This window comes from Halomonas sp. KX33721, from assembly GCF_001596805.1.
Classification (GTDB): Bacteria; Pseudomonadota; Gammaproteobacteria; order Pseudomonadales; family Halomonadaceae; genus Vreelandella; species Vreelandella aquamarina.
The window spans coordinates 1-53,191 of the sequence record NZ_LVIA01000014.1 but is presented as its reverse complement, the minus strand read 5'-3'; the positions used below and the strand labels follow the sequence as shown (position 1 = coordinate 53,191).

Here is a 53,191-nt window from a genome sequence, read left to right as displayed (position 1 = left end):
GCTCACCGTTTTAATATGTGAGCAGCAGCCGCCGCGCCGTGAGGCGCCACACAATGTGCTAGTGGAATGCTCTGGAAAGGGCAGCCATAGCGGGTGATAGCCCCGTACACTATAGGAGACTGAGTATGACTATCGGTTTAGTCGGTAAGAAGGCCGGGATGACCCGTGTCTTTACCGAAGATGGCGCATCCGTGCCCGTGACCGTTATTGAAGTTGATCCTAACCGTGTGACGCGCGTTAAGACCATTGAGTCTGACGGCTACGCAGCGGTTCAGGTGACTACAGGTTCTCGTAAAGCCAAGCACCTCACCAAAGCGCAAGCTGGACAGTTTGCCAAGGCGGGTGTTGAGGCTGGTCGTTCACTGATGGAATTCCGTCTTGCAGAAGGCGAAGAAGCTCCTGAAGTGGGTGGCGAACTCACCGTATCCCTCTTCGAAGCTGGTCAAATGATCGACGTGACCGGCACCTCTAAGGGTAAAGGCTTCCAGGGTGCTGTTAAGCGCTGGAACTTCCGTACCCAAGACAACAGCCATGGTAACTCCCTGTCGCATCGCGCGCCGGGTTCTATCGGCATGTGTCAGACACCTGGTCGCGTATTCAAAGGCAAGAAAATGGCCGGTCAAATGGGTAACACCCGTTGCACCGTACAGAGCCTTGAGATCGTCCGTGTCGACGCCGAGCGTAACCTGCTGCTGATCAAAGGCGCAGTACCGGGTGCTACCGGTAGCGACGTTATCGTTCGCAGCGCCGTGAAAGCTGGCTGAAGGGGATAATTACCAATGAATCTGAATCTTGCTGCAGGCACGGGTACCGTTGAAGTAGCCGACGCCACTTTTGGCAAAGAATTCAACGAAGCGCTGGTGCACCAGGTCGTTACCGCCTACTTGGCTGGTGGCCGTCAGGGTACACGCGCTCAAAAGAACCGTTCCGACGTGCGTGGTGGTGGTAAGAAGCCGTGGCGTCAGAAGGGTACCGGTCGTGCACGTGCCGGTACTATCCGCTCTCCGCTGTGGCGCAGCGGCGGTGTGACTTTCGCGGCGCGTCCACAGGACTACACCCAGAAAGTTAACCGCAAAATGTACCGCGCGGCGATGCGTTCCATCCTGTCTGAGCTGGTACGTCAAGAGCGTTTAGTCGCTATTGAAGAGTTCAGCGTAGAAGCGCCGAAGACCAAGCAGGTAGCTGCCAAGCTGAAAGAGCTCAACCTTGAGAAAGTGTTGATCGTCACTGAAGAAGTTGACGAAACGCTCTATCTGGCCGCACGCAACCTTCCCCACGTCGATGTGGTGGATGTCGCTGCAGCTGATCCGGTGAGCCTGGTTGCCTTTGATAAGGTCCTGGTCACCGTCTCCGCCCTGCGTAAATTCGAGGAGAAGCTGGCATGAACCAGGAACGCGTATTCAAGGTTCTGCTTGGACCGCACGTGACCGAAAAGGCCGCGATGGCAGCCGAGCGCAACCAGTACGTTTTCAAGGTGGCAAGCGATGCTACCAAGCCCGAGATCAAGAAAGCCGTTGAAGCACTGTTCGGCAAGAAGGTCGGCAGCGTTCAGGTGCTGAACGTTAAGGGTAAAACAAAGCGTACTGCTCACGGCGTTGGCCTGCGAAAGGGTTACCGCAAAGCGTATGTGACCCTGGCTGCGGGTGAAACGCTCGAAGACTTCTCTGGCGCCGAATAAGGGCAGGAGTACGGATAATGGCAATCGTCAAGACCAAACCCACATCCGCCGGTCGTCGCCACGTCGTCAAGATCGTTGGTGAGGAGCTGTACAAGGGCCGTGCTTATGCACCGCTTTTGGAAAAACAGTCCAAGTCCGGTGGCCGTAACAACTACGGTCGCATCACCACCCGCCACGTGGGCGGTGGTCACCGTCATCACTATCGGTTGATCGACTTCAAACGCACCAAAGATGGCATTCCTGCCACTGTTGAGCGTCTGGAGCACGACCCGAACCGCAGTGCGCACATTGCGCTGCTGAAGTATGCCGATGGCGAGCGTCGTTACATCATTGCACCGAAAGGTGTCAGCGCGGGTGACGTGCTGGAATCTGGTGTTAACGCGCCCATCAAGAAAGGCAATGCCTTGCCTCTGCGTAACATCCCGCTGGGTTCTACCGTTCACGGTATCGAACTGAAGCCGGGTAAAGGCGCGCAGATTGCTCGCAGTGCCGGTACTAGCGCTCAGCTGGTTGCTCGTGAAGGTAATTACGCCACCCTGCGTCTTCGCTCTGGCGAAATGCGCAAGGTTTTGGCTGAATGCCGCGCAACCTTGGGTGAAGTGAGCAACTCCGAGCACAGCCTGCGTCAACTTGGCAAGGCCGGTGCGAAGCGCTGGAGAGGTGTGCGTCCGACTGTTCGCGGTGTCGCGATGAACCCGGTGGATCACCCGCACGGTGGTGGTGAAGGCCGCACCAGTGGTGGTCGTCACCCGGTATCCCCATGGGGCGTGCCGACTAAGGGTCACAAGACGCGTAAGAACAAGCGCACCGACAAGCTGATCGTTCGTCGTCGTAATAAGACACGTTGATCTAAATTGCCAAGACATTAAGAGGTAACGGCTGTGCCACGTTCACTAAAGAAAGGTCCCTTCATTGACCTTCATCTTTTGAAGAAGGTAGAGGCTGCAGTGGAGAAGAACGACCGTAAACCGATCAAGACTTGGTCGCGTCGTTCGATGATCCTGCCAAACATGGTAGGCCTCACAATCGCTGTCCATAACGGTCGCCAACACGTCCCGGTGCATGTTTCCGAGGAAATGGTTGGTCACAAGCTGGGCGAATTCGCTGCTACTCGCACTTATCGCGGGCATGCGGCGGACAAGAAAGCCAAACGGTAAGCCAGAGAGGATTAAGAGATGGAAGTCACAGCTAAGCTGAGTGGCGCTGCTTTATCCGCACAGAAGGCCCGTTTGGTGGCTGACCAGGTGCGCGGTAAACCGGTCGCCGAAGCTCTTGACCTGCTGACCTTCTCCCCGAAGAAGGCTGCCAAACTGGTCAAGAAAGTGCTTCAGTCCGCCATCGCGAATGCGGAAGAAAACAACGGCATGGACATCGACGAGCTGCGTGTCTCGACCATCTGCGTCGATGAGGGCATGACGCTTAAGCGTATCAAGCCGCGCGCCAAAGGCCGTGCGGATCGTATCTTGAAGCGCACCTGCCACATCACCGTCAAGGTAGCCGAGAAGTAGGAGTCGACCAGATGGGTCAGAAAGTCAATCCAACAGGCATTCGACTGGGCATCGTCAAAGACCATGCTTCTGTCTGGTATGCCGAGCGCGGCGCCTATGCCGATAAGCTCAACAACGATCTCGAAGTGCGCAGCTTCCTGGAAGAGCGTCTGAAAAACGCCTCCGTTAGCCGCATTCACATCGAGCGTCCGGCTAACAATGCCCGCATCACCATTCACACTGCCCGTCCGGGTATCGTGATTGGTAAGAAAGGTGAAGATGTCGACCGTTTGCGTCGCGATCTCACCGAGATGATGGGTGTTCCGGTTCATGTGAACATCGAAGAAGTTCGCAAGCCGGAGCTGGATGCCAAGCTGGTTGCTGCTAACGTAGCGGGTCAGCTTGAGCGTCGCGTTATGTTCCGTCGTGCGATGAAGCGCGCGGTACAAAACGCAATGCGTCTTGGCGCTGGCGGCATCAAGATTCAGCTGTCAGGTCGTCTGGGTGGTGCCGAAATCGCACGTACCGAATGGTACCGCGAAGGTCGCGTTCCGCTGCACACTCTGCGTGCGGACATTGACTACGCCACTTACGAAGCTCACACCACCTACGGCGTCATCGGCGTCAAAGTGTGGATCTTCAAGGGTGAAATCCTCGGCGGTATCGAGGAAGTACGTGCCAAGGCTAAGCAACAGCAGCCTGCCGGCAACGCGCCCAAGAAGAAAGGTTCCAGGTAAGGGGAGAGCGAGTCGATGTTACAGCCCAAGCGTATGAAATTCCGCAAGATGATGAAAGGCCGCAACCGTGGCCTGGCGCATCGCGGAAGCAAGATCAGCTTCGGGGAATACGGTCTCAAAGCAACCGGTCGTGGCCGCATCACTGCGCGCCAGATCGAAGCAGGCCGTCGTGCGATCACACGTCACGTTAAACGTGGCGGTAAGATCTGGATCCGCGTTTTCCCTGACAAGCCGATCTCCAAGAAGCCGCTCGAAGTTCGTATGGGTAAGGGTAAAGGTTCAGTTGAGTACTGGGTAGCCCAGATCCAGCCGGGTCGGGTCCTGTATGAAATTGAAGGTGTATCCGAAGAGCTGGCCCGTGAAGCATTTGAACTGGCCGCCCAGAAGATGCCCCTGTCCACCACCTTTGCGAAACGGACGGTGATGTGATGAAAGCCCAGGAAATTCGTGAAAAGTCCGTAGGAGAGCTCAAAGAGCAGCTCCTCGAGCTCCTCCGCGAGCAGTTTAACCTGCGCATGCAGAAGGCCACAGGCCAACTGAGCCAGACTCATCTGCTCAAGCAGGTCCGTCGGGATATCGCCCGCGTTAAGACTATGCTCAACGAGAAGGCAGGTGATTGAGATGGCCGAAGAGAAGAAAACACGTACGCTGACCGGCAAGGTGGTCAGCGACAAGATGGATAAGTCCATCGTCGTTATGATCGAGCGTCGTGAGCGTCACCCGATCTACGGAAAATACGTTAAGCGCTCCACCAAGCTGCACGCCCATGATGAGGCGAACCAGGCAAAGGCAGGCGATACGGTTTCCATTCAGGAGTGCCGTCCGCTTTCCAAGAAGAAAGCCTGGACGCTGGTCGAGGTGGTCGAGCAGGCCAAAGGTTAACCCCTGCGTCTGTCCAACCAGTGCAGTCAGATTAGGTTTGGAGAAAACCGATGATTCAGACTCAGACAATGCTGGATGTCGCCGACAACAGCGGAGCGCGCCGGGTGCAATGCATCAAGGTGCTAGGCGGTTCACACCGTCGTTACGCCCGCGTTGGTGACGTCATTAAAGTAACGGTGAAAGAAGCGATTCCGCGCGGTAAGGTCAAAAAAGGCCAAGTGCTGAAAGCGGTAGTCGTTCGCACCCGTAGTGGCGTCCGTCGTAGTGACGGTTCGCTGATCCGTTTCGATGGAAATGCGGCAGTTTTGTTGAACAACACCAACGAACAGCCGATCGGCACGCGTATCTTCGGGCCGGTAACTCGTGAGCTTCGTAATGAGAAGTTCATGAAGATCATTTCCCTAGCGCCTGAAGTGCTGTAAGGAGCGAGGCGGATATGCAAAAGATCAAACGTGACGATGAAGTCATCGTCATCGCCGGGAAGGATAAAGGCAAGCGTGGCACTGTTAAGCGGGTACTAGAAAACCGCTTCGTGGTGTCCGGTGTGAACATGATTAAACGTCACACCAAGCCTAATCCCATGGCGGGTAATCAGGGCGGTATCGTCGAGCGTGAGGCTCCGATTCACGCGTCCAACGTAGCCATCTTCAATTCGGAGACCGGTAAGGCGGATCGCGTCGGCTTCCAAGTTAAGGAAGACGGTACCAAGGTACGTATCTACAAGTCGACGCAGACGCAGATCGACGCCTAACGCGAGTCGGGTAGCAAAATGGCGAACTTGAAAGAACGTTATCAAAACGAGGTGGTGGCTCAACTCAAAGAGCAGTTCAGCTACGCCAACGTAATGCAGGTACCCCGGATCACGAAAGTGACTCTGAACATGGGTATCGGCGAAGCGGTCAGCGATAAAAAGCTGATCGACAATGCTATCGGCGATCTGGAGAAGCTCTCTGGTCAAAAGCCGCTAGTAACTAAAGCACGTAAGTCCATCGCGGGCTTCAAGGTGCGCGAAGGTTGGCCGATCGGTATCAAAGTAACACTGCGCTCCGCGCGTATGTGGGACTTCCTGGACCGTCTGGTGAACATTGCGATTCCTCGCGTGCGTGACTTCCGTGGTCTCAATCCGAAGTCTTTTGACGGTCGCGGCAATTACTCTATGGGTGTGCGTGAGCAGATCATCTTCCCAGAGATCGAGTATGATAAAATCGATCGCGTACGGGGGCTGGACGTCACTATCACTACTACCGCCAACACCGACGAGGAAGGCCGTGCGCTGCTTGCAGCACTGAACTTCCCGTTCAAGAAATAAGGGTTGGATCATGGCTAAGAAAAGTATGGTAGAGCGTGAGCTCAAGCGTACTCAGCTAGTCGAGAAGTATGCGGCTAAGCGCGCAGAGCTCAAGAAAATCATCTCGGACGTGAACGCTTCTGAAGAAGATCGTTTCGAGGCGACGCTGAAGCTGCAGCAACTGCCGCGCGACTCAAGCCCGGTGCGTCAGCGTAACCGCTGCCGCGTGACTGGCCGTCCGCACGGTTTTTACAACAAGTTCGGTCTCGGCCGTAACAAGCTGCGTGAAGCCGCCATGCGTGGCGACGTCCCTGGTCTGAAAAAGTCCAGCTGGTAACGCTACGTAGAATCATCAGGAGCGCACATTAAATGAGCATGCAAGACACTCTGGCGGATATGTTTACCCGTATCCGCAATGCGCAGATGGCCACCAAGGAGACGGCTACCATGCCGTCCTCCAAGCTGAAAGTTGAAGTGGCCCGAGTGCTAAAGGAAGAAGGCTACATTACTGACTTTACGGTGGCTGAAGGCGTTAAACCCGAGCTCACCGTGACTCTCAAGTACTTTGAGGGCAAGCCGGTTATTGAGCACATTCAGCGGGTTTCCAAGCCGTCTCTGCGCCAGTACAAAGGCAAGGACAACCTGCCTAAGGTCGCCGATGGTCTGGGTATCGCGATTGTCACCACCTCTAATGGTGTCATGACCGATCGTGCCGCGCGCCAAGCAGGCGTCGGTGGCGAAGTCATCTGCACCGTATTCTAGGAGGCTGGAATGTCCCGCATAGCGAAATATCCGGTTAAAGTGCCTGCCGGCGTTGAGATTAAAATCAATGCCGACCAGCTGACCGCCAAAGGCGGCCAGGGCACACTATCTATGACCGTTCACCAAGACGTGGTGATCGCTCAAGAAGATGGTCAGCTGACCTTCGCCCCGAGTGAGTCTGCCAAGAGCTGGGCAATGGCCGGTACTACCCGCGCCTTGGTTCAGAACCTGGTAACGGGCGTATCCGAGGGTTTCACAAAAACTCTCGAAATTGTTGGCGTCGGTTATCGTGCCCAAGCTAAGGGCCAGACGCTCAATCTTTCACTGGGCTTCTCGCACCCGGTCGACTACGAACTGCCTAAGGGTGTTACAGCGGAAACGCCGAAAAACACCGTGATCGTGCTGAAAAGCGCGGACAAGCAGATGCTCGGTCAGTGCGCCGCGGAAATCCGCGCCTTCCGTCCGCCAGAGCCGTATAAAGGCAAAGGTGTACGGTACGCCGACGAGCAGGTGCGTCGCAAAGAAGCCAAGAAGAAGTAAGGCAGGGTTATGAACGCGAAGAAAGAATCTCGTCTCCGTCGTGCCCGCCGTGCTCGCGCCAAGATCCGCGAGCTGGGCGTGTATCGCCTGTGCGTCAACCGTACCCCGCGTCACATCTATGCGCAGATTATCTCGCCGGATGGTGGCAAAGTGCTAGCCAGTGCTTCTACGCTGGACAAAGCACTGCGCGAGGGTGCGACCGGCAACACAGACGCGGCCTCTAAGGTCGGTGCTCTGATTGCTGAGCGCGCTAAAGAAGCAGGCATCACCCAGGTGGCCTTCGACCGTGCTGGCTTTAAGTATCACGGTCGCGTCAAGGCTCTGGCCGACGCCGCTCGTGAAGGCGGCCTGGAATTCTAAAGGGTTTTACGATGGCGAAGAACGAACAGCAAAGCGGCGATCTGCAAGAGAAGTTAGTGCAGGTCAACCGCGTCGCCAAGGTGGTCAAGGGTGGTCGTATTTTCGGCTTCACCGCACTGACCGTCGTTGGTGATGGTAAAGGTCGTGTCGGTTTCGGTCGTGGCAAGGCGCGTGAAGTGCCGGTCGCAATCCAGAAAGCGATGGACCAAGCTCGTCGCAACATGGTCAAGGTTAACCTTGCAGGCCACACACTGCAGTACCCGGTAAAAGCCCGTCACGGTGCTTCCAAGGTGTACATGCAGCCGGCCTCTGAAGGTACCGGTATCATCGCTGGTGGCGCCATGCGCTCTGTATTAGAGCTGGCCGGCGTTCACGATGTACTGGCCAAGTGCTACGGTTCCACCAACCCGGTTAACGTGGTACGAGCGACTGTCAAAGGTCTCTCCTCCATGCAAGCACCGGAAGACGTGGCCGCTAAGCGCGGTCTGTCTGTCGAAGCGATCACGGGGTAAGGCACCATGGCAGCAACGATCAAGGTTACCCAGATCCGCAGCACCATCGGCGTTTTGCCCAAGCACAAGGCTACTATGAAAGGCCTGGGTCTGCGTCGCATCGGTCATACGGTTGAGCTGGAAGACACCCCTGCCGTACGCGGCATGATCCACAAGGTTAACTACCTTGTGCGCGTTGAGGGAGAGTAATCCATGAAACTCAATACCCTGAGCCCGGCACCGGGCTCCAAACACGCTGAAAAGCGCGTTGGTCGTGGTATCGGTTCCGGTCTTGGTAAGACCGGTGGCCGTGGCCACAAAGGTCAGAAATCACGCAGTGGCGGCAGCGTCAAGCCTGGTTTCGAAGGCGGTCAGATGCCGCTGCAGCGTCGTCTGCCGAAATTCGGCTTCACGTCTGCTAAGTCGCTGGTATCTGAAGAAGTACGCCTGGCCGAGCTTGCCAAGGTTGCCGGTGACGAAGTCACCATGGAAACCCTGAAGCAAGCCAACGTGCTGAAGGATGCTACGCAACACGCGAAGATCATCCTTTCTGGCGAACTGAATAAGGCGGTTACCGTTCGTGGTATCAAGGTCACCAAAGGTGCCCGTGAAGCGATCGTAGCCGCTGGCGGCAAGGTAGAGGACTAAATGGCCAAGTCAGGAAATATGCCGGCGATGGGCAGCGGTCTGAGTGAACTGTGGGCGCGTTTGCGCTTCGTGCTCCTCGCCATCGTGGTGTACCGTATTGGTGCCCACATTCCCGTTCCCGGTATCAATCCTGACCAGCTTGCTGCCTTGTTTAGGGAGCAACAGGGCACCATCCTAGGCATGTTCAACATGTTCTCGGGTGGCGCCCTGGAGCGCATGAGCGTCCTCGCCTTGGGCATTATGCCTTATATATCGGCGTCGATTATCATGCAGCTTATGACTGCGGTCTCCCCTCATCTTGAGCAACTCAAGAAAGAGGGCGAGGCTGGCCGCCGCAAGATCAGCCAGTACACCCGCTACGGCACGGTGATACTGGCACTTGTCCAGGCTACCGGCATGTCCGTGGGTCTGGCTAGCCAAGGCATCGCTTACAGCGCTGACTTCAGCTTCTATTTCACTGCGATCATCACGTTTGTGTCGGGCGCAGTGTTTATGATGTGGCTAGGTGAGCAGATCACCGAGAAGGGTATCGGCAACGGTATTTCGCTGCTGATCTTCGCGGGGATCGTCGCTGGGCTGCCCAGTGCCGTGGGGCAAGCGTTTGAGCTTGCTCGCAATGAAGGGGCCTGGAATGTTCTTCCGCTGTTAGCGCTGTCAGTGCTAGGTATTGCCACCGTTGCGTTTGTGGTATTCATTGAGCGTGGCCAACGCCGCCTCAAAGTGAACTACCCACGACGCCAGGTCGGCAATAAGATGTATGCAGGCCAAAGCAGCTACTTGCCTTTGAAAGTGAACATGGCCGGTGTTATTCCAGCCATCTTTGCTTCCAGTATTCTTCTCTTCCCGGCCTCTATTGGTCAGTGGGTGGGGGCTGGCGAAGGAATGGAGTGGTTGCAGCGTGCATCACAAGCGTTAGGCCCCGGCCAACCGCTTTACATCTTGCTTTTCGCGGCGGCAGTGGTATTCTTCTGCTTCTTTTACACAGCGCTGGTCTTCAACCCCAAGGATGTGGCTGACAATTTGAAAAAGTCAGGCGCCTTCCTGCCGGGCATTCGCCCCGGCGAGCAGACCGCTCGCTATATCGACAAAGTGATGACACGTCTCACTCTGTTCGGTGCCTTGTATATCACTGCGGTTTCCTTGATGCCCCAGTTCCTGATCGTAGCGTGGAACGTGCCGTTCTTCTTCGGTGGCACGTCGCTTCTGATCGTGGTAGTGGTCATCATGGACTTCATGGCCCAGGTGCAGTCGCATCTCATGTCGCATCAATATGACTCAGTGATGAAGAAGTCCAACCTGAAAGGCTACGGTAGCGGCGGCATCATGCGCTGAGGCGCGCCGTTGCGAATTGGAGAGAACGATGAAAGTTCGAGCTTCCGTAAAGAAGATGTGCCGTAACTGTAAGATTATTCGTCGCAATGGCGCTGTTCGCGTCATTTGCATCGAACCGCGGCACAAACAGCGTCAGGGCTAAACCTGGGCTGTATTAAGCCGGTGCCGGCATACCCCTTGCCTTAGGGCTCTTAAAGGGGTATGCTGTTGCGCCTTTTGTAGATGAATAAACGAGCAAGCCGCTCAAATTTCGGAGTAAGCTGATGGCCCGTATTGCAGGCGTCAATATCCCGGACAACAAGCATGCGGCGATCTCGCTGACCTATATCTTCGGGATTGGCCGTACTCGCGCTAAGCACATTTGTGCTGCTGCCGGTATCGCGCCGACTGCCAAGATCGTAGACCTGTCCAGCGATGAGCTGGATACCCTGCGTTCTGAAGTTGGTAAGTTCACCGTAGAAGGCGACCTTCGTCGTGATGTCACGCTTAACATCAAGCGTCTCATGGACTTAGGCTGCTACCGTGGTCTGCGTCATCGTCGTAGTCTTCCGCTGCGTGGTCAGCGGACCAAGACTAACGCGCGTACCCGTAAGGGCCCGCGTAAGCCGATCCGCAAATAACACGCAGGCTCTTTCATAGCATAGAGAGCCAGCGTATAGACAGGAATAGACATCAACATGGCTAACCCGCGTAGTAACCGTAAAAAGGTTAAAAAGCAGGTAGTGGATGCCGTTGCGCATATCCATGCCTCTTTTAACAACACGATCGTGACGATCACAGACCGCCAGGGCAATGCTCTCTCTTGGGCAACTGCCGGTGGTTCGGGTTTTCGTGGTTCTCGTAAGAGCACCCCGTTCGCTGCGCAAGTAGCAAGCGAACGTGCAGCGACTGCTGCAGCCGAGTATGGTGTGAAAAACGTAGACGTGCTGGTCAAAGGCCCCGGTCCCGGCCGTGAATCCGCCGTGCGCGCACTGAATGCCGCCGGCTTCCGCGTGCAAAGCATCGTAGACGCGACGCCCATTCCCCATAATGGCTGCCGTCCGCCTAAGAAACGCCGCGTTTAAGGAGACAGATTCATGGCTCGTTATATTGGACCTAAGTGCAAATTGTCTCGTCGTGAAGGCACCGACCTCTTCCTGAAGAGTGGCGTGACTCCCTTCGAGAAAAAGTGTAAATCCGAGCAAATCCCGGGTGTACACGGCCAGCGTCGTCAGCGTCTTTCCGACTACGGCTTGCAGCTTCGTGAGAAGCAGAAAGTACGCCGTATGTATGGCGTACTCGAAAAGCAGTTCCGCAACTACTACAAAGAAGCCGCTCGCCTGAAAGGTGCGACCGGTGAAGTATTGCTGCAACTGCTTGAATCCCGACTGGACAACGTCGTCTACCGCATGGGCTTCGGCTCGACTCGCTCTGAAGCGCGTCAGCTGGTCAGCCACAAGGCGATTTCCGTGAATGGCCGCACCGTTAACGTTGCTTCCTACCAAGTGAAGCCCGGTGACGTTGTTGCTATCCGTGAAAAGGCGAAGAACCAAGCCCGTATTCAAAACGCGTTGACCATTGCGGCCAACCGTGGCGACATCGCTTGGATCGAAATCGACGCCAAGAAGATGGAAGGCACTTTCAAGGCTCTGCCTGAACGCGGTGACCTGACTGCCGACATCAACGAAAACCTGATCGTCGAGCTGTACTCCAAGTAAGCAGTTTGATTTACGTTTCTGCTTCTTGAGGCCTGGGCGGGATAGCAAAGCTAACCGCCCAGATGCTCTTGAGTATTGTGCTTTAGAGTACTCAGTATCCGTTTGGCAGCCTGAAAGGTGTTCATATGCAGCGTTCAGTGACAGAGTTTCTTCGTCCTCGCGACATCAAGGTCGAAGAGATCAGCGCACATCATGCCAAAATCGTTCTCGAACCGTTCGAGCGCGGCTTTGGTCACACCCTGGGGAATGCACTTCGTCGCATTCTGCTTTCATCCATGCCCGGCGCTGCGTGGTAGAGGCTGAGATTGCCGGTGTAGAGCACGAATACAGTGCGCTCGAAGGGGTGCAGGAAGATGTCATCGAAATCCTCCTGAACTTGAAAGATGTTGCGATCAAGATGCACAGCCGCGATGAGGCGGTGCTCTCGCTGAACAAGCAGGGCCCAGCCGTCGTCACCGCTGGCGACATTGCGCTTGATCATAGCGTCGAAATCGTCAACCCGGACCATGTCATTGCACACGTCAATGAAGGTGCCGAGCTGAAAATTCAGCTTAAGGTCGCGCTGGGTCGTGGTTACGAACCGGCTGACGCTCGTGGCTCTGATGAAGAGACCCGTGCGATTGGACGCCTGCAGCTGGATGCCACCTTCAGCCCTGTTCGCCGTGTTTCCTACTCGGTTGAAGCCGCTCGTGTCGAGCAGCGTACCGACCTCGATAAGCTGATTATCGACCTGGAAACCGACGGCACCCTGGATCCGGAAGAGGCTATCCGTCGCAGTGCGACCATTCTGCAAGAGCAGCTGGCCGCCTTCGTCGACCTGGAAGCTGATAAAGAGCAGGAAGTCGAAGAGGAAGAGGATCACGTCGATCCGATCCTATTGCGCCCCGTAGACGATCTCGAGTTGACCGTACGCAGCGCTAACTGCCTCAAAGCCGAGAATATCTACTACATCGGTGATCTGATTCAGCGCACGGAAGTGGAGCTGCTGAAGACCCCGAACCTCGGTAAGAAGTCCTTGAATGAAATCAAGGATGTATTGGCAGCGCGCGGCTTGTCCCTCGGCATGCGGCTGGAAAATTGGCCACCCGCTAGCCTGAAGGACGACAAGGCCTCCGCGTAAGCGTCGACTTGAGTCCCAGTTTGGTAAGGAATCACAACCATGCGTCATCGTAAGAGTGGTCGTCATCTGAATCGTACCAGCTCGCACCGTCAGGCCATGTTCAAGAACATGTCTGTCTCGCTGGTCGAACATGAAGTCATCAAGACAACCCTGCCCAAGGCCAAGGAACTGCGTCGCGTTATCGAGCCGCTGATCACCCTGGCAAAGCAGGATAGCGTTGCAAACCGCCGTTTGGCGTTTGCTCGTACGCGCTCCAAAGAAGCCGTCGGCAAACTGTTCAACGAGTTGGGTCCGCGCTACGCCGAGCGTCCGGGTGGTTACATCCGTATTCTCAAGTGCGGTTACCGCACCGGCGACAACGCGCCCATGGCGTACGTTGAGCTCGTAGACCGCCCGGTGGCTGAAGAAGAAGCCGTCGCTGAATAAGCGCTGCTCCTTCTGGTAGGCACAATGAAAACCGACCCTTTGGGGTCGGTTTTTTTTATATCTGCGCTTTTTCCGCTGCTTTATCGAGATGAATGCTCTATGGGAAGATCAATTTAACGATAAGGCATGCTAGGCTAATGCAGCAGCCGTATGAATGGCCAAGTGTCGGGCAGTGTGATCAATCAGTAAGAGGTCGGTATGGCAACAACACGGGGAGTGAGCACAACGGTTTGGGCGGCGCACTGGCTACTGGTCATGCTGATGATGACGCTGATGGGTAGCGCCAACGCCCAGGCGAATCCTCGTTATGCAGGCATCGTTGTGGATCTCGAAAACGGCGAAGTGCTATACGCTGAAAATGCTGACGAGCCACGCTATCCTGCGTCGCTCACGAAAATGATGACGCTCTACCTAACATTCGAAGCGCTGGAGGAGGGAAGGCTAAGCCTCGATCAGCCGCTGTCCGTCTCGGCCCAGGCAGCGGCCATGCCCGCGACTAAACTATGGCTCTCGGCAGGTAGCTCTATCCCGGTAGATACCGCTATTCGCGCTTGGCAGTGCGTTCTGCCAACGATGTGGCGGTCGTGGTGGCAGAGGCATTAGGAGGCAGCGAGCAACGCTTTGCGAACCTGATGACGGCGAAGGCGCGTGAGTTGGGCATGAATGCCACTACCTTCCACAATGCTTCGGGCTTACCGGATGATCTGCAAATCACCACCGCGCGAGATATGTTGACGCTCTCGGTGCGGGTGATGCAGGACTTTCCCCAGTATTACCACTATTTCGGTTTGCAGGAGTTCACCTACCGCGGTACTCGCCATACCAGCCACAACCGATTGGTGCGTGACTACCCAGGGGCCGATGGCTTAAAAACTGGTTTCATTCGCGCCTCAGGCTTTAACGTGGCCACCACTGCTGTCCATGATGGCCGCCGTATGGTAGCCGTAGTGATGGGTGGATTCAGTTCCTCTTCCCGTGATACCCATATGGCAGATCTGCTAGACCGCAGCTTTATGCGTGCGTCGCTAAGAGATCAACGCTCATGGCTTGCTGATACCAGTTTCTCAAGTGAGTTTATGGGGTTTGCGGGACCAGCCCAACCGCTTACTCAGCCTCGCTCACAACCGATGATGGCTAATATCTCCGCCACGTCGCTATCACCCACACGGCCCATGTCTAACAGTACGCCGGCACAAACCGTTGAGGCCCAGCTTCTCCAAGCGGAGGCCGCACGTAAGGAGGCACCAGAAGCTGCCTCGCAAGATCCACTGCAAGCCTTTATTGAGCGGGAGCGCGTGCTGGCGACGGCACCTCCCACTGCGCAAATGGCCTCTGCTGGCTGGGGCATTCAAGTAGGTGCCTTTAGCCAGGCGGCCCAAGCTGAGCAATTGGCTCGCCAAGCCGCGCAGCGGCTGCCAACGAGCGTGGGAGGCCGCGTTGCCATCGATCCGCTTCAGGGGCCCATGACAGTATTTCGCGCCCGTGTCGTCTCACTGAACGAATCCCAGGCGCGGCAAGCTTGCCAAACGCTTCAGGCGCAGGGCATGGATTGTATGGTGGTCAACGCAAGCCTTTAACCACCGCAGTGGTTCACCGCCCCGCTAATGTACGTTGGCGGGGCTTTTTATTGTATGTCGGTGATATCCGAGTAGGACCATAACAATAGCAACACAAGGAGCATGTTTATGACGCCATCCTTAAAAGGCATACTTTGCATGTGCTTAGGCGTGCTGTTTTTAGCACTAGGGGATGCAGTATCAAAGTGGTTAGGGGCGGTGCACTCCCCGATACAAATTATTTTTTTCCGCACGCTAGTATCGTTACCGCTCATTGCTCTGTTGGCTTATTTTGGCGGCGGGCTACGTAAGCTGCGCACCAAGCGGCCAGGCGTTCACCTGCTGCGTGGGTTGATCTACACCGCCACCATGGTGTGCTTTGTGTGGGGACTAACCCTGTTACCGCTGGCAGAAGCCACCGCCATTGCGTTTGTCGCACCGCTATTTGTCACGCTGCTATCCGTGCCGCTTTTAGGTGAGCGTATTGATCCGCCAGTGCTTGTAGCATCACTGGTAGGCTTTGTGGGCGTGCTGATTGTAGTTCGCCCGGGCGGAGATGCGTTTCAACTAGGCGCCATGATTTTGCTGGCCGCAGCGGTATTTTATGCCCTGATGATGGTCACGGCGCGGCGCTATGGCGCCAACGAGCACCTGTGGGCCATGGTGTTCTACATGACGGCCGTACCGCTGGTACTGACGGGCCTCAGCCTGCCCTGGGTATGGCAAACGCCCCATCCCTGGCACTGGCTGGGCTTTGCCGCCTCCGGGGTGCTGGGGGTGGGGCCACGGCGTTCATCACCCTGGCCTTTCGCCATGCGCCCGCCGCCATTGCTGCGCCCTTCGATTACACCGCCATGCTGTGGGCCGTGCTGCTGGGGTGGTGGTTCTGGGGAGAACTGCCGGACGTATGGGTCTGGGTAGGCAGCGCGCTGATCATGTGCAGCGGTCTGGCCATTGCCTATCACGACCGTCGCACCACCCTGAAACGTCGCCCCACAGCGTAAGCGCGCTAGGCAAACTGATAGACATCCATTGCCAGCACGCCGTGCTCAACACTGTGGTGTAGCTGGGTGGCGGCGCTGCCGCCTGCTCCCATAGCCACCAGCAGCGGCTGGAAGTGCTCTGGCGTGGGATGATTGCGCTTGGCGTCTGGGGCGGTTTGCCAGTTGGCCAGCGCGTCACGATCGCCCTCGCGCAGCCGTGCATTAACCCACTCGGCAAAGCTGCCTACCCAGGCCGGTATCTGGCTACCCTGTGGCTGAAGCTCATAGAGGTTATGGGTCAAGCTCCCCGAGCCAACCACTAAAATATCCTCCTGGCGCAACATTGCCAGCTGCTCGCCCAGGGCTATCAACTCGGTATTACTCCAACGGCTGGGAAGCGAAAGCGACATTACCGGCACGTCAGCGTCAGGGTACATCAGTGAGAGTGGCACCCAGGCACCGTGGTCCAGCCCGCGCTCCACGGGCGTGGCGCCGAGCTGCTTGGTCAGCCGTTGGGCCAGCTCAGGGTTACCAGGGGCAGGGTACTGAACCGCAAATAGCGCATCAGGAAAGCCGCCAAAGTCGTGGATGGTGATAGGCTTTACGCTGCTGCTGACCTGCAAGTGTGGGGTCTCCCAGTGCGCGGAAACGACCACCACGGCCTTAGGGCGTAGGGTTTGGCCCAACTCCCGTAAAAAGTGATGGGCGGGGGTGGGGGTGAGCGCCAGCATGGGAGAGCCATGGGAAATGAAGAGACTCGGTAACATAGGATACACTCCAGTCAGTGGGCCTACCAACGTGTGATTCTCGGTAGGCCATTGGATTATGCCAGTCGGCGGCTGATGACGAAGCTACCGCTGCCCAGGCCGGCTTGCACCAGGAGGGCCACGGCCCAGAACACTGGGAACTCCCAGCCGCCGCCGGGATTGGAGAAGACCCAGCCGTTACCGAGGTGTACCCAGGCGGCGCCGAGCAGCACCGGTACTAGCGCCAGACTCACCCAGCGGGTGTATAGGCCCAGCACCAGGGCCAAGCCTCCGCCGACTTCGGCGGCAATGGTCAAGTAAGCCATGAAACCGGGCAGGCCAAGCGATTCGAAGTAGCCCACCGTGCCAGGAAGCGTAAACACGAACACTTTCATCAGGCCGTGAGCTAGGGCCATCACACCTAGGCTAACGCGCAGTAGGGCGGTCGCATGAAGGATTGTCGTCGGGGTAGTTAACGTCGTCATAGCACTCTCTCGCGTCGTGAGCATCACCATGGATGCGATGATGCTACTGTAGACCAGCGAAAGGAGAAGATAATCTAACCGATGAGCACTTTACTGTTGCGATATGCGCGATAATCCAAGCCCCTGTTCCCATATGGGTGGGTCGCCCCAGGCATCGGCCAATTGATCGATGAAGTGCGCTACCTTGGCGGGTAGAAAACGCCGTGCGGGGTAGAGGGCGTGTATGTCTAGGTAGGTCGGCGGTAGGTCTAATAGAAGCGGCACCAAGTGCCCCCGATGGATGCTCTCATGAATCAGAAAACTGGGTTGCTGGGCGATGCCTAATCCCGCTTCTGCGGCATGGGTCAACATATCCCCATTATTGCTCTCCAGCGGCCCTGTGACGCTAACGTACTGCTGGCCGAAGCGCCAGTCGCCGCTGTTCTGCCCGCTGCGATAGCGTAGGCAGTGGTGCTGGGTAAGGTCTTCGATGCGCAAAGGCGTGCCGTGCTGCGCTAAATAGCCGGGTGACGCGCACAGCACGAGCTGGCAGCGGGCTAGCCGTCTGGCGATCAGGCTGGAGTCGGGCAGGCTACCGATGCGGATGGCGACATCATAGCCCTCCTCCAACAAGTCTACGCGGCGGTCGTTGAGATCGAGGCGTACGTCGAGTGCGGGGTGTGCCTGCATGAACTGCGCTACCTGAGGCGCGAGATAGCGCGTGCCGAAACTCATGGGACCATTGATGCGCAGCCGCCCACTCACAGTGTGAGTGCCACTGCCGACATCGGCAGCGGCCTCCTCCAGCGCCAGCAAAATGGCCTGGGCATGGGTTAAATAGCGCTCTCCCGCATCGGTAAGATGCAGCCGCCGCGTCGTGCGCTGAATCAAGCGAGCGCCTAGCGTCTCCTCTAGCGCCATGACCTGCCGCGACACCCGCGTACGTGAAAGATCCAATGCCTCGGCAGCGCGGGTATAGCTGCCAAGCTCCGCCACTTTCACGAAGGCGGTCAGTTGGTCGAGCCGACTCATGAGGCGCGAAACGCCAGCGCCGCCCGGTAAGGGTCGGGCTGGCCGCAGATCGCAGAAATCACCGCCATCCCTTGGGCACCGGCGGCACTCACTTGGGCGGCGTGCTGCGCCTTTAAGCCGCCAATCGCCACGCTAGGCAACGGGCAGGCGCGCACCAGCTCCGCCAGGCCCTCGAAGCCGATGGGGCGAGCATGATCCTGCTTGCTGGCAGTGGCGAAAATGGGGCCTAACCCGACGTAGTCCAACTGCGCGATGGGCGCGTCACGAAGCTGCGCGAGGGTGTTGATCGACAGTCCTAGAATGGCCTGCGGCCCCAGCGCCGCCCGCGCCTCTTGAACCGCGGTATCGCTTTGACCCACGTGCAGGCCGTCGGCACCGCTGGCGATGGCCACACTTAGCCGGTCATTAATAATCAAGGGCACACCGCTACCTTCCAGCAGTGCTTTCAGCCGTGTTGCCTGGGCAATCATGGCCTCATCGCTGGCATGCTTATCGCGCAGCTGCACCATGGTCACGCCCCCCTTCACGGCGGCTTCCACGGTCGCTTCAAGCCCCGTTTCGGCGCATAACGCAGCATCGGTGACTAAATAGAGCGCAAGATCAAACGGCATGGAGCGTCTCCAGCTGGCTAAGAGAAGAGAGATCGTCAGGGGTAAGGGCATACAGCGCATCCAGTAGCGCGACCTGAAAACTGCCCGGCCCACTGGCCTGCTGCCCCGCACGGCTTCCGGCAATGCTGAAGCACGCCAGCGCAGCCAGCGTTGCCGAAAGTGGATGGGCCTGGTTGGCGGCCAAAAAACCCGCTACCAAAGCGCTTAACCCGCAGCCCAGGGTGGTTACGCGCGGCATTAGCGCGTGGCCGCCCGTTAAACGGTAGTGGTGGGTGCCATTGGTAATAAAATCGGTTTCGCCGGTCATGGCAACAATGCAGCACTGCTGCTGTGCCAGCTTGATCGCCGCTTGGGCGGCATCCTCCGTTGTGGTGGTGGCATCGACGCCGCGACCTTGGCTGGCTAAGCCAGTGAGCGCCATGACTTCCGATGCGTTGGCGCGAATGACGTTAGGCCGATGGGCAAGCAGCGCGGTGCAGACCTGCTGACGAAAGGCGGTGGCCCCGACCGCTACTGGGTCTAACACCCATGGGGTGCCTGTTTCTTTAGCCGTGCGAGCGGCAAGCTGCATCGACTCTGCCCAAGGGGTAGAGAGCGTGCCAATGTTAATGGAGAGTGCGCCCGCTATTGCGGTGAATTCAGCCACCTCTTCAGGGGCATGCAGCATGGCAGGCGAGGCACCCGTAGCCAGCAGTAGGTTAGCCGTGCTGTTCATCGCAACATAGTTAGTCATGCAGTGAACAAGCGGCGTAGACTCGCGTAGAGTGGTGAGCATGTCGCCAAGTGGGGGGTAGGTCATGGTTTCCTCCCGGCGAAGGGGGTGGTGGTGAGCACCACGACTCCCTACGCCGGCGTTATCCGGTTCAGGTTCGAAGGGTGCTTCTCAGCCGCCAAGCGGCGCCCCTGTCGTTGGTGGGTACTATCCTAGCCTTGAGCGAGGCTGTAAAGCCCCAGTGCAGCCGCTACTTTTCAGCAACGATTAAGAGAGTGGCGGCAGGGTGTTAACGGCTCACCTAGTACGTTTCGATCGCGGAACATAAAGGGTCCTTGGGTGAGGGCTGGAAATATACAACCTGCGCCCTCATAACAGGGGGAAGTAAGCAAAATGATCAATACGCAAATAGCGGTAGACAGCTTGACGCTGTTAGCAGCCTAAGCCTTGTACAAGGTAATATGTTCGTCAAAGAATTTGCGTTATATCAGCATACTTTTCATAATGCCCCAACCCGCAATAGGAGAGTTGTATGTCGTTTCAAGGTGAACAGCACCCAGGCGTTGCCCCCGTTGCCCCACAAACTCAGGGTTTTCGCTTAAACCACACCATGCTGCGGGTAAAAGACCCGGAACGCGCCCTGGCGTTCTACTCCAAAGTGTTCGGTATGCAGGTGCTGCGCCGCCTGGACTTTGAAGAGATGCAGTTTTCGCTCTACTTCCTCGCCAACGTGGAAGCCAGCGACAGCGTGCCGGAAGAAACCCAAGCCCGCACCGCCTGGACCTTTAGTCAGAAAGGCCTGTTAGAACTGACCCACAACTGGGGCACCGAAACCCAGCAGGATTTTGCCTACCACGATGGCAACGCCGAGCCCCAGGGCTTTGGCCATATCTGCTTCAACGTGCCGGATTTAGAAGCCGCCCAGGCGTGGTTTGATGAGCACGACGTAACCTTCGTGAAGCGTGCCGACCAGGGCAAGATGAAAGACGTTATCTTCGTGAAAGATCCGGATGGCTACTGGATTGAAGTGATTCAAGCCGACCGCATGGCAGCCATGGGCGACTAAGATGGCCCATTTGCTGTTTCGGTTGCGCCATGTAACCGATGAAGAAGCCATGGAAGTCCGCCAACTGCTGGATGAGCATGGCTTTGATGTGTACGAAACCCAGGCGGGTTTTTTCCGCCTGGGGGTCGATGCCATTTGGCTGCGCAACCCTGTCCAGCGTGATGACGCAGAGGCCGCATTGGCCGAGTATCAGGCCGAACGCCAAGCTAACGCACGCCAAGCCCATAAAGAGGCGCTGGCCCGCAATGAAGCGCCAACCCTCTGGCGTCGCTTAGCGGAGCACCCGTTTCAGGTAACGCTGGTCATGGTGGCGGTGGTTCTGATTGCGCTGCTCACTCTGCTGCCATTTATTGGCCTGGCGCGCTAGCCTGGGAAAGGGCGTCAGATAGGTGCCCGCGCTTAACGTACATCATCACACCGTGTTGGCCTGCACGAAGCTGCGGGGCCGCACCCGGTGGGTAGCGACACCAACTGCCTTTCGGGTATTCGCTGCCCGCGTCGCACAGCGAACCTTCCAGCACCAATAGCTCTAAGCCTCCGGGCAGGGCAGGGTAGTCGATGGTGGTATCGCTCTCCCAACGCTCCAGGCTGACCCGCTCATCGCCAAAGGTGTGCAGCATTTTGTAGGTAATGCCCGGCCGACGGTCAGGCTGCCAGGGCAAGCGGTGAGCAGGAATCGCCAGTTGGAGCAGGTCGTTCTCATCAAACTGATGCAACTTAACCAGTATCAGCGCGCCCTCTTCGCCAATCTGCGGCGTATGGCCAGTGCCAATCGGGTTACGCAGGTAGCTGCCAGCGGGGTAGCGGCCATGCTCATCCGCAAACACGCCCTCTAGCACGAAAATTTCCTCGCCGCCGTCGTGGGTGTGGTGGCTGAACTGGCTATTAGGCGCATAGCGCACCAGGCTAGTGGCGCGGGCCACTTCATCGCCGATGCGATCCAGCATCATTCGTTCCACGCCCGCACTGGGGGAGGCCACCCAGCGGTACTGCTCCGGCGTGACACAGGCAAAGTGGCTAAAATCGGCGTTTAGGCGCATGGCATTGGCTCTTTGCAGTGGTTTAAACAGCGTTAACGAAAGTCGGTGATGCAAGTCTCCCCATCCACCGCGCAAAATGCAATGCAAAAAAATACCGCCGAGTCGGCGGTATTTTTGTCTTCACGGTATGAATCAGTGGCTATGACCATGATCGTCGTGGTCGTGGTCGTCATGACCATGATCATCATGGCCCGGCTCTGCAAGAGCGTCGTGCAGCACCTGCGCATTGTGGCGCATCATGCCCAGGTACGTACTAGCATCGCCTTCACTGGCCAGCGCATCCGCGTAAAGGGTGCCTGCAATAGGCAGGCCAGTCTCTTCCGCCAGCTGTGTAATGATCGCTTGGTTGGTCATGTTCTCGTGAAACAGCGCTTGCACGTTCTCCTGCTCAATCACATCCACCAAAGCCGCCATGCTGGCGCCGCTGGGGTCGGCTTCGGTAGAGAGCCCGACCGGCGAGAGAAAATTAACGCCATAGGCGCTAGAGAAGTAGCCAAATGAGTCGTGCCCGGTAATCACACTGGAAGACGGGGGAATCTCACTCAGCAGCTCGCGAATTTCCCCATCGGTGGCATCTAACTCAGCCAAGTAGCGCTCGGCGTTGGCTTGGTAGCTCTGCGCATTGGCGCTATCCGCCTCGATCAAACCATCACGAATATTGGTGACGTAAACCTTGGCCTGCTGCAGGTCCTGCCAAGCGTGAGGGTCGTCATCGCCATGATCGTGATCGCTATGGTCGTCTCCGGCATGCTCGTCGTGGCCGTGCTCTTCATGCTCATGCTCGTCATGATGCTCATGCGCATCGTGACTGTGCTCATCATCGCTATGCGCTGCAAAAGCGCGCGGAGAAAGGCCGTCGGTGGCGGTGACCATCGGGCCGCTATAATCGCTTGAGTCAATCAGGCGCTCCATCCAGCCCTCAAACAGCAAGCCGTTGAAGACCACTAAGTCAGCCCCGGCTAGCGCACGGGCATCGCCAGGGCTGGGGGAGAAAACGTGGGCATCGCCATCAGGGCCCACCAGCGAGCTGACCGTCACATGCTCTCCACCGACGTTTTCCACCATATCCGCCAAGATAGAAAAGCTGGTGACAACCTGCACCCGCTCGTTGGCCATGGCGGCAGGCAGTGCCAACATGGCCGAAACGCCCACCAGCCAACGCGATGAAGAGAAAAGCGACATAACATGCTCCTGATTTAAGAAATAACCGTATGAACATCAATCCGCTAGTGCGACTGCTCCAGCGCCAAGGGCGTGGTTTTGCGCCGCAACTTAGCGGCCAAACTGTGGTAACGGCCAAACAGCGCCGAGAGTAAATACGCCACCCCTGCCAGCAAAATAATGCTCGGGCCTGAGGGCGTGTCTAAATGGAACGACAGCAGCAGCCCGCCAGTGCTGGCCAGCATTGCTAACACCACGGCAATCCCGATCAAGCCTTCTAACCGCTTGCTCCAAAACCGTGCCGCCGTAGCGGGCAGCATCATTAAGCCAACGGCCATCAGCGTGCCCAGGGTTTGGAAGCCCGCCGTTAAGTTCAGTACCAGCAGCCCTAAAAAGACGCTATGTACCCAACCGCTACGACTACTTTGGCCGCGTAAAAACAGCGGGTCTAAACACTCCACCACCAGGGCGCGGAAAATAATCGCCAGAGTGATCACAATCAGCGTGCTAATAGAGGCAATCAGCAGCAGCGCCGTGGAGTTAATCGCCAAAATGGAGCCGAACAGCACGTGGGTTAAATCCACGCTGCTGCCGCCCATGGAAATCAGCATGACCCCGGCGGCTAACGAAATAATAAAAAAGCTCGCCATAGCGGCATCTTCCCGCTGGCCGCCCATTTTCGACACCGCCCCTGCTAGCAGCGCCACCATCACCCCAAACAGCACGCCGCCCACGCTCATCACCGGCAGCGAAAAGCCTGCCAGCAAAAAGCCCAGCGCCACGCCGGGCAGAATCGCGTGGGCCATGGCATCGCCAATCAGGCTCATGCCGCGCAGCACCAAAAACACCCCCAGCGGCGGCGCGGCCAATGAAAGGGCAAGCCCGCCGACCACGGCACGGCGCATAAAGCCGTAATCAAACGGTGCAATGAACCATGCATCAAGCAGTGCCAGCATGACGGCCTCCTAAGGTAAACGGCACCACTTGGGCCGGGGCATGCTGGTGGTTGAGCGCGCTGGGAGCGACCCAACGGCCATGGCCGCCATTCAGCATCAACACCTCATCCGCCAAGCGGCGCAGGTGGTCCATATCGTGCAGCACAATAATGATCGTGACACCCTCATCGGCCATCTGGCGCAAGATGCGAATCAAAATATCGACCGTATCGCTATCTACGTTGGCAAACGGCTCGTCTAGCAGCAGCAGCTCTGCTTCCTGCATTAGCGTGCGGCCAATTAGCGCCCGCTGGCGCTGGCCGCCGGAAAGCTCGCCCAGCGGGCGGTGAGCCAAGTGAGAAATACCCAGGCGCGCCATAATCTCGCGGCCTTTGCGATAGTGGGCCGCACAGTAACCTTTCATCGCCCCGTGGCTGGGCCAACTGCCGGTCATCACCAGCTCTTCCACACTCATGGGGAAGGTGAGGTCTAACGCCAGCTGCTGGGGCAGCCAGGCACGGCGCGCTTTATCCACCGTGCATACCACCTTGCCGCTAATCGGCCGAAGCTCACCCATAATGGCCTGAATCAGCGTGCTTTTACCGGCACCGTTCGCGCCGATTAATGCGGTAATCGCGCCGGGCTTAATATCGCCATCCACATGTTCTAACACCGTGCGACGGCCCTGGGCCAAGTGCAGGTCGTGCAGCTGCAAACGCGAAGAGGAACGTTCACTCATAACGGCCACCCGCCTGCCCACACCACCAGCCCCCAAAGCGCCAGCAACGGGAGCGCGACAAAGCCCAACCGCTTAGTGGCAGACAACGACATCAGCGAAAAATGACAAGGGCCTTCCTTGTTATGGCGATGCATGTGCTCACTCATCGAGCGTCCTCGCTATCGAATAAATAAGTTATAACATAACATTTGGTGAAACCAAAAAAGTGGCGGATATTTTACGCGCTCACGGCGCGCTGACAACGGTAAGCGCGCTAATCTTCCGCCCACTCCAAAAGTGCCTAACAAAGCGACAATGGCAATTCAGGCACTAAACATAGATAAAGAGAGAAGGTAACGACCTAATAGCGCCAGGTAGCGCCAATCTGCTGGGGCGATACCATCAGCGCGTATTCGCCTTCTAACGTGATGGGGCCAAGAGACACGCGGGCAGGCTGAAAGCGGTTAATCGCGCTGGAGGCCTGATTAGGCTGCGTCCAAATTTGCAGCTCATTAATCAGCATGCCTGTAGCGAAGTTGATGGCACCATCCCGCTCGCGACCGTCAGCGGCAATTACCGCCCCCGCCACCGTGTTCACCACCAGCGAGCTAACCCGCGCCTCAAACCCACGGCGTTCACGCTCCGCCTGGGCAAGCGAAAGCCCCAACGCCTGCACGCCGCTTAACTCACCCTGCGCTTTAAGGCGCTCGTACTCTACCAGCGCCGCCTGATGCGGCTGGCGATCCGTCAGCATACCGCCCAGCGCTAAGGCGGATTTTACGACTCCTACGCGGGCATCAAAACGGTCGTCCGGGTCGTTGGCTTCGCTGGCTTGGTAAGCATCAAACGCAAGGCTTGCAGCATAGATGCCCGTCCAACCCGCATCCCACCACTGCGCGTGCTGCGCCCCACTTTCAAACACCTCATCGTAAGCTGCCCAATCGGCACTGGTTTGTGCCTGAGCAGGCAGCGACAGCAGCAGCGCCGCCCCCGCCGCCAAGGTACCCCGTGAAAGTTGACGTAAGCGCATAACAGAACACCTAAAAGCCGTGAATTAGCATTAAGCGTAGCACGACGATAGCGCAGGGCCGGGGTGAATCAGATGGGCTAAGAATGGCGAAGATTAATGGCGTTATAAAGCGAAGGATGATTAGATAGGTAAAAAGTATAGGGAGAGCTGCCATGGATGACTTTTCGCCTTCTGACCTTAAAACCATCCTGCATTCCAAGCGTGCAAACCTTTATTACCTCCAGCACTGCCGAGTATTGGTGAATGGTGGGCGAGTGGAGTACGTGACCGATGAGGGCAGCAAATCCCGCTACTGGAATATCCCCATTGCCAATACCACCTCGATTTTATTGGGGACAGGTACCTCCATTACCCAAGCCGCCATGCGTGAACTCGCCAAAGCGGGTGTGTTAGTCGGATTCTGTGGAGGCGGTGGCACACCGCTATTTGCTGCCAATGAAGTGGATGTCGATGTTGCTTGGCTGACACCACAAAGTGAGTACCGGCCCACGGAGTATCTCCAATACTGGGTGCGTTTTTGGTTTGATGATGCCAAACGCTTGGATGCCGCCCGCGCATTTCAGCAAGCGCGCCTTGCGCGTATTGAAGCGCTGTGGACAAGCCGTGTGATGAAAGAGGCAGGCTTTAGCATTGCCACCGACCACCTACACAGTGCCCTTGCCCATCACCGCGAAGCGATTAGCCAAGCACCTAGCACGATTGACCTACTCACTTTAGAAGCGCGACTGACCAAGACGCTCTTTAAGCTTGCCGTTATTGCCGTAGGTTACGGCGACTTTACCCGCGCCAAGCGTGGCACAGGCACCGATCCCGCCAATCGCTTTCTCGATCACGGCAACTATCTCGCTTACGGGTTGGCGGCGACCGCCACTTGGGTACTGGGGATTCCTCATGGATTGGCAGTACTGCACGGTAAAACCCGCCGGGGCGGCTTGGTTTTTGATGTGGCGGACTTGGTAAAAGACGCCGTCATCCTGCCCCAGGCGTTTATTTCCGCCATGCGCGGCGATGAAGAGCAAGAGTTCCGCCAAGCGTGCATTGAGCGCTTAACCCGCACCGAATCCCTCGATTTCATGATTGATACGCTCAAGGAAGTTGCTCACGGGCTGGGGAGCGGTGAGTAATGAACATACTGCTGATTTCCCAGTGCAATAAAAATGCCCTTAAAGAAACACGGCGCATACTCGACCAGTTTGCCGAACGCCGGGGCGACCGCACCTGGCAAACGCCGATTACCCAAGCTGGGCTGGATACACTGCGTAAACTGTTGCGTAAAACCGCCCGTAAGAACACCGCCGTTGCCTGTCACTGGATTCGTGGCCACGACCACAGCGAGCTGATGTGGGTGGTGGGGGATGCTGCCCAGTTCAATCTCAATGGAGCCGTACCGACCAATACCACCGCCCGAGATATCCTGCGCCGCCGCGATGAAAATGACTGGCACAGCGGTGAAGATATTCTCTTGCTCACTGCCTTGGCCGCGTTACTGCACGATCTTGGGAAAGCCTGTGATGCTTTTCAGCAGCGGCTCAAAGGCAAAGTAGATGGGCGCAACTTATACCGTCATGAGTGGATATCGCTGCGTCTGTTTCAAGCCTTTGTGGGGAGTGACGATGACGCCACCTGGCTGGCGCGCCTGGCCGAAGGTGACTATCAAGAGCAGGACTGGCTGGTGGGGTTAGAGCGTGATGGGCTAGACGGCGCTACTTCAGCGGTGTTTAGTCGTTTGCCACCGCTGGCTGCCGCTCTTGGTTGGTTGGTGCTTAGTCACCACCGCCTGCCGCTGAAGCCGCCGCCAACGGATGCTGATACGCCCCAGCGCTGGGGTGGAAAGACCAACCTGCAAGCTGAACAGCTGCCCCAGTTGTTTGAGTCCATCAGTGCTGAGTGGAATGAGATTCCCGAGACGCAAGACCCAGCGCGCATCGCGCCCTACTGGCAATTCAAGGGCGGATTACCCGTTAGCACGCAACGCTGGCGTGAGCGCGCAACGAAGCTTGCCACGCGGTTACAGGCGCGGCTGCAACAGGATGGCCACTGGCTGGAAAGCCACTACGTCATGCATTTAGCGCGGCTTAGCCTCATGCTGGCCGACCACCACTACTCAAGCCTTGAAGACCCTCTGCACCGTGTACGCGGCGAACCCAACTACCCATTAATAGCCAATACCGTGCGCAAAACCGGCAAGCCCAATCAGCCGTTAGACGAGCATATTTTAGGAGTTGAGAAACACGCCGCTGCGGTCGCCCGTGCGCTACCCAGTGTAGACAGCCACTTGCCTCGCTTGGCGCGCCATAAAGGCTTTCGTAAGCGCAGTAGCCACCCACGCTTTCGCTGGCAGGATAAAGCTTTCGACCTGGCCCAATCGCTTAGGGAGCGCAGTCAGCGCCAAGGCTTTTTTGGCATTAACATGGCGTCTACCGGTTGCGGTAAAACCCTCGCCAATGGGCGCATTATGTACGCTCTGGCCAACCCTCAGCAGGGCGCGCGTTTTAGCATTGCGCTAGGGCTGCGCACCCTAACCCTTCAAACCGGCCAAGCTTTACGTGATCGTTTGCATTTAGGTGAAGACGAGCTCGCCGTGCGCGTGGGTGGCAGCGCTAATAAAGCCCTGTTTGAGCACTACGAGCAAGAAGCCGAAGCCAGTGGTTCAGCCTCCAAACAGGTGCTGATTGAAGAAGATGCTCACGTGGTGTTTGACGGCAATTTTGATAGTCACCCGGTACTGCGCCGTTTAAGCGATGAGCCGGGCACTCGCGCGCTGATTGCCGCTCCCATTTTGGTATGTACCGTTGATCATCTAATGCCCGCCACGGAGAGCACGCGCGGCGGGCGTCAGATCGTGCCCATGCTGCGCCTGATGAGCAGCGATTTAGTGCTCGATGAAATCGACGATTTCGATATCAACGACCTGCCTGCGCTTACTCGATTAGTCAATTGGGCGGGGCTACTAGGTTCAAGGGTGCTGCTGTCATCTGCCACCTTGCCGCCTGCGCTGATGGAGGGTTTGTATGAAGCCTATCGCAGTGGGCGTGAAGCCTTTCAGCGCCACCGGGGCGAACCGGGCTTGGCGGTGGACATTTGCTGCGCCTGGTTCGACGAGCACGACCGCCAGCATGAAAGCTGTGCCAGTAGCGAGACCTTCAAGGCCGCGCATCAAGACTTTGCCAAACGTCGGTTAGAACGCCTCGCCAAAAGCCCGGTACGCCGCCGCGCGGATATATTAGCGTTGCCGCCGTTGGGCAAACGCCCTGAAGAGATAAGGCCCGCCACCGCAACCCTGCTGCGTGAGAATGCGCTAGCGCTTCACCAGCAGCATCATTCCGTTGATCCACATTCGGGCAAGCGGGTCAGCTTTGGTTTGGTTCGCATGGCTAATATTGATCCCTTAGTGGATGTCGCCAGGGTGCTGTTTCAGCAGGGCGCGCCGGAAGGTGTGCGCATCCACCTCTGCGTTTACCACTCCCGCCACCCGTTGGTGATGCGCTCTGGCATTGAGCGCCAGTTAGATCGAACACTGCAACGGGCGGAGCCTGATCGCGTTTTTCAGCAGCCGGATATCCGCCGCCTATTGGATAGCAGTGAAGAGAGCGACCACTTGTTTATCGTGCTTGGCTCGCCGGTAACGGAGGTGGGCCGCGACCACGACTATGACTGGGCCATTGTAGAGCCATCGTCCATGCGCTCGATTATTCAGTTGGCGGGCCGCGTACGCCGACATCGCGAGCAGGTGTGTGAGTCGCCCAATATTTTGCTGCTCGATACCAATCTCAAGCATTGGGAGCAGCCTGGAAAGCCTGCTTTTCACAAACCTGGTTTTGAAACAGATCTTCAATGGCGGCTAAGTAGCCACTCGCTTAGTGAGTTGTTAACGGAAGATGAGTACAAGGTGATTGACGCCCGCCCCCGTGTGCTGGCGCGGGAAACACTGCACGCCAAAGATAGCCTTGTCGATTTGGAACATGAGCGGCTGCACCAACTGATGATCGAGCAGCCTGCCGAGCCGCTAACCAAAAAAGAGTTACGAATTGGCAAAACGCCCAAGCCTCCGCCCTTAGGAGCCTACAGCTGGCATGTGATGCCGCAACTACATTTAACCGGTGTATTGATTCAGCGTGATCCATTTCGCCAGCAGCCCGAACCTGAAATAACGCTAGCGCTGCTGCCTGATGAGGGCGGTGAAACCTGGACGCTACACCGCGTAGACGATGGCGCAAAGCGAGGCGAAAAGCTCTACGTACCGGTGGAAGAAAGCCTGCTGTTGCGGATAGATCTATCAGAAGAACAGGGCGAGCGGATACAACCATGGGGCGCAAGCGACTACTTAACGGCGCTGGCTGACTTAGCGGAAGACTTGGCTATCTCCCTGGATCGCGCCGCCCGTACCTTCGGCACGGTCACTGCCTCGGCTAGAAACCAGCGGTGGGGGTATCACCCGGTGTTGGGGTTTTGGCGCAGCCGCTAGCTAAGCGTTCGCGAGCCGGTCACTGACTAAGCGGTTGAGGCTGATATTTTCCTCTGCAGCTTTAATCGCAAGCTCACGGTGTTTTTCCGGGGGAATGCGCACATTAAAACGACCAGAGTAGTGGCGTTCAGAAAGTGGAGTGGGGGGTGTTTCGCCTTCGGCTTCCATATCGACCACTACATCGGCAACGAGGGAAAGAATACCTTCCAGCGCTTCTTGGTGAGTATCGGCAAGCCAAGAGAGGCTGGGCAACTCGGTGCATAAACCAACGAATTGGTCGTCTTCTTCAGACCAGCGAATGCGGTAGGTGTAATGGGTATGGTTCACCATGGTGCAACTCCAATCGTCATGCTGATGACGACAATTTATCAATGGCAGCGAGCGCTTGGCGTACCTGATAAGCCTTGGCTTCGCCATTTTTGCCCCGCTGGATATTAACGCGAGGGTCGCCGGGCCAAGGTGTTTTATACACCCTGTGGCTGGTTTTTTGCTGGCGAGGAGGGCCAAAGTAGTGATCGCAAAGATACGCTAACTCGTCGAAGCCCATGCTTTTAGGCTGCCGACGTGCTTTATCCAAAAGCTTATCAAGCTTTGCCATAAGCGCTCTCAAATAGTAGTACTAATAGTAGTACTGAATTAAAAGGATGTCACGCTGGGACTGCCTGTGCGGCAGCTAAAAATTGCAGCGCATTAATTTTACTGAGCTGTATGTCCAACAGAGATAAAATAATAGCACAGGGAGCTATATGCTGCATGCTGCGCAATAATTGGTTTGCAAAAATATGAGGGTTGGCTTAGTGTGAATGCAGCTTCATTTTAATTAAGTGAGTCCCTTAAGGATGATCTATGGAAAATAGTCAGCAGAAGGGTGTTCGAAGTGCGATTGAGCAATTTTTAAAAGAGCGCTTCGATACCAAGGCGGAAAAGCTGCAGCCCGACGATCCCAAATACCAGGCGCTAGTGGAGCAATTTCAATTCGATACCTGGGTCAACGATGCAGCAAGACGCGTTGGCCAACTACAAGTCGTCACCCACTCCCTCAAGCCTATTCATCCCGATGCCAAAGGCTCCAATCTTTACGCCCCACCTGAGTCGCTAAATAACCACTCTCTTGTCGGCAGCCACACGCTGCCCGCTGATTTTGCGGGCGATGTCGTAGGGAACGCTGCCGCCTTGGATGTCTATAAGTTCTTGAAGCTGCAATTTGAGGGAAAGTCGCTGCTTGAGCGGGCGCTGGAAAATGACACTGAGCTGGCAAAAGCGTTAAGCGATAATCCTGAGCAAGCTCAGGCGTGGATCAGCGCCTTTGCAGCGATTACCGAACCGCGCGGTGAGCATGCCTCGCATACCCGAGGCAAACAGCTCTACTGGCTGGTGGGAGATGATGCCGCAGACGTAGAAAATGACGCTGAGAACTTCCATCTGATAGCACCGCTCTACGCCACTTCTCTGGCGCACCGTGTCTTTCAAACCATTAACTATGACCGTTTTAGCGAAGAGGCCAAAGAGGCACGTAAAGCCAAGCGGGAAGGCAAATACGCTGAGCACTCGGTGCGCAGTTATCCCAACTTGGCTGCACAGAAAATGGGTGGCACCAAGCCACAAAACATCTCGCAGCTGAATAGCGAGCGGGGCGGCAATAACTATTTGTTAGCTTCCATGCCACCCAGTTGGAATGTGCGCGATATTCGCCCACCGCTGAAAGTCGCATCGGTTTTCTCTCATCCTGGCGTCTTTGGCAGTCGTTCAGACGTACGTTCGCTGGTTAAAGACCTCAAACAGTTTCTTGAAACCAACCCTACGTCAGACATGCACACCCGCGACCTGCGCGATGACTACACCGCCATGTTGATGGATGAGTTGGCGCTGTTTGCCATGCAGATGCATAGCCTGCCTGCGGGCTGGAGCGACGATGAAAAGTGCGAATTATCAGTAGAAGAAATGTATTGGCTAGACCCTGGTCGCGCCGAAGAGGATATCGCTTTTCGTGAAGCGCGAAACAGTGTGGAGTGGGCCGACGATATTCGCCACCGCTTTGCTAGCTGGCTCAATACCGCGTTAGGCGGAAAGCTGCCTTTGGGGGATGTGGAGTTCCGGCACTGGAAGAAAGCGCTCGCAAAAGATGCGACCCCTCAACGCCTGCAGGATCGTGATCGCCGCTGGATGGAAAGCCTAACGGAAGACTTAACCAACCTGCCAGGAGGTGATGACGATGAGTGAAGTAAAAAACCTCCTAGTTCTGCCACGCCTACGGGTACAAAACGCCAACGCGATTTCCAGCCCAATGACTTGGGGCTTTCCTGCCATGAGTGCATTTGTAGGTTTGATGCATGCTCTAGAGCGGAAGTTAGCAGAGGCGAGTCTTCCTGTTTCGTTAGGCCGCGTTGGGGTTATTTGCCATGACTTTGAAGCCCAGGCCACTGAGGGTGGTTACATCCGTGGCTTTCACCTGACGCGTAATCCGGTGGATAAGACAGGCGGTACGGCAGCGATTGTAGAAGAAGGGCGTATCCATCTGGATATCACGCTGATTTTCTCGATTGATACCGGCGCTGCAGAAAGCGAGCATGAGGTTATCGCCCATCAAATCAGTGAGATTGTATCGGGCATGCGCATTGCCGGAGGCAGTGTCATCCCTAACCGTGCGGTACCAAGCCACAAACAACGCCCGCAATGGGTCATGCTTGATGACGATGAAGAGCGGCGTCAAACGCAGTTCGCGCGCTTAAAGCGGCGCTGGCTGCCGGGCTTTGCCCTCACACTGCGGGATGATTACCTCACCGAGCACCTTCAAACACTGCAACAGCAACATCCAGACGCCAGTTTACTGGATGCATGGTTAGACCTCTCTCGTCTTAACCATGTGTGCACGTTAGAAAATGAAGGCGAACCCAACGAGAAGCCCGTTTGGCAGGCGCAGCGGCCCTATCGTGGCTGGCTGGTGCCCATTCCAGTGGGTTATGGCGCTATTTCAGATCTTTTCCAACCAGGTGAAGTCGCCAACGCCCGCGATATCAAGACCCCGTTCCGCTTTGTCGAAAGCCTCTATTCCATGGGTGAATGGGTTAGCCCGCACCGCATGAAGCAACCTGAAGACCTGCTTTGGTACGTTGATAACGACGAAGAAGCGGGCCTCTACCGTCTCAATAACGACTATCACCTTCGCGCCTCAGCACAGTAAACAAGGAGCTTTATCATGGCTAAAAACGATACCCTCAAAACCGCTTCCGTCCTCGCGTTTGAGCGCAAGCTCGACCCTTCCGATGCGCTTCTGTACGCCAGCAAATGGGATAAGCGGCAAGATGAACAGCAGTGGCAGCCGGTTAAGGTGCGCGAAAAATCGGTGCGCGGTACCATTTCCAACCGCTTGAAAGCCAAAGACCAAGACCCCGCGAAACTAGATGCTGCGATTGAAAACCCCAACCTACAAACCGTCGATGTAGCCACACTGCCCCATGATGCAGATACCCTAGTTACCCGCTTCACTCTGCGCGTACTGGCTGGTGCTGGAACACCGTCAGCCTGTAATAACGCTGAGTACCAAGCCAAGCTAGAACAGGCCGTTGCCGAATATAAACAAGCACAAGGCTTCGGCGAACTGGCGCATCGTTACGCTAATAACCTCGCCAATGGCCGTTTTTTGTGGCGCAACCGCATGGGCGCAGAGCAAGTAGAAGTCAGCATTCGCCAGTTAGCGCAAGGCAAAGCCACCAAAGAGTGGACGTTTGATGCACTGTCACTTTCGTTGCGTGCCTTCGAGGATACTGCCGAGCTTAAAGAACTTGCGGGTGTCATCGCCGCTGCGTTGGCGGGCGAGCAGCACTTGCTGCTAGAAGTGGTGGCCTATGTCCGCATGGGCAGTGGTCAAGAGGTGTTCCCTTCTCAAGAGCTGATTCTTGATCGAGGCCGAGGCGACAAAAGCAAAACGCTTTACCACGTTAGCGATATTGCCGGTATTCACTCGCAGAAGCTGGGTAATGCCATCCGTACCATCGACACTTGGTACCCCAATGAAAACGATGAAGACCTTGGGCCTATTGCTGTCGAGCCTTATGGTTCAGTGACCACCCAGGGCAAAGCGTATCGCCAGCCCAAGCAGAAGGCCGACTTTTACTCATTGCTAGATAACTGGATGATTAAAGACCAAGTGCCCTCCAAGGAAAATCAGCACTTTGTGATGGCAACGCTGATCCGAGGCGGTGTGTTCGGCGAAGCGGGGTAAGCCATGGATCACTATATTGATATTCGGCTGCGACCTGATCCTGACTTTGCTCCAGCGATGCTAATGGGCGCGCTGTATAACAAACTGCACCGGGCGCTGTTTGACCTGGAAAGCGACGATATCGGCGTAAGTTTTCCCCTGCATAAACACGGCGTTCGCGCGCGCAGCTTGGGCGATCAATTGCGATTGCACGGCACTCAAGCGCGTCTAAAACAGCTAATGAGTGACGCATGGCTAACGGGGATGCGAGACCACGTTAGCGTAAGCGAAGTGCTGGCGGCACCCGACCATGCTAAGCAAATTAACGTGTCGAGGCGGCAGTTTAATACGGGCAGCCCCAGCCGTGCCAAACGCTATGCCAAGCGTCACAACATCACGGAAGCGGAAGCCAAACAGCTATACGCCAAAGTGGCAGACAAACGCATTGAGCTGCCCTTTGTGACGATCAATAGCCGCTCTACTCAGCAGCGCTTCAGCTTGTTTATTAAGCACAGCAAGCCTGCAGATAGCGAGGTTGGAGGAACATTCAACCATTATGGGTTAAGCCCCCAAGCGACGGTGCCGTGGTTTTGACCCTTTTTTTCATTGAAGTAATTGGCAACGAATAATCAACCACTTAGCGGTATCACTTTGAAAAGGGTGGTGCCGCTTTTTTCACTTAAAGCTCTTTAACAATCAGCACACTATATTTGATATGCTCTAGTTAGCTGCCGCCCAGGCAGCTCAGAAATCAACCAGACTCGCCCGCCGCGACCTGATTAAGTTAGCTGCCGCCCAGGCAGCTCAGAAAATCTTCGAATAGCTCGGTCGGCGTCGTATCTGGTTAGCTGCCGCCCAGGCAGCTCAGAAAATTACCGCGCTGCATACACTCGCCAGCGCGTTGTTAGCTGCCGCCCAGGCAGCTCAGAAATGCGCGTCGATATTGGTCTGGGCCTGCTGCTGGTTAGCKGMATTGTTTCGGCTAGGTCAAATACATCAACATCTTCTGTTTGGCAAAAATACAGACTACGATGCAGCTCTTGCAAAACCACAAGCTGTGCGCCTTTTTTAGCAGCATCACGAATGCCAGCAATCGACTTTGCCATATTTTGGCAGGCGTTATCACTGTTAGTTTGTTGCACTAAGGCAACGGTTAATTTTGCAGGGCTTGTCATTGTGCTGCTCCAGCTAAAAATCCACGAGGTAATTGCATGGTAATGCAATGTAAACTACCAAATTGTTCAATAATAGGTAGGCAATTAACGCCAATAATAGTGTGCGCTGGGTATGCTTTTTGAACTTGCGCTAGCGCCAGTGCGTCGTTGTCATCGTTATACGTCGGGACTAAAACCGTATTATTGATAATCAAGTAGTTTGCGTACGTTGCCGGTAAACGGGTGTTGTCATCATCAAACACTGGTTTTGGCCACGGCAAATCAATTAACGTATATGGGGTATTATTTTGCGTTTTAAAGCTTTGCAGTTGCTTTTCCATCGCATCTAATTCGTTAAAGTGCTCATCTTCTTTAGCATCGCACTTAACATACACAAGTGTATTATTGGGGGCAAAACGTACCAGTGTGTCGATATGGCTGTCGGTATCGTCACCGGCTAAGTAGCCATGATCTACCCATAAAAAGTCAGTTGCGCCTAAATGTGTTGTTAAAATTGACTCAATATCGCCTGATGATAAATCGGGGTTGCGATTTTTATTCAGTAAACATTCGCTGGTTGTAAGCAACACACCGTGTTCGTTAATTTCAATGCCGCCACCTTCAAGTACCACATTCAGGGCTTGGTAATCAGTGTTTGGATTACTTAGCTGGTTTACCAGTACTGCGTTAATTTTATTATCGAGGGCACTTTCGAACTTATTACCCCAGCCATTAAAGATAAAGTCGTAAATTTTAAGTTGGCGAGCGTCGTTAATATTTGCGCAGGTAATAGGGCCGTGATCCCGTGCCCAGGTATCGTTTGTTGGTGTAACAACAAAGTGCACGTGGCTTAAGTTTATATTCGCTTTTGTTAGCAAGGCAGTAATGTGGCTTTTAAGCGCCGTGTTATGGGCAACAATAACAAGCTGCTGCACGGCTGTGATATGCGTTGCAAGTTCAACATAAACAGGCTCTACGCGTTCAAGCGTATCAGCCCAGTCGGTCTGTGCATGGGGCCAGGTAAGCATAACGGCGTCTTGCTCAGCCCATTCAGGTAAAAGTCTAAAGTTCATGAAGTTTTGATACAAATTACGGTGGCGCTAGTTTAGCATTTTACATGCATATGTCAGCTATTTATCGCTGCTAGAATCATCGTCAATTTGCTCGAGTTCTTGGCGTTTTTTTTAGCTGGCGTGTTTGTGCATGTAAGCTGGCTCTGACAACTAATTCTTGGTCTGTGGTTCTTATTGCAGTAAACAGTAATGTGTATTGGTAATGTTCGCTGTCTTGTTTTTCAACGGCCACAACTTCTGTATAACAGTAAACGGCTGAGGCTTCGTGGTGCAAAAATAGCTTTGTTCTAAATGCTTGGCCTATTGCGTATACATCAGGCGAAGTAAAGCGAATACCGCCTCCGCCGTAGCTATCGCACTGTATGGCGTTATCTTGAGCTTGCTCTGAGGCTAAAATGTGGCTCATTATTAAATCGATTTTACGCGACTGTGCTTGTAAAAAAGCCGCCAGCTCTTGTGCTAAATCGCCTAGGTTTCTAAGGGGTCTTAAAGAGGCCTGTTCAAGCTCACTGACTTCGTTAGCTAGCTTAAATAGCGGAGGTATGTCGTCTTCAAGCGCGAGTTGAGATTGCGGCACTAACTGATTTTCTACAGCAAATAAGTTTACTCGAATGCTTTCACTTATTTGAAAGTATTCTTCAAATTCGCTTAATCTTTGACTGTTCATAATTATCTCCACTGCGTATTCATTAAATAGTAGCGTTGTGGGGAGTAAATTGCTAGCAGATAAAAATGCTAAATGGTTTGTTTATAAGCCAGTTTTTAAGAATGTTGATTAGGGCGTGTTGAACTTTGCGGATTGAAATTTGTTCAATCTAAGGGCGTTTAAATCGCGGCGTGAGGTTTGTAAACTAGTGGGCTCGATAACTGCTCCTGCGTTTCGCCTATTTATGTGGAATAACCACACTTGATAGGCTCTGCCTTGCCTAAAAACCAACCACACTGCTGCAAATTTAACTATCAAAAATCAACACGCCCTAATAAAAAAGCGGCCAATGTCATCCTAACATCGGCCGCTTGGGTATTGATTAATTAGCGCTGGGAGTGCTTATTTAAGTAGAGCGGCTAATTCATGTAAATCTTTCACAACGTGGTCTGGTTTTTTTGCCAGTGGGTAAAGTGTTTTACCTGGGCGGGCGATAAAGGTTGTTTGTAACCCGGCTTCTTTAGCACCTGCTACATCCCAACCGTGCGCCGCTACCATCATTGCTTCATTTGCTTTTACATTTAATTTTGTTAACACCCACTCATAGGCACGTAAGTCTGGTTTATAAATTTTAATATCTTCAATGCTGTAACGCGCATCAAAGAACGACATTAATCCAGCGCTCTCAAACTGGGCTTTAACACCTTTGTTTGAAGAATTTGTCAGACTTACTAACTTATAGCCCTGTGCTTTGAGTTTTGCCAGTCCTTCTTTCACATCTTTGTGAGGAGGTAGGGTTAAAAGCGGGGTGACAATGGCTGTTTTTGCTTGTTCATTCGTAATGGCTATGTTGTTATTTTTGGCAACCATGCGCAGCGACGCAACGCCAATTTGACCAAAATCGTGGTAATTGCCACTTACAGTATCAACGAGTGAATGATGCAACATGGTCGAAAACCAAAGTGGTAATAAATCCTCACGCCCGCCAAGCGCTTTACCAATAGAGGTGCGCATGGAGGTTAAATCTAACAAGGTTTCGTTTACATCAAAAATAAGTACTTTAGGTTTCACTTGTGCCTGTGGCTCCTCAGCCATAGCGTAGCCAGAGGCAAGGCTAGTACCAACAAGTAGTGATAGGGTAATGGTTTTTAACGATTTTAAAATAGACATTAGTGTTGCTCCGATTCAAGGGCGGCCAATACATCAGTAGGCTCTGCGCGTAGGGTATAGTCTTCGTTTAAAAAGGCATACGTAATTATGCCTTTTTGGTTAATTATATAGGTTGCTGGTAAAGGTAATTTAAAACTTTTATTGCCGTAGTACTTTTCAAAATCAATACCAAACTGGCTATAAAGCGCCACAATACGCTCGTCTAAAGTAAACAGTAAACCAAATTGCTCTGCTACCTTGTTATTAATATCTGAAAGCACATCGAATTCAAGGGCATTTTTTTTGTGCGCTAGACAACGTCTCGTCGGGTAATTGTGGTGATATCGCAACTAACTGCGCATTGTGGGTTTTAAATTCGGGTAAGTGATTATTAAGTGCTTTTAGCTCTAAATTACAATATGGACACCAGTTACCACGATAAAAGCTAATTATTACCGGGCCATTATTTAATAAATCAGCGAGCTCAACTTGCTCAGCGCTATGATTGTTTAAGCTGAAATTGCTTACTTTAGCGCCTACCTGTAGCGCATTATCTTTTATATGCTGAGCAATGAGCTCTTCATTTGTCTGCGCTATAAGGGCTAATACATCGCCAGGTAGCTTCGCTTCTTTTTGCACGTTATAGGCATCAATCTGTGCTTTTAAACTCATTATTAAATCTCGAATATAACTGTATGGCGATTATGGGTGTTTTAGTTATTTAAATATATATTGCAAAACTGAAAGCTTCATTCGAAAATATTAAATACTAAAAACTGCCTAGCCAAATGTATGTATAATTTAAGTGACCTAGAAACATTTATTGCCGTAGTAGAAAATAAAGGGGTGCTTGCAGCTGCGCGTGAGCAACGTTTGTCGCCGGCAACAGTAAGCCACAGGCTAAGCAAGCTCGAGCGCGAGCTTTCAACCGTGTTAGTGTTTAGAGACAGTAGACGAGTAAGGTTATCGCCCGCCGGTGAGCTATTTTATCATCGCGTAGGGGCTATTATAGAAGCCTTGCACGATGCAGAGCACAGCATTGGCGCACGAAGCTCTTCGGTGAGCGGGTTATTACGTGTGACTATGCCACCGTGGGTGTTTTCAAAGTATGTTATGCCTAAGTTGACCGAGTTTGAAACCCAATACCCGCAACTAAAGCTCGACTTTTTAATTACTGATCATTTTGTCAATGTGGTCGATGATGCACAAGATGTGGCAATTAGAGTAGGGCAATTAACCGATTCTGGCCTGCTCTCTCGTAAAATTGTCAACAACTCCCGTATTTTATGTGCAGCGCCAAGTTATATAAAAAAGCATGGTATGCCTTGTACACTAAGCGAACTGAGCACGCACTATTGGGTGTGTTTACCCTGGCAAAGGCAGTTAAAACTGTATGATGAAAATAATAAAATACACACCTTTAATGCCAAAACGCGCTTTACGATTTCTAATTCCGATAACATGACGCAAGCAGCCCTTGCCGGACATGGCATAGCCATTAAATCTAAAATTGCGATTAACGATGAGCTAAGTGCCGGAAACTTAGTAGAGGTGATGCCCAATGTAATGGCCCAAAGCGACGCGCCGGTGTGGTTTTTACGGCCTCAAAATAGCTTAACAACCCGTAAAACCGAGGTGTTTTATGAGTTTATGAAGTCTTTATTTGCCAGCTATGAATAAGCGGTAATACCCGCGCTTAATAATGAATAAGGTTACAAAGCCAATAAACTCAGCAAAAATAGCAATAATAATGGCGCTAACAAGCGCTGCTATTATGGAGTCTTTTTTTAACACTATTTGCCCTTCAAAGCGTTGCCATACTTGCTTTTTAATAGTGAGAAAGTCGCTGGTTAAAGTAAATAAATAGGGCGATTGGTTAAAGTTATTAACTGCCGCTTGTAAAGAGTGCTGGCGATTATTGAGGTTTTTAATATGGGTAGCCCCCTTACCCACAATATCATCCCCAATATTTTCATAGTGGGCAATTAACTTGTTTAAATCGTTGTTAAAGTAGTTTTGAGCATCTTTTTTAAACGGGGCTAATGCGTTATTCGCTTCAATTAAATGTGCATCTAAAGCGTGCCCAAAGTCGCTTACAAAGGCCGGTATTTGTACCCCTAATAGTAAACCTGCTGCAAAAAAGCTGAGCCTTATGTAATCTAATAATTTACTCATTTGATCTCCTGTTTACTCAAAACCCACCTAAACAACGCTAAATTAACATTTGCGCTTGTTTTTATGCCAAAAACTCGTAATCTATCGGTAATAAAAATAACAATAGGCCTATGTTAAGGATGACTACCAAAGTAAATATGACATCAACGTTTGTTGATATCACTAAGCAGTTAAAAACGCTTTGTGTCGCGTATTGTACAGCCCGATGACGTAGAAGACATTGTGCAAGAAACCTTTATTAAAAGCTACGAAGCTGATTTAAAACAAGATATTCAGTTTAGACGCAGTTACATGCTTAAAACTGCAAAGCACTTAGCGCTTAATCATATAGCCAAGTGGGATAACAAGTTTAATGACTCGTTAGAGCACGACGCAGAATTACCCCCGATGCTTAAATCCTCACAACTTGAGGATGAGTACACCTCAAAAGAGCGTTTTTTTACTTTTTTGCAGAGCAACGGATCAACTAAATTCTTCTATCCGTAAATGTTTTATATTTAAAAAAGTGTACGGTATGAGCCAAAAAGAAATCGCCCAGCACATGCAATTAAGTGAAAGCACAGTAGAAAAACACATTGCCAAAGGTTTATTACAAACCATGTTATACATGAAAGAACATGAACAAAATCATAACCAATCTGCGGCACATAATTCTGCTTGTAATTCGGCTCTATCAATTGAGAGGGCAGCAAAATGAGTAATGTTCATCAATTTACATCAAAAGATTTAATTTTAGAAAAAGCCTGCCAATGGATCAGCGCAATTGATAGGGGCTTAAGCGAAATTGAAAAAGAGCAATTTAAGCTTTGGATGATGCAAAGCACCGCCCATCAAGATGCCGTCTACGAACTTGCGCAGCTATGGGATGAATTGTCCGTATTAAACGAGTTAAGCAGTTTATTTCCGCATAGAAGTGTAAAACAGCCCCAGAAAAAAAGATGGGCGTTTTCTAGTGCGATTGCCGCGAGCTTATTTGCAGCATTAATGGTGTGTAGTTACTTATTAATTAACCTTGAAAACGGCTACAACGAAGAGCTGGCTAAAATAAATTACACCAAAATATATACAACGAAGGTGGGCGAACAAGCCACGTATGTTTTACCCGACGGCACCATAGTGCAATTAAACACGAATAGCCTATTAGAGGTAGCTTATAGCAAAGGGCGTCGTCAGTTATTACTGAGCAAGGGTGAAGGGCGTTTTAATGTAGCAAAAGATGCATCGCGCCCATTTAGTGTGATGGCTGGCGATAAGAGCTTTACGGCACTTGGTACTGTATTTAATGTACAACGCAATACCTCTTCTGATTTAGAGCTGGTTGTAACCGAAGGTAAAGTGATGATCACCGACCCAAGTGTTGCTGTAAGTGCCAACGATTTTAAAGACTACCAACTGGCTGATAATAACGCTAAAAAAGTACGTAAAATCAATGCCAATATTGTTATCTCTGGTGAAAAAGCAATTATAGAGCAAAGTATTACTAAACCTATCACGCAGCTTTCTATGGATGACGTACAGCGTGATTTAGCGTGGCAAAATGGCATGTTAATTTTTAATGGTGAGCATTTAAGCGATGCATTAAATGAAGTGAGCCGTTACACCTCTACGCGTTTTGAGCTTTCAAGCGATGAGCTTGCCAATATAAAAGTGGCGGGTGTTTTTAAAGCTGGCGATGTTGAGGGGCTACTTGAGAGTTTACAGACTAACTTTGCAATTGAGCATGAGCGTTTAGGTGAACATATGGTGAGCCTAACACAGCAAACTAAATCATAAGAAATGTTATGCATATCAAACAAATGTTAGGTGAAGTTGCATCTTTAAATGTTATTAGTAAAAAAAAGTTTAAAAAAAAAGATAAAAAAACTATAGAGGAATTTTGTTTGTCAGCTGTTTATATAAATTGCGCAGTAACCAAACGCATTTATTTAGTGGTTTAAGTGTACTTGCTCCGGCTATTTTTAGCTTGAGTGTGCAAGGGGCAACACAGACCACTGGGCAAATGGTGCAATTTGATATACAAGCGCAGCGAGCAGACAAAGCCTTAATAGAATTTGCTAAACAAACAGAGCAAACCGTGGTGTTTTCTTATGAGTTGGCAAAAAATTACCAAGCAAATTCGGTTTATGGTTTTTATACCCAATTAGATGCACTGCAAGCATTATTAAGTGGGACTGAGCTCGATGCGGTTGTTGAACAAAATGGTTTACTGAGTATAAAACTCAAACAAATCAATAGGAAAGATAACAACATGATGAAGCTTTCAGGGGTTAGTGCAGCTGTATTACCAGCATTGCTTGCAGCAAATTCACACGGTGTGAATGCAGCAGAGGATGTTGCACAAGAGAAAATAGAAAAAATTGCTATTGTAGGTAGCCGCGTAGCAGGGCGCTCAGTAGAAGATTTACCCGTACCCGTTGATATTTTAAGTGCTGAAGCACTTGAAAACACAGGCCAAACCGAAGTTGGCCGTATGTTGCAATCTATTGCACCTTCATTTAACTTTTCAAGCTCGTCAATCAGTGACGGCACTGATGCCTTACGACCTGCAACACTGCGTGGTTTAGGGCCTGACCAAACACTTGTGCTTATTAATGGTAAGCGCCGCCACCAGGCAAGTATTATTCATATCAATACCTCAGTAGGGCGTGGTACCGCAGGTACCGATATGAATGCTATTCCAGCCTCAGCTATTAAACGTATAGAAGTTTTACGAGACGGCGCAGCAGCGCAATACGGCTCAGATGCAATTGCCGGTGTAATTAATATTGTACTAAAAGATGGCAGCGAAGGCGGCAAAGCAGCGGTTAATTACGGCCAATACTCAGAGGGTGATGGCGAAACAGTAAACGTTGATTTTAATAAAGGGTTTGCCCTAGGTGATAGCGGCTACTTAAATGCAACACTTAATTACCGCGACCGCTCGCCTACTAACCGCGCAGGTTTGCACGGCTCGTGTCAGTTTTATGGCTGTACAGAGCTTAGCGACGGTACTTTACTGGCAGGCGATCCGCGTGAATTGACCGCCGACAGAGACACTTTTCGTATTGGCGATGCCGACTCTCAGCAATTTGGCTTAACCGTTAATACAGGGTATGAGTTAGGTGATGGTGAGCTGTATGGCTTTATTACTTATTCAACGCGCGATAACGAATCAGCCGCGTTTTTCCGTCATAATGCAAATGCGGGCGGTAACCCTGTTTTACAAGACAACGACGCAACTATCCCATTAGGCTTTTTACCTAAAATCAATACCACAATTGATGATATTTCTTACAACTTTGGTTACAAAACCGACTTTGATAACGATGCAAGTTTAGATGTATCGTACACCTACGGTGAAAACAGCATTGATTACACAACAAGTGACACAATCAATGCCTCGTACGCTAACTTTTTACGTTACGAGCAAGGTTTAAGTGCCGCTGATATTCGCAGTACTATTCCACGTGAAGCCTATGCCTATGGCATGGAGTTATCACTGCAAACCATTAATATAGATTTTACACAAAACTTTGATGACTACTCATTGGCTATGGGTGCAGAAATACGTACCGATGAATACCGTATTTTAGAGGGCAGCGAATATGCTTATCGTGATTACGACACCCTTGATGGGGTAAGTATTTATAGTGGTTTAAGTGGCGGTGTAGGCTCTGAAGATGCCTCTGGCGGTACGCAAGGTTTTGGTGGTTCTTCGCCGGCATCATCGGTTGATGAATCACGCGATGTAATTTCGTTTTACCTTGATGCAGAAACCTACCTAATTGAAGATGTCATTTTATCAGGCGCACTGCGTTACGATAATTACAAAGGCTTTGGCGACACGGTAAACTTTAAGCTTGCGGGTAACTGGGCAATTACTGATGATGTGTCACTGCGTGGTGCATTAAGCTCAGGCTTTAGAGCGCCATCAATGCAGCAATTGTATTTTAACAATATCAGCACACAATTTGTTGTGGCTGAAGACGGCTCATTAGTTGCTGAAGAAGTAGGTACATTCAGAAACGATTCAACCCTTGCACAAAGTTTAGGTATTCCAAAGCTTAAAGAAGAAAAATCGCAAAACCGCAGCTTAGGTATTGTCTACAACGTAACGGATAACATTAATGTTACTGTGGATTACTACTCAATTGATATTGACGACCGCATAGTAATTAGTAATCGTTTAGGCAAAGGGCTTTCTTCAAGCCTAGATGCTGCATTAATCAGCTCAGGCGCAGGTGCAGGGCAGTTTTTCTTAAATGGTGCAGATACCGAAACTTCGGGTATTGATTTTGTAGCTACTTGGAATACCGAGGGGTTAGGTGGCACGCTTGATTTTACTTTAGCAGCTAACTTTACTGAAACTGAGGTGGTATCGTTATTTACGCCATCGGGCTCAGGGCTTGAAACCGTACCTGTTGAAGATGTTTTCTCTGATCAAGAAATTTCAATTATTGAAGAGTGGCAACCAGAAGATCGCATCAACTTAAGTGCGCTTTACCAGCGTGGTGATTGGACTGTAAACCTTTCACTTAACCGCTTTGGTGAATACACAGTAGAAGATGGCGGACGCCAAACCTACGGTGCAGAAATTTTAACTGACGTTAAAGTTAATTACTTCGTGACTGAAGATTTATCTGTAAATATTGGTGCAAATAACTTATTTGACGTGTACCCAGATAAAAACACCATTGGTAACTCACGCTCGGGCACAATTGTAGATTCAAATGGCAATACGATTGTAAGCAGCGATGGGGTATTTGAATACTCTCGCCGTTCAGCGCCGTTTGGCTTTAATGGTGCTTATTACTATGTAGGCGCAGAATACCGTTTTTAATAAATAACACTCCCTTATGTTATTTAAGTTCAAAGGGCCGTAAGGCCCTTTTTTTTGTATTTAGCCTTTTTAGTATTTATTTCTCAACCGCGATCTTATTATTGTGCAACGCCTTACCTCAGCGTTAAATTATACCAATTCGCTTAATTAAACATTATTACGGATTGGTATAACCCCTGTATGGCTTTGATAATACTAAATGTGACATTTTGGAATTGGCTATATATAGCAGGGTTTAAACTGGACATTGTAATAATAAAAAACCCAGCGGCTAGGCTGGGTTTCAAATATATGCAATTGAAAATTAATGCTTTTGCATACGGCTCATTTCGGTGTGGCAGCTTTGCATCGTTAGCAAGGTTTTCGCTAAGGCTGCTTCACAGTCGGCTGGCTGTGGTTTATCCATCGCTGCTTTAATTTCTTCAAGGGTTTTATCTTCTACCTCTTCAAGCTCTTTAACGTATGTTTTATCGTTATGAGAACTAAACGAAGTGAGTAGGGCTGTGTAAGCTCTGCGTGCTTCTACAGCAAAAGAAGAGCCGTCTTCACGCTCACCTTTTTCGTTAACAGCATAAGGTTGTAAGCGCTCAACACTTACTTTTCGTGCGTCAATCATGCGTTGAAATAATGCGCCAATGGCTGGGTCTTCAACTTTCTCTTGCGCTTTTTGATAAAAATCAATGCCACTGTTCATTACTTGGATGATGTCAGTAATATGAGTTGCTTCTGTTCCTTGATGGGTATTCATAATGACCTCTCTTTACATGAATTTAAGTTTCATAGTAACTATAGCAAAGGCCATTCCAATTTAATTTTAATTTTTAAGCTATTGTAATTATAGATTATTTCTTTATTCAGCAAGCTGCAAGGCTATTTGAAATAAAACAACCTCGCAAATTTTACATGGCTTTTGTAATAAGGTTATTTAAGCTCATCCGCCACTTCGGCTACTTTTTGGCGTAACCAAATATGACTTGCATCACGATGCAGTAAAGGGCTCCAAATCATATCTAGTTCAAAAGGTGGTATAGGAAATGGCGGCTCTAAAATTTTAAGGCCTGCATCATCTAAGTAAATATTGGCAGCCTTTGAAGGTAAGGTCGCCACTAAATTTTGCTCTTTTGCTAAATGAATGGCTACGTGGTAATTACGGGTAAACGTGGCAATATTTCGGTGTTTACCAAAATGGGCAAGTGCTTCATCTACCCAACCTAGCTTTTGTACATCTTTAGGGTCCATACCTACGCCGACCCCAAAGCCGGTTTTACTGACCCATATATGGCGGGCTTTTAAATAGCTGTCTAGGCTAAAGTTTTCGATAATTGGGTTGTCGGCTTTTACTAAGCAGCAAAAGCTGTCTTTCCATATGCGTTTATGATGAAAAGATTGCGGAAGGTTTTCAAAGCGGTTAATTGCCATATCCACTTTACCATTTTCAACATCATGAAACGTTACATCACTAGGCGTAAGTATATCTAGGGTTGTATCGGGCGCTTCTTCATGAAGTTTACTTAAAAGCTTTGGCGCTAATGTACTGGCTGCATAGTCACTGGCCATTATTCTAAATACACGTTTACTTTGGCTGGCTTCAAATTCGCGATTAGGTGCGAGGGTTTCTTCTAGGGTCATTAATATACCGCGAATAACCGGTTGCAGCTCTATAGCACGCTCTGTGGGGACCATACCTTCACTAGTACGTACCAAAATTGGATCGTTAAACAAGTTTCTTAAACGCTTAAGGCCGTTACTCATAGCTGGTTGAGTAATACTTAACTGGTTAGCGGCGCGGGTTACGTTACACTCACGTAATAGGGTGTCGAGGTAAACCAGCAAATTTAAATCTATTTTACTTATGTTCATTGTGTGTCCTTTAACGCTTACCAGTGATGAATAAAGCGTTGTGCTGTCGGGTATGGGTATATGTGACTAACATGACCCTTTTTTATATTTTGCTGAGCTTGCTTCCAAAAACTAACATCAACAAGCTCGGGGTGTGTACTGAGCAAAAAACTGTTTGTACTTTGGGTTTGGCATAACAAAGGTACAAAGTTGCTCAGGAAAAACATCTTGCGGCGCAACTGAGTAACTTTGTTCATCAGTTAAGTAATCATCATAGCTTTTGGCCTTAGGTAAGGCCCTAAAGTTCATATCTGTTAGGTATTGAACCTCATCGTAGTCGTAAAAAATAATGCGCTTGTGTTTGCTTACCCCAAAGTTTTTAAGCAGCATATCGCCTGGGAATATATTTACCGCAATCATTTCTTTAAGTGCTTGGCCGTATTCTTCTATTGCATCGGCAGCACTTTCTTCGCTGGCGTTTTCTAAAAATAAATTAAGCGGTGTCATGCGCCTTTCAATATATAAATGCTTGATAATAAGCCACGGGCCTTCAATTACCATAGATGAGCCAATGGTTTTATGTAGCTGTGCCAGTAAATTACTATCAAAGCGTGCCAAAGGAAATACGACGTTAGAGTATTCTATGGTGTCGGCCATGCGACCAACCCGATCATGGCTTTTTACCAGTTGATAGCGTTTAAGCACGGTATCACGGCCAAACGGTTTGCTTTCGCCAAACTTATCTTTAATTACTTTAAATACATAGCCAAAAGAGGGCAGCGTAAATACCATCATCACCATGCCTGGTGTGCCTGGCGCTATAATAAAGTTATCGTCTGAGTGAGACAAGTGATGTAAAAATTCACGGTAAAACTCTGTCTTACCTTGTTTATGAAACCCAATGGCATTATAAAGCTCAGCGAGTGTTTTATTTGGCATAAGTTGATTCAAGAAACGCACCATGGCTGAGGGCGCATGGGTTTCAACCATAAAATAAGCCCGTGCAAAGCCAAAAATCACCCGCATTTGCGATGATTTGGTTAATAGCGCATCGAGGTATAAGCCTTTATCTTCATGGTGCAGTACCGCAATAATAAAAGGCTGTACACCGCTTTGAGAGACCACTCGGCCGACTATGTAAGCAGCTTTATTACGATAAAAAGGCGCGTGCAAAATATCAAAGCGCATTTGCCAAGGCTGGTGGTGAGTGTCGGGTGCTTGTTTGTAAAATGCCTTTACGAGCAAACGTATATCCCGCTCTAAATTTACAAACGGGGCTTTAAAATCAAAATGCTCAATAATGCGCTTTATTGTGGGCTTTAAACCATCAACCACTGGAAAGTAGCTGCGGTACTCTGCCTCAACAGGAATGGCTGGGGCATCTTTTAATGTGGCTTGTACAAATATAAAGTCGTTATGAAAATAGCGTCTGTGGTACAAACGGCAAAATACTGAGTTATAAAATGTTTCGGCAAGTTCAGCTTGAGGATGAAAGCATAAAAAGCGTTGGTACAGTATTTTTACTTCAAGCCAAAGCTGCTCATCTAATTGCTCAGTTAACTGTGCTTGTTTTAATGCTTTAGTAGTTTCGTTTACTCTTTCATCGTAGTAACTAATACGCAGTTTACTAATTTCATTAATTTGCTGCCAATCGCGCTTTGCAAAGGCAAGCGGGGCTTGGGCGGTGGTTTTTTGAAACAGCTGATAATGCTTTTTAAAACCCGTTAAAATTAATTCAGCTATGTGGCGTGGCTGCATAAACACTCCTTAAAAAAGTGTATATAACGATTTTAGTACAGCATTTATAAATGTTAGTGGTGCTGTAGTGTTATACACGTTAGAGCTTTAACTCTATAGTTGTTAAGGTTATGTTATTTTAAGTTTAAAACCAAGATAAATATTCTCAGTTTTTATACTTTTAGCTTAAAGCATAATTGAGTGTGATGGTAAAAGCCATGCTATTGGTAGGAGGCTATTTTTTTCTCTAACTTTTTAATGCGCTTTTCAATTTCGGTGGTTTGCTTTTTATGATCTTTATTTATTATTTTTAATTGCTTGGTAATATCTTTGCTAATTAACTTTTTGTCCTCGTCATCTAAAATACGGTTGAGGCGCTGTTGTTGGTTGTATTCTGCGCGGTCTTTTTTACGTTTTATAATCGCTAATTTATTAGTATTACTTCTCAGCTCAGCTTGCAGATCAAGCACAATCCGTTCGCGCTCTAATGCGTTTAACTCTTTTGTGTAATCTTGCGCCGGTGCAGTATTAATTCCCGATACAGTATTAATTGTGTAGGCGGTAGCGTTATCGTTACAAGGGAATTGCGAAAAGATAGTGCCGTTTTTTGTCACGCATTTATAGTAAGTTGTGGCATTTTGCGCATGCAGAGAAAGTGGGCATACCATTACTGCGCATAAAAAAAGTGTGTGTTTTTGCATTAATTTCATCCCTGAGCGTTTACTATGATTTAGTAAATATAACCTAGCTTGGTGTTATAGCAAGCTAGGTTAAGGGATAGGGCTATTGTGTGTAGGTTTTTAGCTTTTTAATACTTTGTACTAAAAAACGGGATATCGAGGCTTTGCTCAATAGAAAAACCTTCAGCGGCAGATATATTTTTATAGTTACCGTCTGAATCTATTAGCGTAATTCTATCTTTTTTGTAAGCAATAACTACGCCTTGCGAGTAATTAACGCCAGTGTCCGTTTTTTTTCTTATACAGGTTTTCACCTAGCATGGTTTGTTTAACCACAGACTTACAGTTTAAGTACTGGCCTACACTGGTTGCAATAATATCACTGGGTTGAATAAGTCCATCTACCTTGGCTATTCGCTTATCTGAGCTATATAAAACCGATGATGTAACTACTTCCGAGCTATTATTAGCTAAGCTAAACGCAAAAATATGGGTGTCGTCACTGCGAGGAGACGGATTATCTTCACCTTTAATGATTTTAATTGCGCTGTTTGAATGCGCTTGATCGTTTATAAAGTTTAGCTTTTCAATTCCAGCAAGCTCTATGCTTCTGCGCTGACTTTGCCACGCGGGTAAGGTTTGCTCTGATAAAATAGCCATTTTATAAAAAGAAGGTAAGCCATACACTAAACTAAACAAGCTATCGCCATGGTGTGTTGGCTGTAAAAACTGATCAGTTTTATGTAGGTTTTTATGCTTGGCAACAAAGCGTTTTAACTGCTCGTTGGTATCAAATACAAAAATATCGACTTGCTGCGCAGTGTAATCTTCACATTTTTGCATTGGCGCAGGTATTTGGTAATTAATATTTTGGTTATTAATTCTTACATTGTGAGCTTGTTTATAGCTTTCAATGTCGAGCAAATCATTTTTTGCTAATAAGCTTTTAGCGGTCGTAGGGTACGACAGCGGTAAAACGTTATCTTGCTTCGTTATATCAAACTTTAAATTTGCATCTGCCCAAATGTGAATACTGTGGCTAAGTGCAAAACACAACACTAAAAAACGAGCTGGCAAAAACGGGCAAACTTAAGTTGTTTTAAAACGCGCTAAGTGCTGCCATGTATAGTTACTTACAACTAACTGGAAGCCTAAAATGAGTAAAACAATCCCCCCGGCTAACAAGGTAGTAAGGGCAGGCGAGCTAGTTAGACGGTGCCACAGTAAGGAAATGATTTCCGGTAGCGCAGAAGAGCTTAAATGATAGCCCAAATTAACGTATACATACGCATCAAGCGTTAAAATAGACGCCCCAAGCGTAGCAATAACGGCAGCCATACCTCGAATATGTCGAGGGTAGGGGAACACTAAGCTTAAAGGAAATACCGTCAGCACAAATGCTAAAAAAGCGATAAAGCTCGTATGGCTTAACCACGTCACTAACATATAGGTAATACCCATAAAGCTAGTTGGCGGTGAATCTGCAAATAAAAAGCTTAGGCTAATAAAAAGCGCTAAACCAATATTTGCAAAAGTGAACCAGTGGCCCCAACTTAATAACTGACTCGCTTTTGACGAAAACTGATTGTGCTGCGATAAATTCATATAATTTATTTAACCGACTGAGCAAGTGCTTTTGCAAAGTTCTCAGTTACGGCTTGTCTTTTCCCTGCAGGTACATGCTCTTTTAGGATATGCGTGATAGAATTTCCTAAACACATAAGGCTTAAATCAACCGGCGCATTGTGTTGCGTTAGCACATCAATGAGCTGATCGACGATTTGTTCTACTTCTTCATTAGAGTATTTTGATAAGATTGGCATCAGTTGGTTCAATAAAAGAGTTATATTCTCGTATTTTAACACCAGAGGCGTGAAAAAACAAAGATGACAACAGACGTTAAAAAAATTAGTCGTTCATTATGTAGACAAAAAAAGACGACGATACGCAAATTCACCTACGAAACGATGAAATGGTGATAAACGATAAAGTCGCTGTTTTTATCGAACAACTTCATCATGCATACAACTCAAAGCCAGGTAAAGGTTACTGTGCATTTAGTGGCGATAAAAACAGTGTTGTAGCATCGGCAATGCAAAGCTATCGTAATGACGAGTTAGGCTTTTGGCACATGACCGAGCAGGCATCTACTGTTTTAAAAGAAGAGTTAGATAAATACGCCTTTAGCGAAACAGGCTACTTAGTATTTTGTCATTATCAGTATGTGGCTACTGATTACATGCTAATAGCTATGATCAATATTAAAGAGCACTACAGCATGACCTCTGAGCTTGATTTAGCAGCGTCGCGCCACTTAGATATATCGCGCATGCAACTAGCTGCACGTATCGATTTAACCGCGTGGGATACTCAAGCTGAGGACAATCGCTATATCTCTTTTATTAAAGGGCGAGCAGGGCGAAAAGTAGCAGACTTTTTCTTAGACTTTTTAGGTTGTGAAGAGGGCATAGACCCTAAACAACAAAGCCAAGTGATGCTTAATGCCGTTGAAGACTATTTATCGGAGCAATCATTCGATAAATCAGAAAAAGACGAATTACGTAAGCAAGTATTTGATTACTGTAACGATTGTGTGACCACGGGTGAAGATGCAAGCGTTACTGAGCTCTCGGCTACGCTAACGAAAGGTGACGATAGTCCGTTTGATAACTTTTGCAAAGAGCAAAGCTACGATTTAGAAGAGTCTTTCCCGGTCGATAAAAAAACAGTGACCAGTATGGTTAAGTTTTCGGGTTTAGGGGGCGGTGTTAGTGTTAGTTTTGAGCGTAAACATTTAGGTGAGCGCGTAACTTACAATGAAGCGACCGATACACTGGTTATTAAAGGCATTCCACCAAACTTAAAAGATCAGTTACAGCGCTTTATGGAAAATGAAAGCGAATAAACTCATTTGATCTAGTTAAAAGCCGATTTAAGAGCGCGATATTTTTATCGCGCTTTTTTTTATTTTTGCTAGGTAGTAAAACCACTTAAAGATCTATTGCACAAAGAGAAGTGAAAGAGGAGTAAATGAGAAAATACAAGCTATTGTTTATTAGCTCTTTCAAATTAGCTTGTTTAGCTTTATTACTCACTCTAAAAGCGCAGCGTCTCTTATCCTCTTTGTGAATATGTGTTTATTAAGGGGTTTGCCCATCACGCCAACAAGCTGAGTTTACAATTTAAAATTCACTGTATGAAATTTCGCCCGTAGGCGTGAAGCTTGCTCACGCGAGAATCAGCGTTTGGTTTTTTTTAATTTTTTTACTAAATAAAAACACATGAAGATCTATTGCACAAAGAGAAGCGAAAGAGGAGCAAATGAGAAAATATCTTTCAGGACAAGACAGGTATTAAAACAAAAAAGCCGCGCTATTTTTACATAGCGCGGCTTTTTTTTAATGAGGCTAAGGGTTACTCAGCGCTCATTGTTTTAGTCATGTCTGAACTAGCACGACCTGCAGGTTTAATTGACCCTGCGCGTAAGCCACTATCAGGAACTAACTCACGTTTATCGTGTGCCATGGCAACTGATGTATGCTTTACGTCGCTATCAGCAACTGGTGTCGGTTGAGCCATAGGTGCGCTTGCAGCCCCTTTGCTAATAACCGTTTTTGCATTGGCATCTTTTTGCTCAGCTACTTCAGTCTCTGCTTTAACAGGCTCAGGTGTTGCTGGTTGCTCAGCTACTTCAGGCTCTGCTTTAACAGGCTCAGGTTTCGCTGGTTGCTCAGCTACTTCAGGCTCTGCT

At 51.0% G+C, this 53,191-nt stretch carries 67 protein-coding genes, 4 pseudogenes, 1 CRISPR repeat array and 1 riboswitch; of the genes and pseudogenes, 44 read left to right on the top strand and 27 right to left on the bottom strand.

Annotation, left to right across the window (positions count from 1 at the left end):
- Positions 1-125: 125 nt before the first annotated feature.
- The 30 genes and pseudogenes from rplC (at position 126) to A3220_RS05580 (ending at position 16,008) form a co-directional block, all read left to right on the top strand.
- The gene (gene rplC, locus A3220_RS05715; RefSeq protein ID WP_044628835.1) at positions 126-764 is read left to right on the top strand and encodes a 50S ribosomal protein L3; all 639 of its coding nucleotides are present in this window, start codon (positions 126-128) and stop codon (positions 762-764) included.
- 15 nt (positions 765-779) lie between these two features.
- Positions 780-1,385: a 50S ribosomal protein L4 gene (rplD, locus tag A3220_RS05710; protein WP_054640900.1), complete on the top strand. Its 606-nt coding sequence runs from the start codon at positions 780-782 to the stop codon at positions 1,383-1,385.
- Entirely contained in the window at positions 1,382-1,678 is a 297-nt protein-coding gene (rplW, locus tag A3220_RS05705) for a 50S ribosomal protein L23 (RefSeq protein ID WP_009723902.1), read from the top strand. The genes rplD and rplW overlap by 4 nt, the downstream gene beginning before the upstream one ends.
- A gap of 17 nt (positions 1,679-1,695) precedes the next feature.
- Complete coding sequence (gene rplB / locus A3220_RS05700) at positions 1,696-2,526, top strand: 50S ribosomal protein L2 (RefSeq protein WP_044628832.1); 831 nt, start codon at positions 1,696-1,698, stop codon at positions 2,524-2,526.
- 33 nt (positions 2,527-2,559) lie between these two features.
- Entirely contained in the window at positions 2,560-2,835 is a 276-nt protein-coding gene (gene rpsS, locus A3220_RS05695) for a 30S ribosomal protein S19 (protein ID WP_009098993.1), read from the top strand.
- An 18-nt stretch (positions 2,836-2,853) separates the two neighbouring features.
- Complete coding sequence (gene rplV, locus A3220_RS05690) at positions 2,854-3,186, top strand: 50S ribosomal protein L22 (protein ID WP_044628831.1); 333 nt, start codon at positions 2,854-2,856, stop codon at positions 3,184-3,186.
- A gap of 11 nt (positions 3,187-3,197) precedes the next feature.
- Positions 3,198-3,902, top strand: a complete 705-nt coding sequence (rpsC, locus tag A3220_RS05685; protein WP_018917731.1) for a 30S ribosomal protein S3 — start codon at positions 3,198-3,200, stop codon at positions 3,900-3,902.
- A 15-nt stretch (positions 3,903-3,917) separates the two neighbouring features.
- Positions 3,918-4,331, top strand: coding sequence for a 50S ribosomal protein L16 (gene rplP / locus A3220_RS05680; protein WP_007112000.1), 414 nt, complete (start codon positions 3,918-3,920; stop codon positions 4,329-4,331).
- On the top strand, positions 4,331-4,522 hold the full coding sequence (rpmC, locus tag A3220_RS05675) for a 50S ribosomal protein L29 (protein ID WP_062373720.1): 192 nt from the start codon (positions 4,331-4,333) through the stop codon (positions 4,520-4,522). The genes rplP and rpmC overlap by 1 nt, the downstream gene beginning before the upstream one ends.
- Position 4,523: 1 nt before the next feature.
- Entirely contained in the window at positions 4,524-4,784 is a 261-nt protein-coding gene (gene rpsQ / locus A3220_RS05670) for a 30S ribosomal protein S17 (protein ID WP_009723897.1), read from the top strand.
- A gap of 50 nt (positions 4,785-4,834) precedes the next feature.
- The gene (gene rplN, locus A3220_RS05665; RefSeq protein ID WP_009723896.1) at positions 4,835-5,206 is read left to right on the top strand and encodes a 50S ribosomal protein L14; all 372 of its coding nucleotides are present in this window, start codon (positions 4,835-4,837) and stop codon (positions 5,204-5,206) included.
- A 14-nt stretch (positions 5,207-5,220) separates the two neighbouring features.
- Positions 5,221-5,535, top strand: coding sequence for a 50S ribosomal protein L24 (rplX, locus tag A3220_RS05660; RefSeq protein WP_009723895.1), 315 nt, complete (start codon positions 5,221-5,223; stop codon positions 5,533-5,535).
- 18 nt (positions 5,536-5,553) lie between these two features.
- The gene (rplE, locus tag A3220_RS05655; RefSeq protein ID WP_054640904.1) at positions 5,554-6,093 is read left to right on the top strand and encodes a 50S ribosomal protein L5; all 540 of its coding nucleotides are present in this window, start codon (positions 5,554-5,556) and stop codon (positions 6,091-6,093) included.
- Positions 6,094-6,103: 10 nt separating this feature from the next.
- Complete coding sequence (gene rpsN / locus A3220_RS05650; protein WP_044628827.1) at positions 6,104-6,409, top strand: 30S ribosomal protein S14; 306 nt, start codon at positions 6,104-6,106, stop codon at positions 6,407-6,409.
- A 32-nt stretch (positions 6,410-6,441) separates the two neighbouring features.
- The gene (rpsH, locus tag A3220_RS05645; RefSeq protein ID WP_009723892.1) at positions 6,442-6,834 is read left to right on the top strand and encodes a 30S ribosomal protein S8; all 393 of its coding nucleotides are present in this window, start codon (positions 6,442-6,444) and stop codon (positions 6,832-6,834) included.
- A gap of 9 nt (positions 6,835-6,843) precedes the next feature.
- Complete coding sequence (rplF, locus tag A3220_RS05640) at positions 6,844-7,374, top strand: 50S ribosomal protein L6 (protein ID WP_058579839.1); 531 nt, start codon at positions 6,844-6,846, stop codon at positions 7,372-7,374.
- Positions 7,375-7,383: 9 nt separating this feature from the next.
- Positions 7,384-7,734, top strand: a complete 351-nt coding sequence (gene rplR / locus A3220_RS05635; RefSeq protein ID WP_044628825.1) for a 50S ribosomal protein L18 — start codon at positions 7,384-7,386, stop codon at positions 7,732-7,734.
- Positions 7,735-7,745: 11 nt separating this feature from the next.
- Positions 7,746-8,246 carry a 30S ribosomal protein S5 gene (gene rpsE, locus A3220_RS05630; RefSeq protein WP_007111990.1) on the top strand — a complete coding sequence of 167 codons (501 nt, stop codon included), beginning with the start codon at positions 7,746-7,748 and terminating at the stop codon, positions 8,244-8,246.
- Positions 8,247-8,252: 6 nt separating this feature from the next.
- Positions 8,253-8,435: a 50S ribosomal protein L30 gene (gene rpmD / locus A3220_RS05625; protein WP_009723888.1), complete on the top strand. Its 183-nt coding sequence runs from the start codon at positions 8,253-8,255 to the stop codon at positions 8,433-8,435.
- Between the two features lie 3 nt (positions 8,436-8,438).
- Positions 8,439-8,873: a 50S ribosomal protein L15 gene (gene rplO / locus A3220_RS05620; RefSeq protein ID WP_044628823.1), complete on the top strand. Its 435-nt coding sequence runs from the start codon at positions 8,439-8,441 to the stop codon at positions 8,871-8,873.
- Positions 8,874-10,205: a preprotein translocase subunit SecY gene (gene secY / locus A3220_RS05615; protein ID WP_054640906.1), complete on the top strand. Its 1,332-nt coding sequence runs from the start codon at positions 8,874-8,876 to the stop codon at positions 10,203-10,205. It begins immediately after the preceding gene.
- A gap of 28 nt (positions 10,206-10,233) precedes the next feature.
- Complete coding sequence (gene rpmJ, locus A3220_RS16805) at positions 10,234-10,347, top strand: 50S ribosomal protein L36 (RefSeq protein WP_009099023.1); 114 nt, start codon at positions 10,234-10,236, stop codon at positions 10,345-10,347.
- Positions 10,348-10,468: 121 nt separating this feature from the next.
- A complete protein-coding gene (rpsM, locus tag A3220_RS05610) occupies positions 10,469-10,825 on the top strand; it encodes a 30S ribosomal protein S13 (protein ID WP_062363022.1) in 357 nt (118 codons plus the stop codon).
- 57 nt (positions 10,826-10,882) lie between these two features.
- The gene (rpsK, locus tag A3220_RS05605; protein ID WP_009099028.1) at positions 10,883-11,269 is read left to right on the top strand and encodes a 30S ribosomal protein S11; all 387 of its coding nucleotides are present in this window, start codon (positions 10,883-10,885) and stop codon (positions 11,267-11,269) included.
- Positions 11,270-11,281: 12 nt separating this feature from the next.
- A complete protein-coding gene (gene rpsD / locus A3220_RS05600) occupies positions 11,282-11,902 on the top strand; it encodes a 30S ribosomal protein S4 (RefSeq protein ID WP_058579838.1) in 621 nt (206 codons plus the stop codon).
- A 125-nt stretch (positions 11,903-12,027) separates the two neighbouring features.
- A pseudogene (gene rpoA, locus A3220_RS05595) lies at positions 12,028-13,022 on the top strand (DNA-directed RNA polymerase subunit alpha).
- 39 nt (positions 13,023-13,061) lie between these two features.
- A complete protein-coding gene (gene rplQ / locus A3220_RS05590; RefSeq protein WP_044628819.1) occupies positions 13,062-13,448 on the top strand; it encodes a 50S ribosomal protein L17 in 387 nt (128 codons plus the stop codon).
- Between the two features lie 198 nt (positions 13,449-13,646).
- Positions 13,647-14,051 (top strand): serine hydrolase, encoded by a 405-nt coding sequence (locus A3220_RS18265; protein ID WP_354702725.1) that lies wholly within the window; start codon positions 13,647-13,649, stop codon positions 14,049-14,051.
- Complete coding sequence (locus A3220_RS05585) at positions 14,006-15,025, top strand: SPOR domain-containing protein (RefSeq protein WP_354702726.1); 1,020 nt, start codon at positions 14,006-14,008, stop codon at positions 15,023-15,025. The genes A3220_RS18265 and A3220_RS05585 overlap by 46 nt, the downstream gene beginning before the upstream one ends.
- A gap of 108 nt (positions 15,026-15,133) precedes the next feature.
- A pseudogene (locus tag A3220_RS05580) lies at positions 15,134-16,008 on the top strand (DMT family transporter).
- Between the two features lie 5 nt (positions 16,009-16,013).
- Here A3220_RS05580 and A3220_RS05575 read toward each other — a convergent pair.
- The 5 genes from A3220_RS05575 to thiM form a co-directional block, all read right to left on the bottom strand.
- Positions 16,014-16,754 (bottom strand): class III extradiol ring-cleavage dioxygenase, encoded by a 741-nt coding sequence (locus A3220_RS05575; RefSeq protein ID WP_062373717.1) that lies wholly within the window; start codon positions 16,752-16,754, stop codon positions 16,014-16,016.
- Positions 16,755-16,810: 56 nt separating this feature from the next.
- Positions 16,811-17,218 (bottom strand): DoxX family protein, encoded by a 408-nt coding sequence (locus A3220_RS05570; RefSeq protein WP_044628815.1) that lies wholly within the window; start codon positions 17,216-17,218, stop codon positions 16,811-16,813.
- Positions 17,219-17,308: 90 nt separating this feature from the next.
- Complete coding sequence (locus A3220_RS05565) at positions 17,309-18,229, bottom strand: LysR family transcriptional regulator (RefSeq protein WP_054640911.1); 921 nt, start codon at positions 18,227-18,229, stop codon at positions 17,309-17,311.
- Complete coding sequence (thiE, locus tag A3220_RS05560) at positions 18,226-18,840, bottom strand: thiamine phosphate synthase (protein ID WP_062373713.1); 615 nt, start codon at positions 18,838-18,840, stop codon at positions 18,226-18,228. The genes A3220_RS05565 and thiE overlap by 4 nt, the downstream gene beginning before the upstream one ends.
- On the bottom strand, positions 18,830-19,639 hold the full coding sequence (gene thiM, locus A3220_RS05555; RefSeq protein WP_062373711.1) for a hydroxyethylthiazole kinase: 810 nt from the start codon (positions 19,637-19,639) through the stop codon (positions 18,830-18,832). The genes thiE and thiM overlap by 11 nt, the downstream gene beginning before the upstream one ends.
- 24 nt (positions 19,640-19,663) lie before the next feature.
- Positions 19,664-19,755: riboswitch (TPP riboswitch) on the bottom strand.
- A 329-nt stretch (positions 19,756-20,084) separates the two neighbouring features.
- Here thiM and gloA point away from each other — a divergent pair.
- Both gloA and A3220_RS05545 read left to right on the top strand, forming a co-directional pair.
- Complete coding sequence (gloA, locus tag A3220_RS05550) at positions 20,085-20,618, top strand: lactoylglutathione lyase (protein ID WP_058579835.1); 534 nt, start codon at positions 20,085-20,087, stop codon at positions 20,616-20,618.
- Between the two features lies 1 nt (position 20,619).
- Positions 20,620-20,985 carry a DUF6164 family protein gene (locus A3220_RS05545; protein ID WP_044628810.1) on the top strand — a complete coding sequence of 122 codons (366 nt, stop codon included), beginning with the start codon at positions 20,620-20,622 and terminating at the stop codon, positions 20,983-20,985.
- Here A3220_RS05545 and A3220_RS05540 read toward each other — a convergent pair.
- From A3220_RS05540 to A3220_RS05520, 6 genes are all read right to left on the bottom strand, one after another.
- Entirely contained in the window at positions 20,966-21,658 is a 693-nt protein-coding gene (locus tag A3220_RS05540) for a cupin domain-containing protein (protein ID WP_062373708.1), read from the bottom strand. The genes A3220_RS05545 and A3220_RS05540 overlap by 20 nt on opposite strands.
- Before the next feature lie 132 nt (positions 21,659-21,790).
- The gene (locus A3220_RS05535; protein ID WP_062373705.1) at positions 21,791-22,840 is read right to left on the bottom strand and encodes a zinc ABC transporter substrate-binding protein; all 1,050 of its coding nucleotides are present in this window, start codon (positions 22,838-22,840) and stop codon (positions 21,791-21,793) included.
- 44 nt (positions 22,841-22,884) lie between these two features.
- Positions 22,885-23,775, bottom strand: coding sequence for a metal ABC transporter permease (locus tag A3220_RS05530; RefSeq protein WP_062361902.1), 891 nt, complete (start codon positions 23,773-23,775; stop codon positions 22,885-22,887).
- Positions 23,759-24,493 (bottom strand): ABC transporter ATP-binding protein, encoded by a 735-nt coding sequence (locus A3220_RS05525; protein ID WP_054640913.1) that lies wholly within the window; start codon positions 24,491-24,493, stop codon positions 23,759-23,761. The genes A3220_RS05530 and A3220_RS05525 overlap by 17 nt, the downstream gene beginning before the upstream one ends.
- Positions 24,490-24,639, bottom strand: coding sequence for a hypothetical protein (locus A3220_RS17415; protein WP_162835825.1), 150 nt, complete (start codon positions 24,637-24,639; stop codon positions 24,490-24,492). Before A3220_RS17415 ends, A3220_RS05525 begins: the two co-directional genes overlap by 4 nt.
- A 194-nt stretch (positions 24,640-24,833) precedes the next feature.
- The gene (locus A3220_RS05520; protein WP_062373702.1) at positions 24,834-25,502 is read right to left on the bottom strand and encodes a hypothetical protein; all 669 of its coding nucleotides are present in this window, start codon (positions 25,500-25,502) and stop codon (positions 24,834-24,836) included.
- Positions 25,503-25,654: 152 nt separating this feature from the next.
- On the opposite strand from A3220_RS05520, the gene cas1f reads away from it, so the two are divergent.
- Positions 25,655-26,626, top strand: a complete 972-nt coding sequence (gene cas1f, locus A3220_RS05515) for a type I-F CRISPR-associated endonuclease Cas1f (protein ID WP_062373699.1) — start codon at positions 25,655-25,657, stop codon at positions 26,624-26,626.
- The gene (gene cas3f / locus A3220_RS05510; RefSeq protein ID WP_062373696.1) at positions 26,626-29,967 is read left to right on the top strand and encodes a type I-F CRISPR-associated helicase Cas3f; all 3,342 of its coding nucleotides are present in this window, start codon (positions 26,626-26,628) and stop codon (positions 29,965-29,967) included. Before cas1f ends, cas3f begins: the two co-directional genes overlap by 1 nt.
- Here cas3f and A3220_RS05505 read toward each other — a convergent pair whose 3' ends face one another.
- Positions 29,968-30,297 carry a type II toxin-antitoxin system HicB family antitoxin gene (locus tag A3220_RS05505; RefSeq protein WP_054640916.1) on the bottom strand — a complete coding sequence of 110 codons (330 nt, stop codon included), beginning with the start codon at positions 30,295-30,297 and terminating at the stop codon, positions 29,968-29,970. It lies immediately after the preceding gene.
- 16 nt (positions 30,298-30,313) lie between these two features.
- The gene (locus A3220_RS05500; protein WP_054640917.1) at positions 30,314-30,565 is read right to left on the bottom strand and encodes a toxin HicA; all 252 of its coding nucleotides are present in this window, start codon (positions 30,563-30,565) and stop codon (positions 30,314-30,316) included.
- 248 nt (positions 30,566-30,813) lie between these two features.
- On the opposite strand from A3220_RS05500, the gene csy1 reads away from it, so the two are divergent.
- Genes csy1 through cas6f form a run of 4 tightly spaced genes read left to right on the top strand, consistent with a single transcriptional unit; the run spans position 30,814 to position 34,762 of the window.
- Positions 30,814-32,187, top strand: a complete 1,374-nt coding sequence (csy1, locus tag A3220_RS05495) for a type I-F CRISPR-associated protein Csy1 (RefSeq protein ID WP_062373693.1) — start codon at positions 30,814-30,816, stop codon at positions 32,185-32,187.
- Complete coding sequence (gene csy2 / locus A3220_RS05490) at positions 32,180-33,148, top strand: type I-F CRISPR-associated protein Csy2 (RefSeq protein WP_062373690.1); 969 nt, start codon at positions 32,180-32,182, stop codon at positions 33,146-33,148. The genes csy1 and csy2 overlap by 8 nt, the downstream gene beginning before the upstream one ends.
- 15 nt (positions 33,149-33,163) lie before the next feature.
- A complete protein-coding gene (gene csy3 / locus A3220_RS05485; protein WP_062373686.1) occupies positions 33,164-34,189 on the top strand; it encodes a type I-F CRISPR-associated protein Csy3 in 1,026 nt (341 codons plus the stop codon).
- A 3-nt stretch (positions 34,190-34,192) separates the two neighbouring features.
- On the top strand, positions 34,193-34,762 hold the full coding sequence (gene cas6f / locus A3220_RS05480) for a type I-F CRISPR-associated endoribonuclease Cas6/Csy4 (RefSeq protein WP_062373683.1): 570 nt from the start codon (positions 34,193-34,195) through the stop codon (positions 34,760-34,762).
- A 129-nt stretch (positions 34,763-34,891) separates the two neighbouring features.
- Positions 34,892-35,099: direct repeats of the CRISPR family, unit length 28 nt; unit sequence GTTAGCTGCCGCCCAGGCAGCTCAGAAA.
- 240 nt (positions 35,100-35,339) lie between these two features.
- On the opposite strand, the gene A3220_RS05475 is transcribed toward cas6f, so the two are convergent.
- From A3220_RS05475 to A3220_RS17545, 5 genes are all read right to left on the bottom strand, one after another.
- A complete protein-coding gene (locus A3220_RS05475) occupies positions 35,340-36,395 on the bottom strand; it encodes an agmatine deiminase family protein (RefSeq protein WP_062373681.1) in 1,056 nt (351 codons plus the stop codon).
- 82 nt (positions 36,396-36,477) lie between these two features.
- Entirely contained in the window at positions 36,478-37,062 is a 585-nt protein-coding gene (locus A3220_RS05470) for a hypothetical protein (protein WP_217284278.1), read from the bottom strand.
- A 381-nt stretch (positions 37,063-37,443) separates the two neighbouring features.
- Positions 37,444-38,211: a haloacid dehalogenase type II gene (locus tag A3220_RS05465; protein ID WP_062373678.1), complete on the bottom strand. Its 768-nt coding sequence runs from the start codon at positions 38,209-38,211 to the stop codon at positions 37,444-37,446.
- Positions 38,211-38,471: a redoxin domain-containing protein gene (locus tag A3220_RS17550; protein WP_217284277.1), complete on the bottom strand. Its 261-nt coding sequence runs from the start codon at positions 38,469-38,471 to the stop codon at positions 38,211-38,213. Before A3220_RS17550 ends, A3220_RS05465 begins: the two co-directional genes overlap by 1 nt.
- A 7-nt stretch (positions 38,472-38,478) precedes the next feature.
- The gene (locus tag A3220_RS17545; protein ID WP_217284276.1) at positions 38,479-38,862 is read right to left on the bottom strand and encodes a redoxin domain-containing protein; all 384 of its coding nucleotides are present in this window, start codon (positions 38,860-38,862) and stop codon (positions 38,479-38,481) included.
- 120 nt (positions 38,863-38,982) lie between these two features.
- On the opposite strand from A3220_RS17545, the gene A3220_RS05455 reads away from it, so the two are divergent.
- Positions 38,983-39,870, top strand: coding sequence for a LysR family transcriptional regulator (locus A3220_RS05455; RefSeq protein ID WP_024032599.1), 888 nt, complete (start codon positions 38,983-38,985; stop codon positions 39,868-39,870).
- On the opposite strand, the gene A3220_RS05450 is transcribed toward A3220_RS05455, so the two are convergent.
- Positions 39,850-40,365: a DUF2937 family protein gene (locus A3220_RS05450; protein WP_062373676.1), complete on the bottom strand. Its 516-nt coding sequence runs from the start codon at positions 40,363-40,365 to the stop codon at positions 39,850-39,852. The two genes, A3220_RS05455 and A3220_RS05450, sit on opposite strands and share 21 nt — an antisense overlap.
- Positions 40,366-40,548: 183 nt before the next feature.
- Here A3220_RS05450 and A3220_RS17540 point away from each other — a divergent pair, with 183 nt between their 5' ends.
- The 4 genes from A3220_RS17540 (at position 40,549) to A3220_RS05435 (ending at position 45,184) form a co-directional block, all read left to right on the top strand.
- Complete coding sequence (locus tag A3220_RS17540; RefSeq protein ID WP_252860419.1) at positions 40,549-40,851, top strand: sigma factor; 303 nt, start codon at positions 40,549-40,551, stop codon at positions 40,849-40,851.
- Positions 40,852-40,879: 28 nt separating this feature from the next.
- Positions 40,880-41,062, top strand: a complete 183-nt coding sequence (locus tag A3220_RS17805; protein ID WP_252860418.1) for a sigma factor-like helix-turn-helix DNA-binding protein — start codon at positions 40,880-40,882, stop codon at positions 41,060-41,062.
- The gene (locus A3220_RS05440) at positions 41,059-42,138 is read left to right on the top strand and encodes a FecR domain-containing protein (protein WP_054982353.1); all 1,080 of its coding nucleotides are present in this window, start codon (positions 41,059-41,061) and stop codon (positions 42,136-42,138) included. The genes A3220_RS17805 and A3220_RS05440 overlap by 4 nt, the downstream gene beginning before the upstream one ends.
- Positions 42,139-42,241: 103 nt before the next feature.
- Complete coding sequence (locus A3220_RS05435) at positions 42,242-45,184, top strand: TonB-dependent receptor (protein ID WP_217284273.1); 2,943 nt, start codon at positions 42,242-42,244, stop codon at positions 45,182-45,184.
- Positions 45,185-45,488: 304 nt separating this feature from the next.
- Here the strand turns inward: A3220_RS05435 and A3220_RS05430 are convergent, their stop codons facing one another.
- The 7 genes and pseudogenes from A3220_RS05430 to A3220_RS16795 form a co-directional block, all read right to left on the bottom strand.
- On the bottom strand, positions 45,489-45,932 hold the full coding sequence (locus A3220_RS05430; RefSeq protein ID WP_004588918.1) for a PA2169 family four-helix-bundle protein: 444 nt from the start codon (positions 45,930-45,932) through the stop codon (positions 45,489-45,491).
- Between the two features lie 173 nt (positions 45,933-46,105).
- Positions 46,106-47,044, bottom strand: coding sequence for a LysR family transcriptional regulator (locus tag A3220_RS05425; protein ID WP_024032602.1), 939 nt, complete (start codon positions 47,042-47,044; stop codon positions 46,106-46,108).
- Positions 47,045-47,061: 17 nt separating this feature from the next.
- A complete protein-coding gene (locus A3220_RS18260; RefSeq protein ID WP_354702723.1) occupies positions 47,062-47,250 on the bottom strand; it encodes an isocitrate dehydrogenase kinase/phosphatase-domain containing protein in 189 nt (62 codons plus the stop codon).
- On the bottom strand, positions 47,162-48,781 hold the full coding sequence (aceK, locus tag A3220_RS05420) for a bifunctional isocitrate dehydrogenase kinase/phosphatase (protein ID WP_217284272.1): 1,620 nt from the start codon (positions 48,779-48,781) through the stop codon (positions 47,162-47,164). Before aceK ends, A3220_RS18260 begins: the two co-directional genes overlap by 89 nt.
- Before the next feature lie 200 nt (positions 48,782-48,981).
- Positions 48,982-49,461: a hypothetical protein gene (locus A3220_RS05415; RefSeq protein ID WP_029772054.1), complete on the bottom strand. Its 480-nt coding sequence runs from the start codon at positions 49,459-49,461 to the stop codon at positions 48,982-48,984.
- Positions 49,462-49,713: 252 nt separating this feature from the next.
- Positions 49,714-51,045, bottom strand: a pseudogene (locus tag A3220_RS17800) (DUF3413 domain-containing protein).
- Between the two features lie 5 nt (positions 51,046-51,050).
- Complete coding sequence (locus A3220_RS16795) at positions 51,051-51,263, bottom strand: DUF1414 domain-containing protein (RefSeq protein ID WP_004588923.1); 213 nt, start codon at positions 51,261-51,263, stop codon at positions 51,051-51,053.
- Positions 51,264-51,385: 122 nt separating this feature from the next.
- Between A3220_RS16795 and yejK the strand changes: the two are divergent.
- A pseudogene (gene yejK / locus A3220_RS05405) lies at positions 51,386-52,345 on the top strand (nucleoid-associated protein YejK); the annotation flags it as partial.
- A gap of 509 nt (positions 52,346-52,854) precedes the next feature.
- On the opposite strand, the gene A3220_RS17520 reads toward yejK, so the two are convergent.
- A partial coding sequence (locus tag A3220_RS17520) for a hypothetical protein (protein WP_217284268.1) occupies positions 52,855-53,191 on the bottom strand: 337 nt, incomplete at its 5' end.

What these genes read in the sequence shown, in the direction of transcription:
- rplC (WP_044628835.1), top strand. Translation starts at nt 126, where the DNA reads ATGACTATCGGTTTAGTCGGTAAGAAGGCCGGGATGACCCGTGTCTTT.
- rplD (WP_054640900.1), top strand. Translation starts at nt 780, where the DNA reads ATGAATCTGAATCTTGCTGCAGGCACGGGTACCGTTGAAGTAGCCGAC.
- rplW (WP_009723902.1), top strand. Translation starts at nt 1,382, where the DNA reads ATGAACCAGGAACGCGTATTCAAGGTTCTGCTTGGACCGCACGTGACC.
- rplB (WP_044628832.1), top strand. Translation starts at nt 1,696, where the DNA reads ATGGCAATCGTCAAGACCAAACCCACATCCGCCGGTCGTCGCCACGTC.
- rplV (WP_044628831.1), top strand. Translation starts at nt 2,854, where the DNA reads ATGGAAGTCACAGCTAAGCTGAGTGGCGCTGCTTTATCCGCACAGAAG.
- rpsC (WP_018917731.1), top strand. Translation starts at nt 3,198, where the DNA reads ATGGGTCAGAAAGTCAATCCAACAGGCATTCGACTGGGCATCGTCAAA.
- rplP (WP_007112000.1), top strand. Translation starts at nt 3,918, where the DNA reads ATGTTACAGCCCAAGCGTATGAAATTCCGCAAGATGATGAAAGGCCGC.
- rpmC (WP_062373720.1), top strand. Translation starts at nt 4,331, where the DNA reads ATGAAAGCCCAGGAAATTCGTGAAAAGTCCGTAGGAGAGCTCAAAGAG.
- rpsQ (WP_009723897.1), top strand. Translation starts at nt 4,524, where the DNA reads ATGGCCGAAGAGAAGAAAACACGTACGCTGACCGGCAAGGTGGTCAGC.
- rplN (WP_009723896.1), top strand. Translation starts at nt 4,835, where the DNA reads ATGATTCAGACTCAGACAATGCTGGATGTCGCCGACAACAGCGGAGCG.
- rplX (WP_009723895.1), top strand. Translation starts at nt 5,221, where the DNA reads ATGCAAAAGATCAAACGTGACGATGAAGTCATCGTCATCGCCGGGAAG.
- rplE (WP_054640904.1), top strand. Translation starts at nt 5,554, where the DNA reads ATGGCGAACTTGAAAGAACGTTATCAAAACGAGGTGGTGGCTCAACTC.
- rpsN (WP_044628827.1), top strand. Translation starts at nt 6,104, where the DNA reads ATGGCTAAGAAAAGTATGGTAGAGCGTGAGCTCAAGCGTACTCAGCTA.
- rpsH (WP_009723892.1), top strand. Translation starts at nt 6,442, where the DNA reads ATGAGCATGCAAGACACTCTGGCGGATATGTTTACCCGTATCCGCAAT.
- rplF (WP_058579839.1), top strand. Translation starts at nt 6,844, where the DNA reads ATGTCCCGCATAGCGAAATATCCGGTTAAAGTGCCTGCCGGCGTTGAG.
- rplR (WP_044628825.1), top strand. Translation starts at nt 7,384, where the DNA reads ATGAACGCGAAGAAAGAATCTCGTCTCCGTCGTGCCCGCCGTGCTCGC.
- rpsE (WP_007111990.1), top strand. Translation starts at nt 7,746, where the DNA reads ATGGCGAAGAACGAACAGCAAAGCGGCGATCTGCAAGAGAAGTTAGTG.
- rpmD (WP_009723888.1), top strand. Translation starts at nt 8,253, where the DNA reads ATGGCAGCAACGATCAAGGTTACCCAGATCCGCAGCACCATCGGCGTT.
- rplO (WP_044628823.1), top strand. Translation starts at nt 8,439, where the DNA reads ATGAAACTCAATACCCTGAGCCCGGCACCGGGCTCCAAACACGCTGAA.
- secY (WP_054640906.1), top strand. Translation starts at nt 8,874, where the DNA reads ATGGCCAAGTCAGGAAATATGCCGGCGATGGGCAGCGGTCTGAGTGAA.
- rpmJ (WP_009099023.1), top strand. Translation starts at nt 10,234, where the DNA reads ATGAAAGTTCGAGCTTCCGTAAAGAAGATGTGCCGTAACTGTAAGATT.
- rpsM (WP_062363022.1), top strand. Translation starts at nt 10,469, where the DNA reads ATGGCCCGTATTGCAGGCGTCAATATCCCGGACAACAAGCATGCGGCG.
- rpsK (WP_009099028.1), top strand. Translation starts at nt 10,883, where the DNA reads ATGGCTAACCCGCGTAGTAACCGTAAAAAGGTTAAAAAGCAGGTAGTG.
- rpsD (WP_058579838.1), top strand. Translation starts at nt 11,282, where the DNA reads ATGGCTCGTTATATTGGACCTAAGTGCAAATTGTCTCGTCGTGAAGGC.
- rplQ (WP_044628819.1), top strand. Translation starts at nt 13,062, where the DNA reads ATGCGTCATCGTAAGAGTGGTCGTCATCTGAATCGTACCAGCTCGCAC.
- A3220_RS18265 (WP_354702725.1), top strand. Translation starts at nt 13,647, where the DNA reads ATGGCAACAACACGGGGAGTGAGCACAACGGTTTGGGCGGCGCACTGG.
- A3220_RS05575 (WP_062373717.1), bottom strand. Translation starts at nt 16,754, where the DNA reads ATGTTACCGAGTCTCTTCATTTCCCATGGCTCTCCCATGCTGGCGCTC.
- A3220_RS05570 (WP_044628815.1), bottom strand. Translation starts at nt 17,218, where the DNA reads ATGACGACGTTAACTACCCCGACGACAATCCTTCATGCGACCGCCCTA.
- A3220_RS05565 (WP_054640911.1), bottom strand. Translation starts at nt 18,229, where the DNA reads ATGAGTCGGCTCGACCAACTGACCGCCTTCGTGAAAGTGGCGGAGCTT.
- thiE (WP_062373713.1), bottom strand. Translation starts at nt 18,840, where the DNA reads ATGCCGTTTGATCTTGCGCTCTATTTAGTCACCGATGCTGCGTTATGC.
- thiM (WP_062373711.1), bottom strand. Translation starts at nt 19,639, where the DNA reads ATGACCTACCCCCCACTTGGCGACATGCTCACCACTCTACGCGAGTCT.
- gloA (WP_058579835.1), top strand. Translation starts at nt 20,085, where the DNA reads ATGTCGTTTCAAGGTGAACAGCACCCAGGCGTTGCCCCCGTTGCCCCA.
- A3220_RS05545 (WP_044628810.1), top strand. Translation starts at nt 20,620, where the DNA reads ATGGCCCATTTGCTGTTTCGGTTGCGCCATGTAACCGATGAAGAAGCC.
- A3220_RS05540 (WP_062373708.1), bottom strand. Translation starts at nt 21,658, where the DNA reads ATGCGCCTAAACGCCGATTTTAGCCACTTTGCCTGTGTCACGCCGGAG.
- A3220_RS05535 (WP_062373705.1), bottom strand. Translation starts at nt 22,840, where the DNA reads ATGTCGCTTTTCTCTTCATCGCGTTGGCTGGTGGGCGTTTCGGCCATG.
- A3220_RS05530 (WP_062361902.1), bottom strand. Translation starts at nt 23,775, where the DNA reads ATGCTGGCACTGCTTGATGCATGGTTCATTGCACCGTTTGATTACGGC.
- A3220_RS05525 (WP_054640913.1), bottom strand. Translation starts at nt 24,493, where the DNA reads ATGAGTGAACGTTCCTCTTCGCGTTTGCAGCTGCACGACCTGCACTTG.
- A3220_RS17415 (WP_162835825.1), bottom strand. Translation starts at nt 24,639, where the DNA reads ATGAGTGAGCACATGCATCGCCATAACAAGGAAGGCCCTTGTCATTTT.
- A3220_RS05520 (WP_062373702.1), bottom strand. Translation starts at nt 25,502, where the DNA reads ATGCGCTTACGTCAACTTTCACGGGGTACCTTGGCGGCGGGGGCGGCG.
- cas1f (WP_062373699.1), top strand. Translation starts at nt 25,655, where the DNA reads ATGGATGACTTTTCGCCTTCTGACCTTAAAACCATCCTGCATTCCAAG.
- cas3f (WP_062373696.1), top strand. Translation starts at nt 26,626, where the DNA reads ATGAACATACTGCTGATTTCCCAGTGCAATAAAAATGCCCTTAAAGAA.
- A3220_RS05505 (WP_054640916.1), bottom strand. Translation starts at nt 30,297, where the DNA reads ATGGTGAACCATACCCATTACACCTACCGCATTCGCTGGTCTGAAGAA.
- A3220_RS05500 (WP_054640917.1), bottom strand. Translation starts at nt 30,565, where the DNA reads ATGGCAAAGCTTGATAAGCTTTTGGATAAAGCACGTCGGCAGCCTAAA.
- csy1 (WP_062373693.1), top strand. Translation starts at nt 30,814, where the DNA reads ATGGAAAATAGTCAGCAGAAGGGTGTTCGAAGTGCGATTGAGCAATTT.
- csy2 (WP_062373690.1), top strand. Translation starts at nt 32,180, where the DNA reads ATGAGTGAAGTAAAAAACCTCCTAGTTCTGCCACGCCTACGGGTACAA.
- csy3 (WP_062373686.1), top strand. Translation starts at nt 33,164, where the DNA reads ATGGCTAAAAACGATACCCTCAAAACCGCTTCCGTCCTCGCGTTTGAG.
- cas6f (WP_062373683.1), top strand. Translation starts at nt 34,193, where the DNA reads ATGGATCACTATATTGATATTCGGCTGCGACCTGATCCTGACTTTGCT.
- A3220_RS05475 (WP_062373681.1), bottom strand. Translation starts at nt 36,395, where the DNA reads ATGAACTTTAGACTTTTACCTGAATGGGCTGAGCAAGACGCCGTTATG.
- A3220_RS05470 (WP_217284278.1), bottom strand. Translation starts at nt 37,062, where the DNA reads ATGAACAGTCAAAGATTAAGCGAATTTGAAGAATACTTTCAAATAAGT.
- A3220_RS05465 (WP_062373678.1), bottom strand. Translation starts at nt 38,211, where the DNA reads ATGTCTATTTTAAAATCGTTAAAAACCATTACCCTATCACTACTTGTT.
- A3220_RS17545 (WP_217284276.1), bottom strand. Translation starts at nt 38,862, where the DNA reads ATGAGTTTAAAAGCACAGATTGATGCCTATAACGTGCAAAAAGAAGCG.
- A3220_RS05455 (WP_024032599.1), top strand. Translation starts at nt 38,983, where the DNA reads ATGTATAATTTAAGTGACCTAGAAACATTTATTGCCGTAGTAGAAAAT.
- A3220_RS05450 (WP_062373676.1), bottom strand. Translation starts at nt 40,365, where the DNA reads ATGAGTAAATTATTAGATTACATAAGGCTCAGCTTTTTTGCAGCAGGT.
- A3220_RS17805 (WP_252860418.1), top strand. Translation starts at nt 40,880, where the DNA reads ATGAGCCAAAAAGAAATCGCCCAGCACATGCAATTAAGTGAAAGCACA.
- A3220_RS05440 (WP_054982353.1), top strand. Translation starts at nt 41,059, where the DNA reads ATGAGTAATGTTCATCAATTTACATCAAAAGATTTAATTTTAGAAAAA.
- A3220_RS05430 (WP_004588918.1), bottom strand. Translation starts at nt 45,932, where the DNA reads ATGAATACCCATCAAGGAACAGAAGCAACTCATATTACTGACATCATC.
- A3220_RS05425 (WP_024032602.1), bottom strand. Translation starts at nt 47,044, where the DNA reads ATGAACATAAGTAAAATAGATTTAAATTTGCTGGTTTACCTCGACACC.
- A3220_RS18260 (WP_354702723.1), bottom strand. Translation starts at nt 47,250, where the DNA reads ATGTTTTTCCTGAGCAACTTTGTACCTTTGTTATGCCAAACCCAAAGT.
- aceK (WP_217284272.1), bottom strand. Translation starts at nt 48,781, where the DNA reads ATGCAGCCACGCCACATAGCTGAATTAATTTTAACGGGTTTTAAAAAG.
- A3220_RS05415 (WP_029772054.1), bottom strand. Translation starts at nt 49,461, where the DNA reads ATGCAAAAACACACACTTTTTTTATGCGCAGTAATGGTATGCCCACTT.
- A3220_RS16795 (WP_004588923.1), bottom strand. Translation starts at nt 51,263, where the DNA reads ATGCCAATCTTATCAAAATACTCTAATGAAGAAGTAGAACAAATCGTC.